Genomic DNA, 48,783 nt, shown 5'->3' with positions numbered 1-48,783 from the left:
CTACTTCGTGGACTGCCGTCCACGACCAGCGGGAGTACGCCGACAGACCAGCACGCCAGTCCTTTGAGCAGCGACTTCAAGTTGGCGGAGGCTCAGTGAGAATCGCAGTTGCAACGAGGCGCGTCCGGCTTCGGCACCCGAAGGTCCCGGAGCCGTTCGACAGGCGCGATGCCCCTGCACGAGCCACCGGTTGTTCATGGCGGGCAGGGGGCGGCGGGCGACTGCCCGCGGTGCCGACGAAAACGGCAGACACCAAGATTCCTACATGTGTAGATTAAGCGTCGTGAAGATGACCCGGACGCTTGAATGTGTGCTGCGGGCCTTCCTGGAGGACCCCGCAGCTGCCCGGTACGGCTACGACCTCATGAAGGCGACAGCCCTGCAGAGCGGGACCCTGTACCCGCTGCTGGCCCGCCTGAAGGAGGGCGGACTGGTCGAGGCGCACTGGGAGACGCCGGCTGAGGAAGGACAAAGACCCCGCCGCTACTACCAGTTGACCGCTGAAGGCGCGCGTTGGGCGCGCCTGGAGCTCGCGGAACTGGCCCAACGCCGCAGCAGGGGTGGCGCCGGTGCGACCCGCCCCGCCCCGGGAGCCATCTGATGAGCCGTACACCCTGGGCGCTGCGTGCCGGAGAGTTCATCCTGCGCCGGATCTGCCGAGGGCTGCCCGCCGAGCAGGCGGAGGACTGCTTCGCGGAGTGGGCGGCTGAACTTCCCGCGATCTGCGATGACGAAGCGCTGCCCCGGTGGCGGGCTTCGACGCGGGCTCTCGCCTACTGCCTCGGACAGCGCCGCACTGCAGGTTTCCTGATGCCGCCGCCCGACGATGACTCAGCCGAGATGCTCCGGGCCGCACCTCTGATCGCAGCCGCGCTGATCTTTGCTTTCGACGACTCGCATGGCCTTGTCGGTGACATCGGCACGTACACGGCCGAACTGCTGTCGGTGATCGCGGTGTTCACGCTCAGGCCTCGCAGAACCAAGCGCAAGAACGGCTCCCGGGGGAGTGGATGAACACCCGTGGCCTGCACCTGGCCTGCCTCGTGCTCAGGTGCCTGTGCCGTGTGCTGCCGGCCGACGTGCGCGAGGAGAGCTATGCGGAATGGTGCGGAGAACTCCAGCCCGTGCGGGATGCCGGCGGCCAGGGCCGGCTCGCAAGTGCTGGGCGGGTCACCGCCTACTGCGCCGGTCATGCCCTGAGCGTCGCGCGGCTGCGCCGGATATACCGCAAGCCGCCAGGCGTCCACGCGGAGCAGGCCCGCCGCCGCGCCAGGGTGCTGGTGTCGGGGGCGACAGCAGTGGGCATCGTCATCGGCCTGGTCGCCACAGGACCACTGGGGCCGCCGACCTCCTTCGCCGTCGCAGCTCTCGCACGCGACGAGCGCTTGCTGATGGCTGTCGTGGCGCTGTGGGCGGCGTGGATCCGCGTCAGTCTCACCCGTCTGGCCTGCATCCTCGAACGTCGGGCGGCCCGACGGCACGCGGGTGGGCAGGGAGGACCCCGATGAACGAGCTCCGTCGGCTGCCAGGCGCTGCCGCATCGCTGGCAGCCCTGTGTGCAGGGCTGCCAGCGTGGGTCTACGTAGTCGGCATCGCCGCATTCGCTGGAATCTACATATGTCGCCTTGTGCTGGTGTACAGCTTTGCTGTCCGCGCTCTGGACAAGGCCCGTGCGGCCCACATCCCCGACCTCATGAACGCCGTCAGCGGCCACACCCCACCCAGCGAGCCGCCACGGCGCCAGCCAGGTAGGACAAGCCAGCGACCCTGAGCCGAAAAGCCCAGGCAGACGCGCACAGGTAACGGGCCGCTGCCTGGCGGCGTCTCCGGAAGCGGGAGACGGAGACCAGAGCGTGCGGCAAGCTCCCGGGACAACGCACACATCACGTGACGGCACCGACCCCGACCAGTTTGGTGACGACGGGCCGGGGGCCACTCGTCCATCCACGCACAGCCTCGACGGCCGCCTCGACAACCGGGAGTCGGCCTTGCTGCGCCGCGAACCCGGTGCGTAGTTCTTGGAGACCCAGCGCACCAGCTGGCCAGCATTCGGCGCGCAGGTGGCGGGAGCTGACGCTCTTGAGCGGTCTGTGCACCGCGGGCTAGCGTCGCTGGCAGCGCCCGCGCAGCTCGGCGATGACTGCCTTCTCATGAGTGTTGAGATCCCCATCGACGGCGGCGACCCGTTCGGCGGCGTAGACCACGTCACTGAGGTCTCCGGGCTCGGTGTCGATGCGGTGCCAGACCTCGTCCGGGTCGATGCTGACGACGTTGGCGAGTTGCTCGTCATCGACCTGATGCCGTTCCCGAGCAAGCCGCGTCAGCTGCTGGAACAGCAGGGTCTCGGAGTCAGTGATCTTGCCGTCAGCGTTGATGACGAGCCACGCAACCCACAGCATCAGCCGCGGGTGCTGCGTACGCCGGATCAAAGCGTCGGCGAGTTCGATCACCTTTGCTTCGTCACGAAACACAGACCTGGCGTGGCGTCCCGCAGCCACGGTGGTGTAGCGGTTCACGAGGATGGTGAGGGGGATCCCGACGCCGGGAATGCCGAACTTGATGATGTTGCGCTGCAGGAGGTGTTTCCCGATGAACGGAAGGCTCTTCGCGGCGGCGAGTACCGGGCCGGAGTAGTACTTCTTGAGGACTTGCCGGACCAGGCCGGGTACGAACTTCATGCTGCCGCGGGCGACTTCTCCGGCCTTGATGCCGAATGCCACCCGGACGAGTTTCATCACGTCTTCGGGATCGTCCACGTCCAGGGGAATCCGGTAGATCACCGCGATGTCGTAGGCCAGGCGCATCTGTAGCTGGCTGATGTACGTCAGGTCAACCATGAACGTTGCCACACCGGCGGGGACGGCGGCGGGACTGGCACCGCCCAACGACCCGATGGTCGCGGCGATCGTCCCGGTGTAGAGGCTGGAGGTGAGCCCGCCTTCAATCATGGCGCTCTTTGCCGCCAGCTTGATCTGCTGCCCGACGATCCCGTCCGCGGGCACACCCTTGTACTTCTGCTGAAAGTACTCCCAGGTCGCCCTCTCGGTGTACGACCGTAGTGCCTGGGCACAGAGTTTCGCGAACCAGCCGCCAGACTTGATGTCGTCCGCGCTCAGCCCCGCAACAAACTCCCGCAGCTTGGCGCGCTCCTGTTCGACTGCTTCGCGGTCGGCGTCATCGTCACCAGCCTCGACGGAGCCGGGCAGCGCTTCAGCCACAACGGGGTCTCCCTCCCGGATAGTTCAGCAACCTGCAAGATTGCCAGATACGGCAGAGGAGCGCCGGTATCTGCGCGATCCCACCGCTCCTCCTTCCGCCTCCGCCGGCGTGGCCACACGCACGACCCTCACCAGCTGTGATCCGCCTTCGAAACAGGCGTCACCCGTAGGAGGATTCATGACTCATGGTCTGACTGCACTGGCCAGCGTCCCCGGCAGAGTTGTCCTCACACGCTGGGAAGGCTGCCGCTCCAGGACGTAGGCGGGCTGTGTCACTTACGACATGGTGCAGGACTGGGGGGAGGGGGGACCGGGGAGATCATCACGGCGGTCTCGTGCCACGCTTAAGGGAGGTGCCGTCACAGGGGGATGTGTGCAACCCAATGAGTTTGTCGTTACGTACAGGGCAGTTGAGTTCTCCACTCCTCCTGGACTGAACGGTACCCACCGCCTCATCTTCACGGCCGACGCACTTGCTCATGCCCTTTTCACTACCGGCCGTGCACCCGGCGACGCTGCCGGTCACGGCTGGACCTCGGTATTCGAGTGGCTGCACCGGGTAGCCCTCATGCCCGCCTACCTTCGCCGACGACGGGACGGTCGGATCACCCGCTCCGATTTGGCCCGCGAGCTGGACCGCTCGGAGAAGGTCGCGCTCTCCTACGCGGTGGGCCAGGCCATGACTGGCATCTTCGCGACCCAGCTTCTCGACGTGCGCTTCCTGATGCATGTCGATCGGTACGGCGGGTCGTATCAGCTCGTCGTCCCTCCGAATACCAAGAGCCGTCCCGACCTCTTCGGGCAGCGCAGGACGGGGGGCTGGGTCGTGGCTGAGGCGAAGGGCCGCTCAACGCCCATCGATGCCGATCTGAAGAGGAAGATGCGCCTCCAGAAGCGGATGATCCGGTCCGTCGCGGGCACGCCACCTGAGATCGCGTACGGGTGCTGCGCGTACTTCGAGAAGACCAACGGTCAGGAGTGGCTTCGCCTGTACTCGGTGGACCCAGAGGAGGACGAACCGGAAGCCATCGACTTTCGCGTCAGTAGCCCGGACCATTTCATCGCCGCCTACTACGCACCCTTCCTCTCTGCCATCAGGGCAGGCGAGCCTGTTCTGGACACCGAGCCCAACTACCTCACAGCCGACCTCGGACCCTTCGGCATTCGAGTATCCATTCTGCGATCCATTGCCGAGCGTGTACGAGCGGCTCAAGACGGCCGGATGCCTGGCCTGCAGAGCGACGTGCTCGCCCTCCTGCCACGCGCCTCCGAGTGGGAGGTCGCTCCAGGCCTATTCGCCGACGGGACGGGCGTAACCACGAAGTGGGCAGACGCATTCGCCCAGCAAGACTGGGATGGACTCGACGAGCGCTGGTGACGCACACAGGGGGACGCACCTACCGGTGTCACGGTCTACCAGGCATGCATGGCTGCACGCCCGATCCGCTGCGCGGAGCGTCCTTCGGGCGCCGCTCGCACGGCAGGTCCAAGCCCGACCGGGGCGGGGCCGGGCTACAGCCGAGACGCTACATCGGGCAGCGGAGTTGAGCGCTCAGCCTCGCCCACCGGGCACGGCTTCGCACGGCCTTCACCCTGAGCCCACATGGCCGGCACAGCGCTGTGCGCCCGGTTCACAGAACAGGCCGAATTCTCTCTTGTTGATCGTGACGTCGATAGCCATATACGGCTCAGGGATGATCGTGATGGAGGACCCCGCCGGGGCGTTTGGGAGCGCGTCGACTACTGTGCCGACGGCTTTGTCAGCAGAGCGGCCCTCGCGAAGGGTCCCGGAGGCCCTGCCCCCCATTTCGGTGCCCTGGTCACACGGCGGGGCGTGCTCCGAGCACTGCACCATGGTCAGACAGCGGTAATCGAATGAGCCGTCGGCCTTGACGGTGATGCTGGCGCAGGACCAGGTCCAGGTCCCGACGAACTGTGCCAGTGGCTTCCTGGTCCTGCGCGGCGGGCTCCAGACAACTGGAGTGTCCTGGCCTGCAGGGTGAGGAGTTCAGGCGAGCTTTTTCAGCTGTGCCTCGATGAGGTCCTGGGGGATGCTCGGGGGCTGGAAGGGGTTCAGGGACATGAAGGTGGCGACGGTGGAATCCTGGCGGATGATCAGGACGGTGACGGGGATGCTGGGTCCCCCGCTGACGGCGACCTGGGTGGCGTCGAAGGCCAGGGTTTCGTCCCCGTAGCCGGAAACGGGCCGGGCCTGGGCATCGGAATAGCCCAGTCCGGGACCAGGGTGGGCAGAGGACGGGCGTATCTCGGCGGTGGTGCACTGCGGAAGAGCTGTGCGCAGTGTGGTCATTATTGTCCGGGCGTCGGTAAGGGGGTAGGACGTCAGGCTGACGCTCGCGTGCTGCCCGAGATCGTCGGAGTCGGACACGATGTCCTGGCTGACCTGGGCTGTGAAATTCCGCAGGCCGCCCAGTTGTGCGGCCGCGTAGACGGCTTGGCAGGGTGCGGGCGTGACGGCGCGGTAGGCCGTGAGCGCGTCGTGGTTGACCGGGCTGCCCTTGCCCGTGACGGTCTTGACGGTGTAGCCGGGGATGTCGTCTGCGGTGAGCGCCAGACGGTCGAGGCTCTTTTGATCGAGTCCCCTCCCAAGCGCGGAGGCAGGAGATGGGGCTGACCGCGGAGGCGCCGAGCTCGCCGACTTTGTGGACGCGGCAACCGCCCCGTTGGGCTTCTCAGCGTGATCTCCGCTTTCTGTACCGCACGCGCCAGCCAGCGCCAGCACTGACACGACACCCAACACCGCGGCGAAGCGTCTTCCTGCTGAAGAAACGTTCATCACTGCCCCCATTCCCGGGCGCCCGTCTGGAGCACCCGCACAAGAAACCCCGGCGTGCGCCGGGGCCGAAACGCTCCAGAGCCTAGCGGGGGAGTAGCGAAGTGCCCTTCGGCTGGCTCGATTTGGGACCAGAGGGCACGGCACTGGCTGGCGTTGCTCTGTGCTCACGCAAGGCAGGCGCCGCAGAAAACGTACCTGCCGCGGTCGTGGTGCGCTGCTGGCGACAACTCCTGGGACTCGACCAGTGATTGCAGGACCACCGCATAAATTTCGCCCCATTGCCCCCATACGCAACATGCATCCACATGTGAGTCTCTAGTAAGAAAGTTGTGGATGTCTTATGTTGCAATCTGACCACCTGGCTGAACGCGTTCGACCAGGGTCCAACTCATCTTCATACGGGGGAGTTCACGTGAACTCGCACGGGGGCGGACGAGGGCGACGCAGAGGCTGCGTCGCCCTCGTCACAGCCATGGCGCTCACTACAGGCATGTTCGGCGGCGCAGCAGCGGCGAGCGCGAGGGGCACGAACAGTTCGGTGACCGGAGCCCCCGGCGCCGACGCAGCCGGCACCGGGGCGGAGACTGGCACGGGGGAGGGCGCGGACGCTCAGGCGCTGGCGGAAGCCGCGCGCACGGGCGAGCGAGTCGAGATCGCCTCATTACGTGGGGAGAGCAGCGAGGTATTCGCCACGCCGGAGGGGAAACTGGAGGCCCGGGAACACCTGCGTCCCGTACGGACCCGGGTGGACGGCAAGTGGCGGGACATCGACACCACCCTGGCCCGCAGGCCGGACGGGATGGTGGCCCCCGCTGCCACAACGGTCGGCCTTGCGTTCTCCGGTGGCGGGTCGGTGCCGCTGGTGCGGATGAAGAAGAGCGGCCGTGAACTCGCGCTGTCCTGGCCCGGGCACCTTCCAACTCCAGAGCTGAAAGGGAGCACGGTTACCTATCAGGACGTGCTGCCTGGGGTTGACCTGCGCATGTCAGCACAGCAGGACGGTTTCACCCAGCTTCTGATCGTCAAGTCGGCCGAGGCTGCGGCGAGCACGGAACTGAGCGAACTGCGTCTGGACCTGGATGCCGACGGCATGAGCGTGGAGGAGACCGCGGACGGCGGTTTGGCAGCGCTCGACCAGGGCGCCGGCAGCGCGGTCTTCGAGGCCCCCCGCCCCATGATGTGGGACTCGAGTACCCAGGCCCCCAGTGGCACCGCCCAGCAATCCGCCCTCACCAAGGCCACCGCTGCGGCCGCCCAAGCCAAGACCGACACCGACATTTCCGGGACCGCAGCTGCCGAGTCCGCGAACATGGCGCCCGTCGGCGTCGACGTTCCCGCAGCCCAGGACAGACTCGTGCTGACGCCTGATCACGACGTGCTGCGGGGCAAGGACACGGTCTACCCCGTCTTCATCGATCCCCAGTGGTACTCCCCGAAGGCCACCGCCTGGACGATGGCCTCCAAGTACTGGGCGTCATCCCCTCAGTGGAAGTTCAACGGTGACTCGGATGCGGGCATGGGCTACTGCAACTGGTCCTACTGCGCCCCGCACGACACCAAGCGGCTCTTCTATCGCATCCCCACCTCGAAGTTCGCCGGCCGCAGCGTGATCTCGGCGGAGTTCGTTGTCCGCAACACCTGGTCGGCGTCCTGCACGGCGAAGGGCGTGGAGTTGTGGCGCACCAAGGACATCTCCTCATCGACGACCTGGGACTCGCAGAACGCGAGCGGCTTCTGGATCGACCACATCAGGACCGCGTCGTTCGCCTACGGGTTCACCGGTTGCGCGGCAAGGGACGCGGAGTTCGATGTGAAGTCTGCGGTCCAGCAGGCGGCGGACAAGAAGTGGTCGACGATGACCTTCGGTCTCCAGGCGGAGAGCGAGAGCGACGGGTACGGCTGGAAGCGGTTCTCGGACGACGCCTACCTGCGCGTGGAGTACAACCGTCCGCCGCCGCAGATCAAGATGTCACAGCTGACGATGGAGTACGGCGGCGCGTGCAAGAAGCCCTCCAGCGCCGCGCGGGTGCGCACCCTCGGCAAGATCTACGCCAACAATGTCACCGACCCGGACGGTGACTCCGTCTCCGTGGAATTTTGGGCGAGCTGGGACACCGGTGACAGCAAGGGTGTGGTCACCCGCTGGAAGTCCGGCCGGACGACGGAGAAACGGTCCGGTTCGGACTTCGTGATCACTCTGCCGTCTTCCATCCCCCCGGACAAGACGGTCAGCTGGTACGTCCGTTCTTACGACGGCGCCCAGTACTCACCGTGGTCGTACTCGGGTGACCCGACCGCCTGTTACTTCAAGTATGACCCACTCGCCCCTAAGGGCCCGTCCATCTCCTCCGCCATCTACCCGGCCAAGAACGCCGCTGACCCGAACGATCCCTTTTACGACGGAGTGGGCCAGTACGGCGACTTCGTGATCACCGGTGCCGAAGCTGACGTGACCAAGTACTGGTACGGCCTCAACGGCGACCCGGTCTCGACCAACAGCGTCACCACCTCGGGCGGGGCAGCTAGAACCGTGCCCGTCCTGCCGCTGCGGCCGGGCCCGAACACCTTCTCGGCTCAGTCGTTCGACGCTGCCGGCAATGCCTCAGAGATCGTGTACTACCAGTTCCGGGTCAAGGCGGGCCAGCGTGAACGGGCCGCCTGGTCCATGGGCGAGGCATCCGGCGCCACCGCGGTAGCTGGCAGCGCCCCCGAACAGACTGTAGGTCTGTACAACGGACCCACCCCCAGGACGGCGGGCAGATTCGGCACGGCGGTGCAATTCGATGGCGTCGATGACTACGCCGCCACCGACCTCGCCACGATCAACACGGATGTCAGCTTCTCGGTGTCCGCGTGGGTGAAACTTTCCGCCCTGCCGTCCGGGGCGGCCGTCGCGGTCTCCCAACGGGGCAACAACGCCCCGGGGTACGAGCTGTACTACTCCAAGGGATACGACCGCTGGGTGTTCAACCAGTACAGCTCCGACAGCGCCAGTGGCACCCCCGTCCGCGCCATGCAGGCCGCTCCCGGCGGAGCCAAAGCCGGTGAGTGGACGCACCTGGTCGGCATCTATTCCGCTGGCGAGAAGTTGCTGAAGCTGTACGTCAACGGCCAACTGGCCGGCACCACGGCCTACAGCACGGCCTGGAACGCGCGGCGCGGCATGATGATCGGTGGCAGTTTCGTTGCCGGAGCGTCTGTGCCCGCCTCCCCCTTCCCCGGCGCCATCGATGAGGTGAAGACCTTCGAGAAGCCGCTGTCGGCGGACGAGGTCACAAGCCTCTACAGTTCGAACTCGATCGCCGGCGGCCGCCCCGCCCGCGCGGTCTTCCACATGGACGATCCTGCCGACGCGACCGTGCTGAGCGGCCGGGCCGACGTGAACCCTGCGATTCTGAAGGGCGGCGCCGTAGCCGGCTCGGCCGGCATCGACGGCAACGCGCTGACCCTGGACGGCATCGACGACTATGCGACCACCGGCGGCCCGCACATCAACACCTCGTCCAGTTTCGCCGTCGCGGCCTGGGTGAAGCTGCCGAAGACCAAACCAACACACGCTGCGACCGTCACCGCGCAGGCCGGCGCCAAGGTGACCGGCCCGGAACTGTACTACTCGAACACCTATGACCGCTGGGTGTTCAACCAGCACAGTGCTGACACCACCGACTCGACCGTGGTGCGGGCCATCCAACCGGCGGGCACCACCGCGTACGGGGGCGAGTGGGCCCACCTGGTCGGCGTGCAAGACACCGAAGCAGACACCCTCTCGCTGTATGTCAACGGGAGCCTGGCCGGCACAGCAGCCTTGCCCTCGACCTGGTACGCCGGGGGAGCCGTACAGATAGGCGCCAGCTCATTCGAGGGCACGCCCACCTCGTTCTTCCCCGGCCAGATCGACGACGTGCGGTACTACGACCGGCTGTTGTCCGCCGGTGAAGTGCAGCAACTGTTCAAGCAGCGCGCGGTGGTCAAGGGGCGCTGGAAATTCGAGACGTCCTCCGGCACCCCTTCAACCTCCCCGGACGCCTCCGCCTCGGGCAACGCCATGACTCTCTACAACGAAGCCGCCGCGGGCTCTGACTTGGCAGACGGCGATATCGATGGTGCCGTCGTTCTCGACGGCATTAACGACTACGCCGCGGCCTCGGTGGTGCCGGTCGACACCAGCGCCAGCTTCACCGTCAGCGCTTTCGTCCAGACGGCGGCTATCCCGACCAGACCCGTCACCGTCATCAGCGCACCCGGGGCCACGAAGAGCGCGTTCGCGGTGCGCTACGAACCCAGTGCCACTCCCGGCACCGATCCGGGCCGCTGGCGGATCTCGACGGCGAGCGCCGACAACGCCTCCGCCGGGGTCTCCGACATCGGCAACGGCATGTTCTTCAGCCCCACCGACTGGAACCACGTGGCCCTCGTCTACGACGGCTTCTCCAAGGAGCTGCGCCTCTACGTCAACGGCGAGATACAGGAAACCGCCGAATGCGCCGACGCAGACGAAAACGGAGTACAGGACGACGCGAGCTGCACCGACAGCCTCTCGTGGGCCGATGACGTCCTGACATACAAAGCCACGAAAACCCTGCAGCTCGGCCGGGACACCATGGGGAGCACGCCCGGCCAGTACTTCCCCGGCGCACTCTCCGACGTCTGGGTCTTCCAGGGCGCGCTGACCGAGACGCAGATCGGCCACCTCTCCGTCGGCATGCCCGGCGTGGAGACCCAGGTCCCCAGCGGCGACTGACCCGCACCGCTCCCGGGGCGGGCCCGCCGCACGTAGCGGGCCCGCCCCAGCCCCCACTCTTCACCGCGCCGTGCGCGGTTGTCCCGCTGCCCGCGGACACTCAACGGGAGGAAACGAACGCGCATGAAGACCGGACCCCGCTCCAGAACGACCCGGCCATGGCGCCGAGTGGCAATCACCACGGCCACCCTCATGACCGCGACCCTGCTTCAGACTGCGGGAGTACCCGCCGTCGCCGAGGGCTGGCACAAACCCGCACTGCCGAAGTCCGAGTCACCCATCGACGTCCGCCCGGCCGGCAAGGCCATCCCCCGCAGCGTGACCAAGGGACCCCGAACACCCGCAAAGACACCCGCCACGACCTGGCCGAAGACAGCCGCCAAGTCGGTGACCCTCAGTCAGGACAGTTCCCCAGTCGCGGGCTTGCCCCTCACCCTGGGCACGAAGAACCGGACAGGCGCGGCTGCTGGCAGCTACACCGTGCGCACGCTGTCCCGCGAAGCCTCACGCAAGACAGGCGTCGACGGCCCAGTCTTCGCCCTGACCCCCCGTTCAGATGGCACGCAGCGGGCCGGCAAGGTGCGCGCCGGACTGGACTACTCCTCGTTCGCCGGTCTGTACGGCGGCAGCTACTCCTCCAGGCTCACCCTGGTCCGGCTGCCGCAGTGCGCACTGACCACACCACAGAAGGCGCAGTGCCGGACGACCACCCCGGTCAGCACCGTCAACGACACCGAGAAGCAGACGCTGACCGCGAACTCGGTCGCTCTGAGCGCGAGCACCGCGACCGTGCTGGCCGCCACCGCTGGCGCGAGCAGCGACAAGGGCGACTTCAAGGCAACCGCCCTGGCCGCCTCGTCGACCTGGAGTACCGATCTGAGCAGTGGCTCCTTCTCGTGGGCTTACGACATGCCAGTGCCGCAGGTGCCCGGCGGGCTCACCCCACAGGTCGGCCTCTCCTACTCCTCCGGCGGAATCGACGGCAGGAGCGGGAACACCAACAATCAGGCATCGTGGGTGGGTGACGGTTTCGACTTGGCACCCGGCTTCATCGAGCGCAAGTACAAGAGCTGCGCGGACGACGGCGTCACCAACGCCGACGGCAACAAGCCGGGCGACCAGTGCTGGGCGTACGACAACGCCACACTGTCGCTGAACGGTTCGGGCGGGGAGTTGGTGCCCAACGGCACCAACTCCTTCAAGCTCCAGAACGACGACGGCACAAAGATCGACCGGATCTACGGCACCCCCTCCGATGTGCGCTCCAATGACGCCCGCAATGACGAGTACTGGCGGGTGACCACCCCCGACGGCACCCAGTACTACTTCGGCTACAACCGGCTGCCCGGCTGGGTCAGCGGCAACGAGACCACCGACTCAGCCTGGACGGTTCCGGTCTTCGGCGACGACGCCGGCGAGCAGTGCCACGCCTCGACGTTCGCGGCATCCTGGTGCCAGCAGGGCTGGCGCTGGAACCTGGACTACGTCGTGGACCCGCACAACAACGCGGTCGCGTACTACTACGACAAGGAGCCCAACTCCTACGGCCGCAACCTCACCGCTGCCGACGACACCCCGTATGTGCGTGGAGGAACGCTCGACCGGATCGAGTACGGGCTGAAATCGAACGCCATGTACTCGGCGAAGGCGCTCGCCAAGGTCGACTTCACCAGCAGTGAGCGGTGCATCCCGGATGCCTCGACCACCTGTTCGTCCATCTCCACGGGCGCCCAGTACTGGTACGACACCCCCTGGGACATGAACTGCAACGCGGGCACCGACTGCGACAACGGCCGCTTCTCCCCGGTGTTCTTCACCCGCAACCGGTTGACCTCCGTCGCCACCCAGGTGCTGGTGTCCGGCTCGTACAGCAACGTCGACGACTGGAAGCTCGCCCACCGCTGGGGCATGGCCGACACCGACTACCAACTGCTGCTGGACTCCGTCCAGCACACCGGCTACGGCGCCGGCAACACCTCCCTCACCCCGCCGAAGGTCACCTTCGCCTACAAAACACTCGCGAACCGGCTCGACAAGACCGGCGACGGCTATGCCCCGTTCCTCAAAGACCGACTGTCCTCTGTCGCGGACGAGGTAGGCGGCCAGATCGACGTCGGATACGAGGCCTCGGAGTGCGCCTTCGACGCGCTGCCCACCCCGGAAACCAACACCACCCGCTGCTTTCCCCAGTACATCGGCGGCAGCACCAGTGACGACCCGGACCTGCAGTGGTTCAACAAATACGTGGTCGCCACGGTCACCCAGACCGACCGCACCGGCGGCGCCCCCGACCAGGTCACCATGTACGACTACCTGGACGGTGCCGCCTGGCACTATGACGACGATGACGGCATGACCAAGGAGAAGTCCAAGACCTGGTCGCAGTGGCGCGGTTATGGCCACGTCCGGGTGCGTTCCGGCGGTCAGGGCGGCGCCTCGGCGATGAAGTCGCAGGAGGACTCGTACTTCCTGCGCGGCATGAACGGTGACCGCAAGAACGCCTCCGGCGGCACCAAGACCGTGTCCATCGCACTCGGCTCCGGCGAGGGCGACGCGATCACCGACCACGAGTCTCAAGCCGGCTTCGCCTACAAGAGCGTCACCTACTCCGCTCCCGGCGGCAAGGTACTGGCCAAGAGCGTCAGCCGCCCCTGGTACCAGCAAACCGCGAAGAAGGTCCGCGACTGGGGCACCGTCACCGCCAACCTGACCGGGACCGCCTCCAGCCAGTCGTGGACCTCGCTGGACGACGGCGCGGGCGTCAAGTGGCAGACCACGTCGACGACCGACACCCACGACACCACCACCGGTCTGGTCACGCAGACCAACGACCTCGGCGACACCGCCACCGCAGCCGACGACCAGTGCACCCGCACCACCTACGTCGCCGGTAGCGTCCCGCTCGGGGCCCCCGCACGGATCGAAACGGTCGCCAAGGCGTGCGACGCCACCACCAGCCGCCCCGACGACGTCATGTCCGATGTCCGCACGGCCTACGACGGCGGAGCGTACGGGGCTGCGTCCACGAAGGGCGACGCCACTCGCACGGCGAAACTCAAGACGTACAGCGGCACCAGTGCCGTCTACCTGGAGTCCACCTCCACGTACGACGGCTACGGCCGAGGACTCGTCACTACCGACCTGACCGCCAACCTCACTGTCACCTCCGCGGGCACGCTCACCCGGGCCGTCCGCACCGACGGGCGAGTCACTACAACCGCATACAACCCGACCTCCGGCTTTCCGACCAGCAGTACGGTGACCACCCCACCCGCCACGCCGACGGACACGACCACGGCGCAGACATCGACCACCGCCTACGAGGCACTGCGCGGTCTGCCGCTCACAGAGACCGACACCAACGGCAAGGTCACCACGTACGCGTACGACGCGCTCGGGCGCACCGCCAAGGTGTGGCGGGCGGACCGCCTCACCGGCCAGACCCCCAGCTATGAGTTCAGCTACACCGTCGCCGAAAACCAGCCGGTCGTGGTAGCCACCAAGATCATCGGCAACTCCGGTGCGCAGGACACCTCGTACACCTTCTACGACGGCTTCCTGCGCACCCGCCAGACCCAGGTGCCCGGCCCGGAGGGCGGAACCCTACTTGCCGACACCTTCTATGACGAACGGGGCCTGGTCGGCAAGGAGTTCGCGTCCTACTACATCACCGACGCACCCTCGACCACGCTCCTCAAGCCGGAAAAGGCTCTGAGCGTAGAGACCCAGACCCGCCACACCTACGACGGTCTAGGCCGGCAGACAGAGCAGCGGCAGATCGCCGGCAACGGCGACGGCGGTACCGCTTTCGGGATCACCAAGACCATCTACAACGGCAACACCACGACCGTCATCCCGCCGACCGGCGGCACCGCACAAACCACCGTCACCGACGCCCGCGGCCGCACCAGCGAACTACGCCTGCTTCATGCCCGAGCCCCCGAAGCCGCCTACGACGCCACCACCTACAAGTACAGCCCGCGAGGCGAACTGGCCAAGGTCACCGACCCCGACGGCAATGTCTGGACCTGGACCTACGACCTGATGGGCCGCCTGACCGACACCACGGACCCGGACAAGGGCGCCGGCCACAACGACTACGACGACCGCTCCCAGCTGACCACCAGCAGGGACGGCCGCGGCAGTGTCCTCGCCTACAGCTACGACGATCTGGGCCGCAAGACCGAACTGCGCGAAAACTCCTCCACCGGAACCCTGCGCGCCAAGTGGGTCTACGACGCCATCAGTGGCGCCGAGGGTCACCTCGCGTCCAGTTCCCGCTTCAGCGGCGGCCAGGAGTACAAGTCGAGTGTCGTCGCCTACGACCGGCTGTACCGGCCGACGCGTACCCAGGTGACGATCCCGTCGAAGGAGGGCACGCTCCAGGGCACCTACCTGTCGACGACGTCCTACAACGCCTCAGGCACGGTGCGAGGCGTCGGTTACCCCCAGGCCGGTGACCTCGCCGCCAACACCGTCACCTACACCTACGAGGACGGCACCCAGCGGCCCATCAAGGTCAGCGGCCCGCTGAACCTGACCGCAAACGCCCGCTACAGCTACACCGGCAAGCCGATGGAGTACTTGCTGTCCGCGAACGGCGGAAAGACCACCTACGAGCAGAACACGTACCAGTGGGGCACTCAGCGGCTGGCAACCACGACCATCGGCCGCCAGGACGTGCTGGGAACGGACCAGGAGAACACCTACACCTACGACGAGGCCGGCAACGTCCTGTCCGTCTCGGACACCTCCCGTTCCGGCACCGACAACCAGTGCTTCAGCTACGACTGGGCTGGCCGGCTCACCGAGGCCTGGGCCCAGCCGACCACCGGCTGCGTTTCCACACCCAGCACCTCAGTATTGGGCGGCCCGGCCCCGTACTGGACGTCCTACTCCTACGACAAGGTCGGCAATCGGCTCACCGAGACCCAGCACGCCACCACCAGTGGTGCCTCGACCACCCAGCGCAACTATCACTTCCCGGACCCCGGCGCGACCCGGCCGCACTCGCTGACCTCGGTGGACACCACCACCGGCACTGTGAAGTCCGCCGACAGCTTCGGCTACGACGACGCGGGCAACACTCACACCCGACAGCTCGGCGACGGCGCCTCCCAAACCCTGGACTGGGACGCCGAAGGACACCTCGGCAAGGTCACCCAACCCGTTGAAGGCGGAAGCGACAAGGTTACTGAGTACCTGTACGACGCCGACGGCACCCGCCTGATCGGCCGCACCCCGACGGAGACCACCCTCTACTTGGGCTCTACTGAAGTCACGCTGCCCACCGGTGCCACAAGCGCCAAGGGCACCCGCTACTTCGACGTCGGCGGCGGCCACCAAGCCGTGCAGACCAACGACGGAACCATCTCCTTCACCCTGGCCGATCACCACGGCACCGCCCAACTGTCCGTCAACGCCAACACCCAGGCGCTGACCCAACGCCGTACCCTGCCCTTCGGCGGACTGCGCGGCACCGCGCCCAGCTCCTGGTCCGGAACCAGAGGCTTCGTCGGCGGCACCACCGACATCGCGACGGGCCTCACCCACCTCGGGGCTCGCGAGTACGACCCGGCAACGGGCCGGTTCCAGTCGGTCGACCCAGTCTTCACAGCCGCCGACCCGCAGCAGATGCACGGCTACAGCTACGCCAACAACAACCCGCTGACCTACTCCGACCCGGCCGGCACGGAGATCGGATCCCGGACAGACTCCTGCCAGTACGACCTGAAGTTCTGCGGCAAGAACACCCATAGGGAAGTCGGCTACGACGCCAAGACCGGCACGATCGACTACCACCGCGGGAACATCTATAAGCGTGCCCAGGCCAAGAAGCAGTGGGTGGCAGCCAACACCCCAGTCACCAACAACCTGAACGAACTCTCAGACCGATTCTGGTCGCCCAGATCAAACGGCGAGTTCACGGACGACTTCTGGTACAACCCGGTCTATGAATCATCCGAAGAGGGTGTCGCCTGCTTCGGCCGTGAGGGTTGCGCCCAAGCCTACCAGTACGTACTGCACGGCGGCACAGACGTCAAAAAGGCCAAGGAAATCGCAGCCACCTATTGCGTCTACAACGCCGAGGAGTGCAGCGATAAGGCCGAGGCTGTCGCTCGCGGCGGCAGAATCCGTGACGCCATCAACTCGGTAGCGCTAGAACTCCTCACCGCTGGCGCCGTCGGAAAGGGTGGCGGGGCCGCCGGAAAGGCAGGGCCCTGCAACAGTTTCGTTCCCGGCACCCAGGTCCTCATGGCCGACGGTACGACCAAGCCCATCGAAGACGTCAGAACCGGCGACAAAATCATCGCCACCGACCCGAAGACCGGCCGCACCACCGTCAAGACAGTCACCGCCCAGATCCTCGGAAAGGGACTGAAGAATCTGGTCAAAATCACCTTGTCCCTCAAGGTGGGCGGCAGGATACATACATCCACGATCACCGCCACGGACGGCCATCCGTTCTGGGTTCCGGAAATACAAGCATGGGTCAACGCCACCGATCTAGCCGCCGGAGAAGAACTCCGCACACTGACCGGACAACGGGTACAGGTCACCAAGGTACACCGCTGGAGCCAGCGGGCGACCGTGCACAACCTCACCATTGCCGACTTCCACACATACTATGTGCTGGCGGGACGGACGCCTGTCCTCGTTCATAATTCCGGGTGCGGGCCGGGGATCACGACCCGCCATGAAAAGGCTGGCGACATCGCTAAATACCGCGATGGTCAGACGACCCGGGATCCAGCGTCACAGTGGTACCACGAGGAGCTGAGCAATGAAGAGCTCCTGGACGGCATTAATAACCCTGGAGAGGGAGACGGGATCCTCGTTTCCCGTGACGGAACAATCCTTGGAGGGCATCATCGTAAGGATGAACTTCAGAGAAGGATCGCGGACGGGCGCATAGACCCGGACACGGAAATACGCATCGATGTCTACGATCCGGAGTAATTTCTGATGGCCCTGATTCATTCGACCGATTCTGACTTTCGCGTATGTCAGATCGACTTCGAAACGCTGTTGGCGATTCAGGTGGAAGCGGAGGAGCGATCCTTGACGACCCGGTGGTCCTCGGTGGACGCCCTCCGCAGCCAGGTCAGGGAGGGCGCTGTCGTCCTCCAGTCGTTGATGCGAGAGGAGCGAGGGGGAACCGTTCGGGCGTACAGGTGCCTCGTGTTGTTCTCATCTGCAGACGGCGAGGAGTCCGGTGGAATTGCGACGGTAGACCTTACCCCGGAAAGGTTCGAATCATTGGAGCGACTTGATCGCGACTCGGATGTCCGGAAGGCGCTTGTTCGGATGTTCTCCCTCGCGGTGGGTGGGATTTCGATGATCTCGAAGAAGTGACAGGTTCTGTAGATTTCCATGCTTGAGAGACTTCGATGCGCTGCTGAGCTAGTCAAATTCAGCGCAGGAAATCGTGACTCCAATCTTAGTCTCATTTCTGAAGAGTCTCTGAATTGAAGCGTTCGAAGCGCGGAGATTCTGTGCCGTCACCCGAATGCCTCTGGGGCCCGCTGATCTTCAGCGGGCCCCAGAGGCGTCTTGACGGCGACCGTGACGGCAACGTCAGCGGACGATGGGAGCGAACAGTTGGGTCCTCGGGGGTGTCGGTCGGGTTGAGGGCATCACCGAGGGCGTCGATGGCTTGGCGCTGGAGGCGGAGTCGTACGGGGACGTAGACACCGGCGGTGACGCCGATGGGCGTGGCCGAGGAGTTCCTTGATGACGACGAGGTCGACGCTCTGTTCCAGGAGCAGGGTGGCGGTCGAGTAGCGGAGGTCGTGAAAGCGGATTGTCCGGAGCCCGGCGTTGCGGAGGAGGCGGTGGAAGCGGCGGGTGAGGTTGGTGAGGTCGAGCGGCTTGCCCTTCGGGGTGGTGAAGACAAGCCCGTTGTCCGTCCATCCCCTTCCGGCCGCCTACCCATCTTCCTGCTGTCGTTCCTGAGCGTGGTGTCCGGGTCGTGCTCGGGCAGGCCGGCATGGGCGTGGGCCTGTGCGGTGCGCCAGGCACGGCGGCCGTCGCGCAGCGCGCCGAGCGTGACGGAGTAGCGGCGGGACTTGGTGGAGAAGTGACCCCGGAAGCCGAGCATGTGCGCCCACTTCCAGAGCTTGAGATCGGCGAACTCCGGCAGGCGGCCCAGCTCCCAGCAGGTGCGGCTCATCTGCCGCACGTGCCGCGCAACGGCGATGCGGGGCACCGGCCGGGCCTGTCCGGTTCCGTCGCAGGCGGTGCACGGGATGGGGTCTCCGTGGGGGCAAGAGGGTGGCGCCGCGGCCCTGACAGGGGCGGCAGAACAGGGCGCGGCCGAGGGTGCCGGAGGCGTCGGCGGACTTGATGGCGTACTTCGCCACGTAGGCGGTGACGGCCTGATCGGTGAGTTCGCTGTCGGTACCGAAGGCCGTGATCTCGCGCACGTCTAACGAGCTCGTGCACAGTAGGCGGTGAGGCGTCGCGTTCTCGATCGTCGATCATGAACGTGTGATGGGGAACGTGTCTCGTGCAGCGATCATCAGCAATCGCAGGATCACGGGCCTGTCGGCCGACGTGCTTGCTGAACTCGTCGCTGAAGTAGGCCCGTTGTGGCACGAGCGGCACCAGGCCAAGCTCGCGTCCCGGCCACGGAAGCGGGCGGTGGGCGCCGGCGCGAAGCATCAGCTGGTGTTCGTCGACCGTCTCCTGGCCACGCTCGTACATCTCCGTCACGCCACCACGCACGACGTGCTGGCCTGCTGGTTCGGCGTCGACCGCTCCACCATCACCCGGGCCATCGGTGAGATGCGGCCTCTGCTCGCCGAGCGAGGCTGCACGATCACCCCCGGAGTGCGGCTCCGGACACTCACCGAGGTCGTCGACCATCTCGGCGCCAGCGGGAAGACCGGCATCATCGACGGCACCGAGATACGAGTCAGGCGCCCGGCCGCCGGACGCAAAGACCGGGAGAAGTTCATCTCCGGCAAGAGCAAGCAGAACGCGGTAAAGACCATGGTCGTCACGGATGGCGACGGCCGGATGCTGTTCTGCAGCCCGACTGAGCACGGCAGCTGCGCGGACATCACTCATGCCCGCCAGTTAGGGCTGGTCAGGCTCTTGGAGGGCGGCCCGGCAGCCGAGATTCTCGCGGATGCCGGCTACCAGGGCCTGGGAGCCCAGACCGGCGGGCGTGTGGTGACACCACCGCACCGCAAGTTCAAGAAGAACGCCCCGGACTGGTACGAGGAGATGCACGAGCGCCAGCGCAAAGCCCACTCCTCGCGGCGCATCCGCGTCGAGCACGGCATCGCGCACCTGAAGAACTGGCGGGCGCTGGCCCGCCACCTTGGCCGCCGAGAGCACATCAGCGACACCGTGCAAGCCGTCGCCGCCCTGTTGTCCCACCAGCAGATCGCGGACCTGATCCCGGCACGAACGATGTGAAACGCCGAGCCACACCCCGGCTCACGACGCCTCACCGCCTACTGCGCACGAGCTCGTAAAGCGCGTTGCAGAATGCCGTGATCAGGGCATTTCCCTTGTATGCGTGGAGTGTTGAGGGCTGATCTGTTGTGGGCGGAGACGTTCACGGGGCTGCGGATGACGCAGTTCGAGCGTTGCTGAAGGCGGTGCGGGAGCGAGGTGGCGATGGGCCGCGGATCGGCCGGCCGTGGTGTCTGCCCCTTGCCGACCGGGTGCTGGTGGTAGCGGTCTACTACCGGACGAACCTCACCATGCGGCGGCTCGCGCCGCTGTTCGGTATCTCGCCGGCGACCGTGTGCCGGGGCATCCAGCGGCTCGGGCCCCTCCTCGCGATCGCGCCGACCTCGCGTCCGGCCGGTGCCGCGGACCGGTTGTGGATCGTCGACGGCACCCTGGTCCCGGCCCGCGACCGCAAGGTCGGCGCCTCGAGCCGCAACTACCGGTTCTCCGCGAACGTGCAGCGTCCCCGCGCCGACGCGGCATGACCGGATCAGTGGAGTCTGTGGCCCGCCGGGACGCGGTTCACCGTGCACCGTCCGGTGTCCAGCGCAGGGTCATGTCGGGCAGGTTCTCCATGTTCCGGTGGCCGTCGCTGGTGTCGAGGACCGTGAAGCCGTGGAGCTCGTAGAACGCGCGGGCATCGGTGTTCTGCTGGAAGACGTGCAGGGACACCCCGTCAGGGCTGTGCCGTCTGACCTGGTCGAGCAGGAGTGTGCCGATGCCCCGGCGGCGGACCTCCGGTCGCAGATAGAGGTGTTCGAGCATGTCCCCCTCAAGGGCGGCATAGCCGACGATCTCTCCATCGCGCACCGCCACCCACGTCCGGCACGACGTGAGCAGGACATCCTCGACCCACCGGGTGACCTGGTCGTGACTGCGCTTCTGCGGCGGCAGATACGGCATGGTCGCCACCCGGGAAATCATGTGGATGCGTGCGATCACCGGCGCGTCTGCCGTGTCCGCGAGTCTGATCTCTGTCATGCCGACATCACTCACGGCAGGAACCTACAGGGCCGGCCGAAACACAGGCCAACGGATAACCCGGCGAACCTTCCCGGTCACAGCACTAGCTGCTGACCCCAGTCGAGTTCACGTTCGCCGACCGCGTCAGAGTCGATGGAGATGCGGGCGCGTGGCGCGGCGGCACGGACCGTGTCGGTGAGCACGGCGACGGTGGCGTACGGCGCTGGGGGTTGGGGGGCTGCCGTCAGGTTCGTCGAGGTGGATCACGGCGTGGAAGTAGACCAGGCCGCGCTTCTGATACTCGGCGACCTTGGCGAAGGAAACCCGCACCACGGCGCGGTCGGGCCTTCTGGGTAAGGCCGAGTCGGATGGCGATCTCCAGGTGCAGGTAGGTGGTGAAGCGGGCCCACGGGGCTCCGGCGTGGGCGTTGAAGAGGACCGCGCCCGCATAGTCGTACGTCGCCGGATTGAGCGGCGTACCGAGCAGCGGGTCCGTGGGTTCGTGGCGGATGCCGCAGTGACAGGGCCGGGTGTCGGGACGGTTGTGGACGGAACCGAAGGAGGGTGCGGTGAGGGTGACGAAGACGCGGAGGTGGGTGCGGACGGTGTCGGGCATGTTCGTGTCCAGTACCACCCCAAGAAGAGGGAATGAACGACGAGCCCTGAGACGGCAATGGGATGCTGTCAACCATCCCGTGACGGCACGCGCGCTGCCAACTCGGCGGCGAAGTGGCGGGCCTGGGCAGCCCAGTCGTCTTCTATCGCGCTGAAGTGGTGCAGCACATCCAGCAGTTCGTGCGCCTCCGACAGCGTGAACAAGGCCAGACGCGGTTCGGTCAGCTCCGGCATGGAGCAGTGGGCATCGAGGAGATCGTCGTTCATGTACAGCCAACGCGGAGCGGAGGCTACGGTTACGGGCCTGCCGCGCTACTGCCCATCCCGCCGCATGCAGTGTTGGCCATGGGCGAGCCGAAACTCCTGAGCATCGGCTCACCTGGGTAAAGCCAGTTATGCCGCTGGCAGTGCCACGCGCGCCCACACGGATTTTCCCTGGGCTTGGGGGGCTGTGGTCCAGCCCCAGGTGTTGCTGAGGGCGTCCACGATGGGCAGTCCGCGGTGGTGTTCGGCCCATGGCTGAGGGGCGGTGAGCCTGGGGCTGAGTTGGCTGGGGTCGCGTACGACACACAGCAGGGTGCGCGGACGCAGAGTAAAAGCCAGCCATACCCCCGCTTGTTCACCGTCGGCTGTGGCTGTGTCGGGCCTGCCGTGGCGGACGGCGTTGGCGACGAGTTCGGAGGCGATCTGGACCGCGTCATCGCAGATGCTGTGCAAATTCCAGCGGCGTACGGTCTGCCGGGTGAACTGCCGCGCAATGTAGCAGCAGTGGTGGGATGCGACGGGAATGCGGCGGGCGGCGAAGGGAGTGCTGCCCAGGCCCGAACGGACGGCGAGGTTGGGGGTGGAGGCCAGTGGCTCGCCGAGGAACAGCAGTTGCCGTCTTCGGCTGTCGTGCGTGGCAGACGTGGACTGTGGCTGGAATGGGCCCTCACCTTGTGGCGTCATCGTCCGTCCCCCGGAACTGGTGCCGTGCTGAAGAGCACGACGTGCCGTCGTGCCCGTCACTATTCCGGTCCGCTCCTCGTTCCTGCAAGCGCGGCTCTGCAATTGCAGAGCCCAGGTATTCGTACAGGCAGTCGGCCGGGACGGACAAGATCCGGCTGGTGTCGGGTGCGACTCGGAGGGGCATGGTGAGATATGCAGCGGGTGGAAAACGGTGTCAGCGCAGGCGCGATCGAAGAGGCGCGTTGGCGCAAGAGCCGCCGCAGCGGGGGAAACGGCAACTGCGTAGAAGTTGCCCGTCTCTCCAGCGGGCAGGTGGCGATGCGCAACTCCCGGTTCCCCGACGGTCCAGTCCTCGTTTATACGCGCGAGGAGATCGAGGCCTTCCTCGGTGGCGTCAAGGATGGTGAGTTCGATTTCACCCTTTCGTGACCGAAAGTAAAGATATGGCCACTCCCTGACGCGGCCGCGTTCCGGCTGCCATACTCGGGATTCTCAAACAGTCCCATAGGAGTGCCCGTATGGCAGCCGATCGTCAGGCGCCGTCGATCCTTGGATTTCCGCACCGCCCGGAGTGGGGGCCGGCCGCACACCGCAAGGCGCTCGCCGGGCACCTGCGTCGCTGCCGAGACCACGCGGGGCTCGCCCCCCGGCAGGCTGCCCGGTGCATCCACGCCTCCGAAGCGACGATCAGCCGCATGGAAACCGGCCGGACAGCGTTCAAGCCCCTTGAGGTGGAACGGCTCCTGGACGCCTACCGGGTGAGTGATCCGCTCGAGCGCGCCAGGATCGCCGACCTGGTCCAGGAAGCGGCCAAACCCGAGGCGTGGCAGCCCTACGCCCATGCCGCACCCCTGGACCTGCGCCCGCTGCTGGCCATGGAACCGGCTGCCCGCCGCATCATCTCCTACGAACCTCAACTGGTGCCCGGCTGGCTGCAGACCGAGGAGTACGCCGAGACTGTGATTCGGGCCGTCCACCCCACAAAGCCGGCCAGGGAAATCGCCGAGCGCGCGGCCCTGCGGCTGCAGCGCATCGAGATGCTGCGCCGTGCCGAGTCACCGCCGGTCCTGCTGGCGGTGATGGACTCCGAGGTGTTCCGCCGCCCGGTTGGCACACCAGGGGTGATGTACCGGCAGATCAAGCATCTGCTCGCACTGTTGGAGGAACTGCCCTACCAGCTCCATCTCCAGATCGCCCCGCTGAGCGTGGGCGCCGCCGGGGCCATCGGGCACCCGGTCGTACATCTGCGGTTCTTCACCCCGGAATACCTGCCCGACCTGGTCTACCTCGAGCAGTACGAAACAGCCGTCTACCGGGAGAAGCCCTCGGAGTCGGAGCGCTACCAGGCCATCCTGAACAACCTGTGCGGCGTGGCCAACCCGGCCGAGCAGACACCGGCGCTGCTGGAACAGGCACTGGCCTCCTGGCGCTGACACGCCGCGCCGACAGGACAGCCCCGCGTTCGGCGCGGCGCTCAGCGCCTCACGAAGCCCACCCCCCCGTACTCCTCCCATTCCCAACTGAGCTGGGCGGGCACGTCGTCCGGGCGGGAGCGCCACGTGGAGACCTCCACCAGACCCGGTTCGATCATCTCCAGAGGTGCGCAGAAGTCGGCCACGTCCTTCTTCTCCCGCACCCGGCCCCAGTGGCCCTGGGTCTGCTCGTCCATGAAACCGCTGACGAAGTCACGGACCTGGGCGGATTCGCTGACGAGCTGGCAGACCACCATCATGCTGCCTGGCGGCAGCCGGTCGGCGACCCGGGCAATGAGCTCCGCCGGCCCGTCGCGGTCCGCGATGCAGTGCAGCACCGACACAAACAGCGCCGCCACCGGCTCGTGGGGATCGATGAGCCGGCGTACCGGTTCGCTGGAGAAGATCTCGTCGGTCTCCCTCATGTCCGCCTGGAGCACGGCGGTGTTCTCATTGCTCGCTAGCAGCACACCGCCGATCGTGCGGACGATGGGATCGCTGTCGATGTAGACCACTCGGCTGGCAGGATCCACCCGCTGCGCGATCTCATGGACGTTGTCCTGCGTGGGCAGCCCCGAACCGTGGTCGATGAACTGCCGGATACCGTACTTAGTCGCGAGGACCTGCACCACGCGGCGCAGGAACTCCCGGTTGTTCAGGGCCAGTTCCCGCATGCTGGGCACGTGTTTGAGTAGCTCTTCGCAGGCCGCGCGGTCTGCGGGGTAGTTGTCCTGGCCGCCCAGGAGGCTGTCGTACATGCGGGCCACACTCGGAATCGTGACGTCCACCCCGTACGGCAAGCTCACGCGGTTTCCCCTCCTGCCCCCACACGCCTGCACGGCGTGCTCCCTTATTGGACGGAGTGTAGGGACAGATCGTGGCGGCACGCTGAGCAACGGTCGGAAAGTCACTCCTGCGGGGCGCGCGGCGGCAGGCTGGGAAGGTTTTCCGGGCGTACCCCGAGTACCTCGGCGATGCGCTCAGGGCTCAGCTGCATCTGCTCGTGCAGAAAGTGCGCATCGTGCTGCAGCGCCTGCACAGCCTGGCTGGCCGGGACGGCGGTCGGGCCACAGCCCAGGGCGCGGTCGATGTGGTCGTGCAGAATGCGCCAGGCTGCGGCGGCGGGGCCGGCACCGCCCAGGATTGCGGTCCAGGACACGGCCAGCTCGGTGAACGCCGCCATGACGGCCGCCTCGGCCGCGGCGCTGCGGCCGAGGCGCAGCGCCGCGTACTGCAGGTACGGCTCATAGTGGCGTTCACGGAAGGCCGTATAGGCCGCCAGCGCGGTGCGCTGCGCCCGATCCTGCGGTGGGCGAACGAGGGCATGGCGCCCTGCGGCGACGGCGGCCGGCGCCGCCTGCGGGCAGCGGTCAACAGGGCGGTCTGTGCTCACGGCTCCTCTTCCGGCACGGCGATGTGCGCTCTGCCTTCCGGCAGGCGGGGGTCGTCGCACATCAGGAAGGAGTAATGCACGGCCTCCCACAACGGCTTGAAATCGAGCGGACGGCCCCCGAGCGCGCACACAAGGGCGGCCAGCACCTCCCATTCCGGCACGTCGATGCCTGCCAGGACACGGCGCGCCTGCAGCGCACTCACCGTTTTCGCACTGAGGCGCTCAATGCGTTCCGCAGGAGGAGACTTGGCCGCCCGGTGCAGCCCGCGTACCGCAGCGTGCAACTGCGCGATGGCGGCAGCAATGGGCTGACGCCCCTGTGCCGTCATTCCGTGCGCCGCTTCGAACATCACGCGCAGTTCGGCCGGGTCGGCGCCGAAGAGGGTCGCCAGTGAGCACGTCAGGTCCCAGGTGGGCAGCCGGTCCCCGGACAGGACGCGAGAGATGAACGACGGCGAGAGCATCGTGGAGTCGGCCACCTCCCGGATGGCCAGGCCGCTGGCTGTCTGCAGTTGCGTCAGCGCCGACGCCAGCTGGCTGGCGGGGGAGACCGTTTCGGAGCCAGGGTCGCCGACTGGATCCTCCGGCCCGTCGGCGGACCGGGCAGACTGCAGACCACGCCACCGAGCGGGAGCGGCCCGTTTCTCGTTGGCATGGAGGTCCATCATCCGGGCCACCCGCTCGGGCCCCCACCGCGCCCGTGCCGTCTCCGGAGCTACGTGCGCGGCTTTGGCTACCGATTCCCATTTCTCACCCCGGTGGCGGGCGTCCTGCACCGCAGCCGCGGTATAGATATCCAGCTCCCGGCGGATTGCTTCGGTTCTCTCCAGAAGCGTGGCGAGCTCCTCCTGGCGCATCTCGCTGTCCAGCAGCTGCTGTGCCAGCCTGCGGACCTCGGCAGCCACCGTTGCACCCACAGGCCCCTGCACGGCAGTGACCGGGGCCTTGCGCGTCTGCCGGTTGCGCTGAGCTCGCCGACGGCAGGCAGTGCAGCAATAGCGGCGTCGCCGCCCGGCCCCCGTGTTCTGCACCATCGGGCCCTCACAAACCGGACACCGCTCCGGCTGCGACCGATCAGTAGGCACCTCGAAATCCCATCTCCTGTTCCCCCGCCGACGGGCACACCCGCCGGCGCCAGCGGACACCGGGCTCCGGGTGGCCGGCGGTTCTCGCACCCCGGCCACCCGCAGCGGCGGTTCAGTCCCGTCGTGCCCAGAGGAATTCGATTCGCGAGGTGCGCGCTGCCCCCGCCGCGACGGCGGCGAACGCCACGCATGCGGCAGCGGGCCACCGCCCCGCGGACGGCAGGACAAAGGACAAAACCAGCACCACGACAGGGCCGAAGCCGACCGTGACAGCCAGGGCACGCAAGCGTGCGTAATACCGACCGGCATTGCTACCGTCCAGAGGCGTCCGGGACACCACGGTGCCCTGGACGACATTGGGGTCAGTCATCTTTCTCCTTTGCGGAATTGACGGCTGGTCAAAATGCGCAGGGGTCCTGGTCTGTTGGTGCCATCCTGTGGACCAGGGCCCCTATCTCGCCGTGACCTTAGCGTGCTCATGGATCGCGCGGCCAATAGAGTGAGGCCTTAACGGAATATCCAGACGCATCGATGTGCGAAACACCCTTGGAAAGCAAGAATCTGCCCGAATAAGCCTGGTCGGAACCGAAGAACGGCTATGCGTGATCGAAATTGATCACTTCTGCCTGCAAGGTTTCTGATACACCGTTTACCGGCGCGTGAAAAATCAGATGGGGCGCACCCCGGCGCGCCTCGCAGGACGCGCACGCTCCCCGTTGTCTCCAGCGCCCGGTGGCATCCCCCGGGCCGGGAAGCTCTGACGGAGACGCTTGGCCGTGCCATGCGGGCCGCTGCGACGCGGTCAGCAAAATCAGAGCCACCGCCCGGCATGCATCGGCAGGCGAGCGGCTGGGCAAGGCAGGCCCCCTTCCTGCCTGCCGGTTCTCACCGCTGCAGCCTTGACTCTTGTCGCAGGACAGAGTGTCGACGGGCTGCTCTGGAGCGAGGAGGTTGCGTCGTCGAACCAGGCGCCGCCCCCGTACCGGCTGACGCCGACAGAACCGCCCGGGTGTCGAGCCGCAGTGTCCGCAAGCCTGTGCCGACTACTGCGGAGCGGCCAGGTCAAGCCGTCGGCCCGGCGGGCGTGCTGTAGCGCTCGCGGTGGCGGTTTGACGGCCCCTCACTTGCCGAGTAGCTTACATGCCTAATCAGATATCAGATCAGGGATGGAGGTTGAGGAGGTGCTGCTGACCACCGGGCAGGCCGCGGAAGAGCTCGGATGTGCAACCACTACCTTCCGGCGGCTTATCTCAGCCGGACTGCTGCCGGGCCTGTCCCGCCGCGGCGTGCGCGTCATGGTCCCGCTCGATGTCGTCCAGGCGCTGCAGGTACGCAGGCAGGCGCCGCTCAGCCAGCTGCAGGCCAGGGAAATCGCCGTGCTGCGAGTCGACGCGGCCCGGCCGACTGATGAACCGGAGCGCTCCTGGCTCGGTTTCGCCGCCAGCCTTCCACCCGATGACCTGCTGAAGGCGCTGCGGGGCTGGTGGCGATGCGACGCGGCAAGCGCCGCGGCCGGGGGAGTCCTGCCGGTCACCTTGTCCGGCTACGTTGTAGCAGTCCTGACCGGGCTCGAGCGGTGGGAGAAAAACCCCGAAGGTCGACATGCCTTCCCCGACGCCCGCCTTGCCGGCTACGTCACCGACCTGGCCACTCCGCACACACCGATTACCTCCAGTCTCGACAGCGACCGCCGCCTCGCCGAGCTGCTGTTGGGCACCCGGCTTCCCTCCCACTCGGGCGGTGCCATCGCCTACGTCACCACCCACACCACCGTTGGCTGAACACCCCGACAAGGAACGCCCGATGGACGCACAGAGCTACAGCACCGCGCTTGCCGATCTGCGCACCCTGCGGGACCAGATCAAAAAGACCCGGGCCGCGCTGGCGAAGCAGGAAGCGGACCGGGACAAACTGATCATCCAGCTGGCCGCCTACGAGAAGGCCAAGGCAGAGCGGATCGCCCCCGCGGCCGGACTGGGCGTCACCGACGTCGTCGCCCTCGTCCCCGCCCTGGCCCCCGACAGCCTTGCGGTGGACAACGCCCCGCAGCCGCAGCGGTTTGAGCAGTCCGCGGCCCAGGCCACTGCTGAATCCGCACCGCCCCCGCCGCAGCACGCAACAGCCCCCGCGATGGCCACTGCTTCTGCCCGTTCTGCTCCGCCACCGGCCCCGGCCGAAGCCGCAGTATCCGAACCGCCTGCAGCCCCCCAGGCACCGCGAAGTCTGCCTTCTATCCCTGCGGGCACGAGCGGTGATGCATGGTTCTTCCATGCCTCCGGTCTGGCCTCCACCCGGCCCAACTTCATCCAGCAGGCACGCTCGACCGTCTTCCTGGACACCAACACCGGCGTCCTGGTGCACCGCGACCAGACCCACCACCTCGACCTCGCCAGCCGGTCTGCCGCAAACATCCTCACGGCCGTCTTCCACGCCATCCCTGAAGGCGTGGAACGGATCTACATCACCGCCGGCGACCCCTGGCACCGAGAATCGGCACGCTACCCCTACCTGCGCGACGCCGTCGCCGCCTGGCTCAGCGCCCCGATCCCGGGCTGGCGCACCGACACCGGCCGTGGCCGCGACCGCATGGCCGGGCACTTCGTCCACGCCCGCCATCCCGTCGGCCGCTACCAGCGGGAACACGGCGACAGCCATGTGGAAATCCGCTCCGTGGGGGAGTGGTTCGACCTTGATGGCGACACCCCGCACACCGTCCGCGATGCTTTCGTCCTGCTGTGGCAGGCGCTGCGCCGACACTGGAGCGACGCGGTCCTTATGGGCTCCCCCTCGCAGACCGGCCGCGACCTGTGGACCCGCACCATTCCCACCCGCGGCCAGCACGCCGACGGGTTCCCCGTGCTGTCGGAGGAACTGCGCGGTCTGCTGCACGCCACCGCAGGACAGGGCCGCAATGAACTGATCATCCCGCCCCGGGTGCCCGAGCAACTGCCTGGGCTCGTGGAGTACGACCGCACCTTCGCCTATGCCAAGCACACCTGGAAGTCCCCGGTCGGCACGCCCCGCCGCATCACCGCCGCCACGTTCGCTTCCTGGTCGCAGAAGGAGCAGATGCGGGCCCTGTACGGGTGCGGGCACTGGCAGGTCCGCGTGACGGTTCCCGCCAACTGGAACCACGTCGGCCTGCTGCCCGCTCCCGCCCCCGACGACCGCGCCTGGCACTACCCGGCTGAAGGCGGCACCACCTTCACCACCTGGGCCGGCGGCCCCGAACTGCACACCGCACTGACCAACCCGATCCAGCCATGGAAGATCGAAATCCTCGACGGCATCCTGTGGGAGGACGGCAAACCACTGGACGACTGGGCGAAGAAGCTCAAGGAGACCTGGACCAACCTCTCCGCCCAGGCCCACTTCCAGGGCAACCCCGAGCAGGCCCGCGCCGCGCACCTCGCCTCCCGCGCGGTGCGCTCCATCCTGCTGTACGGCATCGGCTCGTTCGCCCAGCGGCCCCGCATGGTCACCGGCACCACCCCTCGCACCCTGGAGCGCGATGTGCCGTCGGACGCGGAGATCATCGGCTTCAACGACGAGCTGATCACCTGGCAGAAGCCCACCGGCTTCGCCCGTGACCCCAACGCCCACCCCGAATGGGCCGCCGCGATCTGGTCCGCAGCACGCGCCGCCCTGCTCACCCAGCGCCACCGCGACGACGACACCTACGTCGGCGCCCTGCACACCCCGCCCGGCACCGTGATCGCTTTCCGCACCGATGCCCTCTACCTCACCCAGCCCCACAACTGGCCCCACCATCACCAACCCGGCGACTACCTCCTGCGCGGCCACCTCGACGGCCCGCTGACAGCGCCCACCACGGAGGAAGAACTCCTCACTCTGCGGGATGCCGGACGTGCCGCCCTCATCACCGGCCAGGAGGCCTGATGCCGCCCCGCCCTCGCCGACGCCGTGCGCCCCAAGGGCAGCTGAACGAGGCCGCCCAGCTCGCCGACCGCCTCCAGCAGGCCGGCTACACCAAACGCGACATCGCCCGCATCATCGACCGCGACCCCTCCCTGGTCTCGCAGTTCTACACAAAGAACAAAGGCGCGGCCTTCGTCACCGCCCTCCGCGAAGTCCTCACCGCCATCGAGGCCGGCGGCATCACCGACCTGCCCGACCTCGCCGCCATCGCCGCCCGCCACACCCACCGGCGCACCACCGCCTCCGGCACCCGCGCCCGAGTGCGTGCCAAGGCCCTCCTGATCACCCGCACTGGCACCGGCACCGGCCGCGCCGGAGTCCAGGCCATCGCCTCCGGCTCCACCCGCCTGCGCCCCCTGATCGCCGAAGCCGCCCGCCACGGGCTGCGCCTGGCCTTCACCGTCCGCCTCGCCAAAGCCGGCTACCTGCACCCCTCCGGCAGCCGCACCGACTCACCCGGCATCCGCCGCGACGTCATCCAACGCGCCGACCACACCGAGGAACGCTCCTACGGCTCCGCCCAGACCGGCGGCTTCGACGCCGCCGACTTCGCCCGCCGCGTGGACGCCGCTGGCGGCGACGTCACCGCAGCCGTCCACCAATGGCTCGTGGAGACCGGCCGTATCCGCCCGGACGCCCAGATCCTCCACCTCGAAATCCGCACCTGGCGCCCACGCTGACAAGGACGCCCGCCAGCTGCCCCGCACGGCCCGAGTACACGTTTTCGGCGTCGGATTCCTCTCCTTGGTGACAGCGCACCCAAGTCTTGGAATGCCAACGCCGTGACAGCACAGCGGAGTTGGATGATAGTGGGCTCCTGGTCGGCGGCCGCCTTTGCGCTACCGCACGGACCTGCGGATACCTGCTCAGAGAGCGTATGAGAGCAGTACCGCGCCGCAACGTTTGCTCCTGAAGCCGCCATACGGCTTGTTCGCGAGGACAGACCGCGAACGGGCTTCACACCGAGCGGAGCCTGCCCGGGCCCCGCCCTCCAGCCCAGGAGGGCAGGGCCCGGGGGCGGGGCGCGGAACGGGTGAGGAGCTTCAGCTGAACCCACAGTATGTGGCGGCCCGACGAGGCGGCGGATCCGTGACGCTGTCAGACGGACTGCTCGCCGGAGTCGGCCGATGCGGCTGTGTCGGGGGTGGTGTAGTAGACGGACTTGCCCTGCTTGGTGCGCTGGGCCTGGTTCTTGGCCACGAGCCCTTCGAGGGTGGTGCGCACGACGGTGGTCTTGACGGTGCGCTCGGGATGCAGTTGTTCTAGCGCGGTGGTGATCTCGGCAGCGGAGCGCGGTTCGCTCTGGCCTGTCAGGTGTTCGCGCACGAGGTCGACGAGTTTGGGAGATGCGGACGAGGCGGCCGATGCCTTGGCAGCGGTCTTCGTACCGGTTCGCTTCCTGGGCGCGGCGGACTGCCTGGCCGTGCTCGGTGTGCCCGTTGTCTTCTTGCGTGCGGCAGGAACCGACACGGTGGATTCAGCTGCGGGCGCGGTAGTCGGCGCAGGGACACCGAGGGCCTGCTGGAGGTTCACCAGGACGGTGTGGTCGCGCTGTACAGAGGCCAATCGCGCCTGGAGTACTTCGATTTCACCGCTGAGGTGTTCTTGCTCCTTCAGGTTGCGTTCGAGGTCACTGGCCACTTGCGCGCTGTACTGCGAAGTCAACTCGGTGGTTTCGGACATGGTGCTCACACCTTTCCGGGGCGCTACGGGCCAGCGAGCACCCTGCTCGTGGCGTATGCGAAAGCCAACACGCATGTGCTCTTCGCCTGGTGCCCTGCAACCCGGAGCAGCCATCACCGCACAGTTGTGTTTGCAGAGATAGTACGGAAGACCTCTGCATCCTTCCCCGCCGTATGTCTGAGAGGCAGCAAGACGAGCATGACGGCGCTCAATGCGCACTGGTGTCTGCCCGGCCGAAGAGGGCCCGGTGAGGGTGAGCCGGCTGCCAGTACACCTCGTCGGTGTCCCGCTGATGGTGCCAGGCTGACAGGACGCCATCGGCCACCAGCCGGTCGAGCAGCACTTCGGTCTGCTGGGGGGAGTGCCCGCACAGGCGGGCCACGACGGCCATGTCTGCTGTGGCGCCGGCTGTAGTCGTGTGGGCAGCCAGGACCAGGGCGGTCAGACGGTCCGCGGGGTGTGCCGATGCCGCCACGGTGAACGGGGCGGGCTTGAGGGCCCAGTGGGCGGCGCGTCGGCGGGCGCTGCGCCCCGGCGCCTGGTCCAGCACGGCGTCATCGAGCAGCCGTGCCTGCAGAAAGGCGGCCCGGGGGTCGGACAGCTCGAGCCAGCCGTCCTGAGCCAGCTCCTGCCACACCTCGATGCGCCGGTGCAGCCGCATGCTGCGCAGCAGTCCGGCCGGCAGCCGCACGCAGCCGTGCGCGTTGGCCCGCAGTGCGCACTGCAGGGCCAGCAGCCGGGCGGCGGGAGACGCGACGCAGCCGAGTGCGGAGGCGAGGTAGGTGAGCATCTCCCGTACCCGTTGCGGCTCATCTGTGTGCCCCTGCGACCGGGTGGGAGCTGATGCGGCTGGCCGCCGCTGGCTGAGCAGCGTCTCCGGCACCACGGCCGTATGACTGGTCGCTGCCGCGCAGGCCGCGCAGGTGTCGGCCAGCCGCCAGGTGCGACCGCTGCGATCACGGGTCAGGGCCAGCAGCACCGGCCCGGCGCAGCCGCGATGACGCGGATGCCACACACAGCCCTGCAACCGGCACTGACAGCTGCGCAGATACACCGGCAGCGCGTCCGCACGGGCGTGGCAGGCCAGATGCGCCAGGGCGGCCGACCGTGCGGAGGCCGCGTGAAGGGGAGAGGCGGGAGCGGTACACCAAGGGCAGACCAGTGCGGGGCCGCCCGCCTGCGGACGCAGCTCCACAGTCCAGATGCGCCGCACCGCGGCATGCGCGCCGGCAAGCCTCATCGGCTGGTTGCCCTCCCGTCTGTCCGTGCCTTGGCGGGAGCCACACCATGACAAGCCCCCGAGACGGACGCACCGTAGTGCAGATTCCCGCACTACGGGCTCCTGTCAACCCACCCCCGACGAAAGTGCAGAAACCCGCACTGACGGGGCAGGGGTCTGCACCGTCGGATGGTCAGGTGACGATCTTGCCGCCCGACCCCGACCTCACCGCACTGCGCGTCGTACTCGCGCGCCTGCGGGCCGAACGCGGCTGGACCTTCGACGAACTCGCCGACCACAGCGGCCTGGCCCGGCGCACCCTCATCGACCTCGAACACGGCCGCACCACCGGCAGCGTCACCACCTGGCACACCCTCGCCCACACCTTCAACGTGCCCATCGAGCACTTCCTGGGCGCCCTGTGCGACGACCACACCCCGCCCGGCACGACCACTGCCTGAGCCATTGCTCCGTCCCGGTGCGCACCACATCACGAATCACCCGATCAGGGAATCAGGCCTAGAACAGTCATCCGCGGTAACGCTCAAGCGTACGAGCTCGCTGGGCTGACGGTGGGACATCCCTCCGACACGCTGCCTCCACCCGCGTCCCGCCTGGCACGGTCCGCGCTATGCGCCCCGCACCCACCCCCGACTGCCGTCACCAGGACGGCAGCCCTCGCGTCCCCCGCTCCCCGGCCGCCCGATGGCCAGAGCGGCGGACCCAACCATCCCGCCACCCAACTGCTGTGCTGCTATCTCGCCCAGCGGCAGTTCGCCGAGCTGCGCCGCGCTGCCCAGGCCCATCACGGCTCCTCGCCGTGCAGTACGGCCAACACCCTGTACCCGACGCCCTGACGGACGTCTGCGACCCGGACCGCCCTTCTTGCAGCGAACGGCCGCGCTGGCGCACCCCACTCTCCCGGGCACACGTCGGCGCCGCCTTGCCCGCCCGGCAATTCCTCGACCCGCCCCCGCGCGTGGCACCTGTCCCCGCCCGCCGCCCACCCGCCCGCACTGAGGGGGATGACCAGTGCCGCACCACGCCCTGGAGATCACCCTGACCCGCCCCCTCTCGGCAAACGCTCTGCACCACGCCGGGCGCCACCTGCCGCTCGCCACCAACCACGACACCACCCGCCTCATGACCCTCGTCGAAGCCAAGACCCCGCACCAGGCCGCCCACCGACTGCGCCACCGGGTCGGCGCTCTACTGCCCATCGACGTGATCACCACGCACTACCCGGATGCCGACCACACAGTGCTGCTCAACGTCGCCTTCTCGCCCGCCGCACATGACGCTCTCACCGCCGACGCCCGGCGCACCCGTCAGACACCCGAGCGCTTCCTCGAACGGGCTCTGTGCCGCGCCCTGGCCGAACACGCCGACCAGGAAATCGACCGTCTCGACCAGGCCGTACGCGAGCTACTGACCCACACCACCCCCGCCTACCTACTCTCCGCCGTGGGACACGCACTCACCCGGCTCTCCGAGAGGCCCACCTCATGAACCCGACCGACGAACAGACGGCAGCCGCCGACACCTTCCGCGCCGGCGACCACCTCGCCCTGCAGGCCGGCGCGGGCACTGGGAAGACCACCACCCTCACCTTCCTGGCCCGCACAACCACCCGCCGCGGCCGTTACGTCGCCTACAACCGGGCCATCGCCCAGGACGCCCGCACCCGCTTCCCAGGCACCGTGCAATGCAAGACCGCCCACGCCCTCGCCTACGCCGCTGTCGGCCATCGCTACACCCGCCGACTGAACGCCCCCCGCCGCCCGGCCTGGCAGACCGGACAAGCCCTCGGCATCACCAAGGCCCTCCGCATCGGCGACCGCGAGGTGACCCCAAAAGCCCTCTCCAACGCCACGCTGCGCACCGTCACCCGCTTCTGCCACACCGCCGACGAAGCCATCACCCGCCACCACGTGCCCCATCTGCGCGGCCTGGAAGACCCCGACCTCCACGCCCAACTCGCTGCCCACATCGTGCCGTTCGCCCACAAAGCCTGGACCGACCTACAACACCCCGACGACGGCGCCGTCCGCTTCGACCACGATCACTACCTCAAGATCTGGGCACTCACCCAGCCCCGCATCAACGCCGATTTCGTACTGCTGGACGAGGCCCAGGACACCAACCCCGTCGTTGAACAGATCTTCCTCGCCCAGCGCGAGCACGCCCAGCTGGTCATGGTCGGCGACTCCGCCCAAGCCATCTATCACTGGCGCGGAGCCAAAGACATCATGACCGGCTTCGACGGCACCCAGCTGACCCTGTCCCAGTCCTTCCGCTTCGGACCCGACCTCGCCGCAGAGGCCAACCGCTGGCTGCGCCTGGCCGACGCCCCGATCCGCCTCACCGGCACCCCCGCCGTTCCCACCGAACTCGGACCCATCACCCAGCCGGACGCCGTACTGTGCCGTACCAACGTCGGCGCCATGGCCCAGGTCATGACCCTCATGGCCGCCGGCCACCGAGTCGCCCTCGCCGGGGGAGGAGACAGCCTGCAAGCCCTGGCCCTCGCAGCACGCGACCTGAAGGAGGGACGCCGCACCCACCACCCCGAACTCATCCTCTTCCCCCACTGGGGCGACCTGCAGGACTACGCCGCCCACGACCCAGCCGGAAGAGACCTGCAACCCCTGGTCAACCTCGTCGACACCCACGGCACCGACGCCATCCTCACCGCCGTCGCCCACCTCGCCCCCGAACTGCACGCCCAGGTCACCGTCTCCACCGCCCACAAAGCCAAAGGACGCGAATGGCCCCGCGTCCTCATCGCCGACGACTTCGCCCGCCCTGAGAACAACACCGCCCGCGAGCGCACCGACACCACGACGCCACCTGAACCCATCGACGACGCCGAAGCACGCCTGGCCTACGTAGCCGTCACCCGCACCCGTCAACGCCTCGATCTTGGCGGCCTGTCCTGGATCCACGACCACCCCGATGGCACCCCGCCCGGCTAAGAGGGCATCTGATCTAGGTAGTTGGTGTTCTGGGATGGTTTTGTGACTGGTGTCGTTGGCGGTCGTTGGATGAGGCGTGAGTGTTCGTCGTCCGTACCGCAGTGACGTGTCCGATGCCCGCTGGGCCTTGATCGAACCGGTCTTCACCGCTTGGCGGGCGAGACGGACCGGGCCCGGCACGGCAGCCCGGGTTCACGACTTGCGAGAGATCGTCAACGCGATCCTCTATGTCAACCGCACCGGGATTCCGTGGGAGTACCTGCCGCACGACTTCCCTCCGTACAAGACCGTTTACGACTACTACGCGAAGTGGGAAGCCGACGGCACCACCCAGCTGGTCCACGACCTGTTACGCGACAAGACCCGCCGATTACATGGCCGGCGTACTGAGCCCACTGCGGCCGTGGTGGACGCTCAAAGCGTGAAGACCTCGGCAAACGTCGCCGAGTCGAGCCAGGGAATCGATGCCGGTAAGAAGATCAAAGGGCGCAAGCGGCACCTGATCACGGACACCCTCGGTCTGGTGCTGGCGGTCCTTGTCACTGCTGCGAACGTGCACGACACGACCGGCGGCAAACTCCTGCTCGACGACCTGGCCGCGGCACATCCCGTCGTGACCAAGGTCTGGGCCGACGGCGGCTATCAGAACAGCATCTCCAACCACGGCGCCCGGTTGGGCATCGACGTCGAAGTGGTGCAGCGGCCGCGAACAAAGGGGTTCGAGCCTCTACGAAGCGGTGGGTGATTGAGAGGACCTTCGGCTGGCTGATGCAGCACCGCCGCCTGACGCGGGACTACGAAGCCCTCCCACAGAGATCGAGAGCGATGATCCACTGGGCGATGGCTAACAAGATGTCCCGCAAATTGACCGGAGAATCCGCACCAACCTGGCGAATCGAAACGGACATACCGCTCGCATCCACGTGAACGTTAATCAGATGCTTAGCCTGCTGCAGAAGAACGTCCTCGACCGTCGATCGTGGACCACCCGCAAGAAACTGCGGATCGCGATCGTGACCTGGATCCAGTGGACCTACCACCGGCGCTGCAGACGAGCCTCTCTCGGTCGGCTGACCCCAATCGGATTTGAGACCTGCATGACCACACTGGCCCGTCCAGGCTGCGCGACCGAACCTGTCACCCGAACCTGCACCAGACCCGCTCATCGGCGCCTCGCTCCGGCCTGACTGTTGCTGTAGTGCCAGTGCTCAATGGCCTGGCCACGGAAGGGCGGCTCGGCTAGGGCAGCGTTTTCGACGACGACCTAAAACGAATAACCTCACACCTGAGGCGCGCCTTGTCCTCGAACGCTGGTGCAAGGCTGTACTCGATTGGCAGGCTGATGCGGGCCAGCCCCCGTGTACTGGCAGACGGGCGGCGCTCCGCCCAAGATCAGCCAGGTCGTCCGGCGGATCAGGCGGACGCTGACACTTCCGAACTCAGGTGTGGTTCCAAGAACGAAACCCGATATAGAAGCAGATGTGGAACCGGCTCCCCTGCACAGGTAGGACCAACCAGATGGATTATTCTGGGGGCTTGAAATGTGCGCCCGAAAAGTTCTAAATCTACCGTAATGTAAGGCTGTTATGGCTCGCTTACATCTCAAATCGCGTCGAGGGGGAGCTAAGTCAAGCAGATATCGGGACTAAGAGTTCAAGTAGTCAAGGGACCCTTAAAGAAGAACCCAAACCTCTGGTCACCCTTGGTTCGCTCCGCCTGCACAGGGTAAGATCGCTCGATGACACGTGCGATCGGTCTGGCACGCGAGGGGGACTTCACTTGCTCGTCACATGTATCACTCGATGTTCGTCCGTATGGATTTCTGTATACGGCGTGAACCAAAGGTTGCCGATCTCGAAATAGGGTGCAACGCGAGTGGAATTCGGTGAACGGCGAGCGGCGATCTCCATGGCAAGGGAAGCCCGCTACTTCAAGCGGCTGCGGCGAACGTGTGAAGCGAAGCTTGCTGCTGTGCACGGGGATGGCGAAAGGGACACCTTATCCCTTCGGGCTAGCCTTAGCAGGCTGCGTGGCAAGCCCATACACCCCGTCCCTATGGCGATACCGGGCTATTCAGTGAATGGTATGTGGATATCTACCCCTATGGCCGACTTCATCATTTATGAAGCCCGGACCACGCGTGCTCACCAGGAACACATTATTGCCCACGAGCTTGCCCACATACTTTGCGGGCACCAGGCGGTGGACAACGCGGACAATGGCGTGCTCCGGCAACTATTTCCTGATATTGCGCCGGATGTGGTGCGGCGAGTGCTGCAACGTACCAGGTACTCAGACGGCAATGAGCAGGAGGCCGAGATGGTAGCTTCCCTACTCCTTGCGCGTGGTCGGCACCATGTTAGTACTGCGCTTTCCTTGCAGTCTCCGGACGATGAGGTCATCTCGCGGCTCAGGGTTGCCATAGCGATGGACCAGCCGCCTCAGGCCGGCGCGGTGCAGTGAATGCTCTACACGTTCTTTTCCTGGGCCTGCGCGGTCGTGACGCTTGTGGCGCTGCTGTACCGGTTACCGGCGCTTATTTCTAATCCCAGAAACTTGGCGTTATCGGCTCTTTGTGTCTATTTCTTATTCAACTCGATCGCCTATTTTGTTGATCTGGATTCTTTCAGGGGTTATTTTACCAAGCTGCTTGGATTTCCTAATGCTACCACTATTGCTGTCCAGGTGTCGGTGGTAATTCTTACTGCCGCGCAACAGGTCACGGTAGTCAACCTGACCCTCCCGCCTCAACGGGCGAGACGTGCAACTCGGTGGCTCGCGGGCGGATTCGGGTTGGCGATAGCCGCACTAGTGCTGCTCTTCATCATCATTCATCCACACAAAGAAGCGAACGCTCAAGAAACGGTTTACCTCAACCTGCAGGACGCCGGGTACGCCTTCTACTTCGCCGCCTATTTGACGGTATGCGCCGCAGGGCGATTCCAGACAGTCCTCTTCGCCTTTAAATATTCGCGGACCATACCCGATCTCTGGTTGCGTCTGGGTATGCGGCTCGTTGCTGGCGGTTCAGCACTCATTTTGGTCTACTGTGGGGTCCGATACTGGCAGATTGCCGCCCTGCATGTCGCAGGGATCATAGCTCCTTGGAAATTCCTCTTCTGGCTCATAGCGGATATCGGGACACTCATGCAGATCGTTGGCTGGACGATCCCAGTGTGGGGGCCGAAGCTAGAGACGATCAGCCGCTGGATCGGTAGCTATCGCAGCTACGTGCGACTTGCCCCACTATGGCAGGCGGTATATAGGGCAGTCCCTGGCATCGCCTTGGAGAACCCGCCTTCAGGCTGGCTCGCGTGGATCCCGCCTCGGCCTCTTGACTACCACCTGTACCGTCGGGTCATCGAGATCAGGGATGCTGAGCTGATGCTCCGCCAGTCTGCCGACCCGATTGCCCTGCATTGCTTGGATCAGGCGCAAGGCCTGGCACATGAAGCCCTGTGCGAGGCGGCGGTGCTGCGGTCGGCACTGCAGGCCAATATCACCAGTACGCCGCAGTCGACCAATGGTCAGCAGGAACGGTCAGTCCGTCAGGGAGCGCCTGATCGCAGTCTTCGCCAGGAGATCGCCAACCTGATTCAGGTGTCCAGAGCCTTCCAGGCGCTGGACGGCCGCGTCGGGACCATGACAGGCCCCCGGTCTGGATGACTTCTCTGTGGTCTCTTCCTCACAAGCTTGTGTCGGGCTCGTCTTGCAGGCCCTCCAGCTTTCGCAGCTGGTCGATCATGCTGTGCAGCGCTTGTCGGCTGGACTCGGACAGGCCCGTCGACCGTAGCGCTATGTCACGCGTGTCTGTCTGCTTGAGAGCTTCCAGCAGGCTCAACTGGTCATCGATCTTCCGCGATTCGTCCTCGTCGAGGAAGTAGGCCGCGCTGACACCGCAGTACTGTGCGAGCGCTTCCAAGTGGCGCATCGTGGGATTCGTCTTCCGGCCGGTGCGTAGCTGCCAGACGTAGGTGGCGCTGATCGTCTTCTCGCCCGCGGCGATGTTGATCGCTGTCGCGACTTCCTCGTTGGAGGGGGAGCGTTGTCCGGAAGGTGCCGTCACTGCCAGCAGGTGCTCAAGCTTCTCCGCGAGGCTTCTCGGCTGCGGACTTGCTTCGTCCCTGTGATCGCTTGCCTCAGTCATGATCCCCCCCCTCTTCGCTCGTCCCTCTAACAGTTGTCAACTGTAGCTGGCTGTTGCTCGACGTGGCCACGCTTGGTTCCTGACTTGCCTGCGCCTACCAGGCGCCGGAAGAGCAGTGCCGTCATGATGTACTGGGCCGCCGTGCCGATGATCATGGACAGCCACACGCCGTGGACGTCAAGAGCCGGCATGGAGCTCAGCACATACGCAAGCGGCAGTTGCACACATGCGCCGAGCACAGTGACCCAGAGCAGGGAACGGGCATGGCTGCCGCCCATGAACACACCGCCCAGCCCTACCACGCCAGCAAGCAGGACAAGGTACGGAAAGAGATACCACAAGAGGACTTCACCAGAGTCAACAACTGACGTGGCATCGCTGAAGAAGCTCATGATCAATCGTCCACCCAACGCAAGGATCAGTCCGGCACCTGCGCCTACCGCTGTGGCGAGCAACAGGCTCTGTTGGCCGATGACCCGGTCCGCGTTCTGCCCGGAGCCACGAGTGCGGGCAGTGAGGATGCTGCCTGCTTGCCGGAAGGCGTAGAAGGCCATGGTGACGAAGAGAATCATCTTGATGCCGATGCCGTAGGCGGCGAGAGGATCCTCGCCGAACCTGGCGACGATGCCGACCAGGGCAGCGCTGATGCCCATGCGCAGCACGAAGTCCCCCGACACTGGGAGCCCGACGCTCAAAATACGGCGCAGCGCAGCGCGCCAGCGGAGGGTTGTGGTCTCTCCGCGGGTGTCACCGAGGCGCTTGCGCCGCAGCAGAACGAGGCCCACGCTGAGGGCGACAGCCCTGCCCAGCATCATCCCGAGCGCGGCGCCCTGGACGCCCATCTTCGGGAGCACGCCGATTCCGTAGATCAGCAATGGATCAAGGACGATGATGCAGGCGTTGGCAAGGATCGCCATCCTCATCGGTGTCCGAGTGTCCCCCGTACCCTTGAAGATCCCGTCGACGACATTCTGGGCGAAGAAGACTGCCATGCCGGGGAATGAGATGGCGAAGAATTCCGAAGCCAGTTGGTGGACTTCACTGTCACCGCTCCCCACTAAGAGCTGGGCCACTTGGTCGCGGAAGAAGAACCCGCCCAAGGCGACGACTGGCGTGATAGCCAGCCAGAGGGTCCCCGCAGCCCGGATCGCGACAGGCAACTCCGCCCGTCGGCGCCCCCCGAGGGCATCCGCGATCAGTACTGTCGTCCCAACATTTGCCATGAGGATGACACCAAGCAGCACGTTCTCCAGGGTGCTCGCGACTGCCACAGCGCCGACCGCTGCTTCTCCGAGACGGGCTACCCAGACGGTGTCGACGATGCCGGCGACCACCCCGGAGAGCAACTCGAAGTAGACCGGAACACCCAGCCCCAACAGCGCTCGGCGTGTGGCGGCAGGGGTGAGCAGTTTGCCCTCCCTGGATATCTGCCGACTGTCAGGGGTGCTGGACAACGGCCACAACCTTTCCAAGGGCTCGATTGGCTTCCATGTGGTGATGCGCAGCGGGGATCTCGTCGAGCGAGAAGACGCGGTCGATCACGACCTGGCGGCTGCCCTTGCTGATCTCGTCGAGATGCTGTTGAAGGGCGTGCCGCGCCCAGTCACCGCTGTTGATGGAACTACTGGAGAAAGTGGTCAACGTTACTCCAGAGGGAATGTCCTCAAGTGGCTCGAACTCGGGGATGATCCAGCTGTCGGAGAGGATGCCCGAGTTGCACACCCGACCGCCAACCGCCAGTAGGCGCAACGAGTCGAGGACTGCCGTGCCTCCGACAAGGTCCAATACTCGGTCGGCACCATCGGGCCAAATGGCGAGGACTTCGTTACGGAGGCTGCCGCCCTGGTCGATTACGACGTGGTCAGCCCCATGCTGAAGCAGCTTCGGCGCCTTGCCAGGATCCCGTGTAGTGGCCGCCACTTCCACGCCCCGCCCCGTGGCGAGGGCGAGTGCCGCCATGCCCACGGATGATGTGGCAGCACGGATCAGGAGCCGGTGCCCCGGCAGCGGTTCCAGAGCCTCCAAGGAGCCATAGGCCGTGAGGAAGGACTCTGGGACGGCTGCAAGGACATGCCACGGTAGGTGTGAGCTCACGGGCATGAGCTGGGCCGTGGGCAGCAGGGTGTACTGCGCATAACTGCCGTCGAACTGCCGTCCCATGCCGCCCATCGCTGCAGCGACCGTAGTGCCCGCTGATAAGCCAGGGTCGGACGAGGATTCCACGATCCCAACACACTCAATGCCCAAGACACGAGGAAATCCAACAGTGGGAGAGAGCCCGCGGCGAGTGAAAAGCTCTGAACGGTTCAGCCCGAGCGCCATCACGCGGACCAGTGCCCAACCGTCTCGCAGCTCTGGATGGGGAAGCTCACGCGGTTGCAGCGCCTCGGGCCCACCGGGGTGCTCCACCACCATCGCTTGCATCGTCGGACGGTCGGACACGCATTCCCTCTCTCTTCCCCCACTCTTCTCCCAGTCTGGCCGCGAAGACAGAGTAGCTCGATTCGTGTCACTCTAATAGAGGTAGAAGAGACTTGCACTCGGCGCTCACGCCGAACGACGCGGCACCCGTCGTCCAGACAACGAAGGAAGACTGTGCTGACCCTCTCAATCCTCGGCTTCCTGGCAGAACGCCCCATGCACGCCTACGAGCTGCGCCGCCGTATCTCCGACCTGATCGGCCACAACCGGCCGGTGAGCGACGGGGCGCTCTACCCAGCCATCAAACGGTTGCGCCAAGCTGGACACTTGGAACGCCAGGCCGAGCCCGGTGACAGCGCACCGCCACGGCAGGTCCTGCGGCTCACGCCCGCCGGCCGCACCGAGCTGCTACGACGGCTGGGTAACCCGAAGGAGAGCGAGATCACCGACGGCGCTTCGTTCTTCACGCTGCTGGCTTTCCTCAGCCAGATGCCGGATCCCGAGCAGCAGGCAGTCGTGCTACGCCGGCGGCTGGAATTCCTGACCGCGCCGGGCAGCTTCTTCAGCCGGTCCGGCACACCCGTGCGGATCAAGGACGAAGAGGACCGCTACCGCAGGGGCATGCTTCTCATGGCCCGGGTGTCACAGCGAGCCGAGCGCGCTTGGCTGGAGGAGACTCTCGGGGAACTGCTCGGAGCAGACGCACCCATCGAGCACCGCCCGTGAAGCGGCAGGGTGCGGACACGACTGGGCATGTCCGCACCCCCATGTCCGCTCGAGGCTAGCCCTCTCGGGAGTTCGCGCGGCGCCGCTGCTGTAGCACCCCGACCGTGAGGACTGCGGCACTCAGGATTCCAGTGCCCACCACCTGCGGACGTGTGCCCTTATCGGCCGCCAACAGGACGAGAACCGTGCCCATCGCAAGCAGCGCCAGTACCGTCAGACCGGGGTAGCCCCAGACTCGGACCGCAAGTCGCTCTGGCGCTACGCGCTCCAGCTCGGTACGCAAGCGCAACTGCGTCGCGGCCACCGCGATCCAAACCACCAACGCGATGGCGCCCACCGAGTTGAGCATCCACAGGAACACGCTGTCGGGCCACTTGAAGTTCAACAGTACCGAGACGAACCCGAAGGCCACCGAGGCCAGTACGGCAAGGCGAGGTACGCCGTTGCGCGAGAGGCGGCGAAGCATATTCGGCGCCTGCCGCCGCTCGGCCAGGGAACAGAGCATGCGCGACGCTGCGTAGAGGTTGGCGTTGAGGGCCGACAGCAATGCAGCCAGTAGCACGACGTTCATCAGCTGGGGGGCTCCGGGCAAGCCGATACGGTCCAACACCGCGACGAACGGACTCTGCCCCACCTTGCTGTCGTTCCACGGGAGCACAGTGACGATGACCGCTACCGAGCCGATGTAGAACAACAGCAGCCGCCATACGACACTGCGCATGGCCCTGCTCAGCCCGCGGACGGGATCCGCAGACTCCGCGGCTGCGAAGGTGACGACCTCCATGCCGCCGAACGAGAAGACCACGACCAACAGCCCGGACAGCACCCCATGCCAGCCATGCGGGAAAAGCCCCCCATGATCTGTCAGATGGGCCAGTCCGATCGCCTTTTCGCCCGGCAGCCATCCCACGATCGCCAGCACGCCGAGGACGAGAAATCCGATGATCGCGGCGACTTTGAGGGATGCAAACCAGAACTCGAACTCGCCGAAGGTACCGACAGCCGCCACATTGGCAACCGTGAGCACGGCCATGAAGAGAAGGACCCAGACCCATGTGTCCACGGCCGGTACCCACCCATGCACGATCACTGCCGCACCCGTGGCCTCGATGGCCAATACCACGACGATCAGACACCAGTAGAGCCAACCCACGGTGAACCCCGCCCAGCTGCCCCAAGCTCGTTCGGCGTGGACCGAGAACGAGCCAGCCGACGGCAGCGCCACCGACAGCTCGCCCATCATTCGCATGACGAGCACGGAAAGCAGCCCAGCCAGCACGAAGCTGATGAGGATGCCGGGCCCCGCCACTGCGACGCCGGCTCCAGAGCCCACGAAGAGGCCGGAGCCGATCGCTCCGCCGAGACCGATCATGGTCAGGTGCCGCTGCCGCAGTGGGGCTGGTGGCACTGAATCCGGCATATGGGGGCCCCGAACCGCATCGCTCGCCGGGTCCTCGCCGACGGTGTGACGCGTACGCCGTCCATCTGTCTGGCTCGTCATCGCTACAAGTCCCCCGGTCAGTCGGTATAAACGGGTTCCAGGACTTTCTCGGCGCCCTCCAGCGCCGAGAGGACCTGTTCACGGGTCTCACCTCGGGCGAGGATCAGGGCGTAGCAGGAGACGGGATTCTCCGGGTATTTGATGACCACCTGGTCACCCGGCTTGGCCATCCAGCGCACCCCGATCACGCCCGGCACGTCCATCACCTCATCGACGCCCGCGAAACGGGCGATCTCACCGCTGCGGTTGGCCAGCAGCGGTGCAAACCCGGCAGGGGTGGGCTGTGCCTTGGTAGCGAACTCCAAGGGCTCCCCGAGCACCGCCCGCAGATACTCCCTAGGGCCCCACACGCCGGTCGATTCCCGGATCGACTCTTGGACGAAGGCAGTTGTGCCACCGAGGCGCCCGTTCACCTCGATGATCTTCGGTCCTTCGTCGGTGAGCCTCAGTTCCACATGGGCTCCGCCGACTGTGGCCCCCAGTGCCTTCAGCGCGGCGACGGCGGTGTCGACCAACAGCGTCTGTTCGCTCTCCGACAGGACCGAAGGAGTGGCGTACGCACCCTCTATGAAGTGCGGTTCTGCAAAAGGGTACGGCTTGTCGTGGATGGCCAACAGGCGGTACTCGCCGTCGCCGTACACCATGTCCACGGCGAACTCCTCGCCGGACACGTACTCCTGGATCAGTACGCCCTGCGCTTGCGGATAGGCGTAGATGTGGGCCACGTTGGGAACTGAATACCCGCCGTCATGGAAGGCTTCGGGTTCATAGAGGCCGGTGATGTTGTCGAACGCAGCCTTGAGTTCCGTCTCGTTCGCTACCTTGGTCACACCCTGGCTGGCCGCACTGGCCTGGGGCTTGAGGACCAGCGGGAAGCCAAGTTCGGCAGCAGCCGCCTGAGCTTCGGAGAAGACGTTGGCGACCCTGGTCCCGGGCGTGGCCACTCCGGCCTCAGTGAGCCGCTGCCCGGTCAGGAACTTGTCGCGCATGGCACGCACCGCTTCCGGTGAATTGCCCGGCAGGCCCAATTCGGCGGCGACCCGTGCCGCCACGTGCAGAGCACCCTCGTGGAAGGTGGCCACGGCGTCGATACGTCCACCGTGCCCGAGGTAGTCGCGGACTGCGGCAAGCACCGCTTCCTCGTCCAGCTCGTCCACGGCCAGGTGGACGTCGTACAGACTGTCGTCCGCTGGGGCCACTGCAGCGGTGAGCACTACTTCCAGACCCATCTCATGCGGCGTACGCAGCAGGTCCGGGTTAAGCGAGGCCGCGATCATCAGCAGTACGCGGGATTCAGGCATGGATTCTCCGTTGGTTCCGTTCGTCGGTGTACGTCGGCCGGGGACGGTGCCGCAGCCGCGATGCGCCGGGCAGGAGATCGAGAGCCCGTCGGCATGCTGCCGCGTTCTCGCCGACCGCGACGGCTAGGAGGGCTTGGGCGATGGAGCCCGGTTCGCCAGCGGCGTTCCCGGTCGCCACGAGATGGACCTCCCAGATGCCACCCGGCAGGTCATCGATGTTCAAGTCTGCTGTAGGGGAGACGAGTTCGGGCTCCAGGTAAATGAAACGCACGGCGGCCGCGCTGTTGCGGCGAGGAATGAGATCGGGTTCAGCGCCAGCCGCGAGGTCGGCCCAGATGAGTGCGCAGTCGATTCCGGTCGCCAGCGACCCGGCCCGTAGTAAGGGGTCCGTGCCGAGCAAGCCGTTGACGCGTGGGTTCACAGTCCTTAGGCCGTTGCCCCACCCGGCGACGTGGATCTCTGTGGCAGTCAGGCCACAGTGGATGCCGGAATCCTGGTGTGCCGCACAGACGGCCTCGGTGACACTTGTGTGGCGCAGCAGCGGGTCGGCGCCCTCGACCACGTAGCCGCTGTGCCTGGCTTCCCGTTCCGGACGGGCCAGGAAGAGCGGTGACACCCGGCCGTCCAGGACGGCGCTGACAACAATTGCTGTCAGCGCCGTTGCCGAGGTGGACCCGTCGGACGGGAAAGGCCGCTGCCTTTCCACGTCCCGGCGGTGGACAGCCGTCCGCAGGGGCGCCGTGGGCAGGCCGGCGCTCTCGGCGAGGGAGAGCGCCCGATCCACTGTGTCCTCGCGGAAAGTGACGACCCCTCGAGCGCTGGGCGGGACAACATACTGCCCGCCGCTCTCTGCGGGTGGGGACAGCAGGCGGTAACGGCGCTCGATGGCAAGCCGGGCCCAGCTGTGATCGCAGGTCTCGTCACCTACCAGTAGGAGAACTGGACGGTCCTCCATCGCGGGACCGGGCGGCTGAGCCGGAGCGTGGTGGAACGCGTGAGGTGCGAGAGCTTGTGAGGCCATGGGGAAGGCCACTCCTTCTCGTCATGACAATGAGACTGTCAGCCGGTTCGCTGCCCGTACTGTCACGCCTGGCGGCCGGCGGGCTCAGCGAGGACTTGCTCTCGCCGCCGGTCCGCCAAGGTCCGTACCGACACCGTGGTTGCGATCACGGAGGCCCGCATTGCGCCCAGGGCCTCCTTCGCCAGCTCCACCGCCTCGCCCTCGCCGTCCTTGCGGCCAGCTTCCTCGGCCGCGTGCGCGATCAGCGTGGCTCCTTCGACCGCCGCGATGATGGCGGAGTCAAGGGGGTCGCGCTGGTCGGCCGAGGCGAGCAGTTCGGCGAGCACCTCATCGAGCAGCTGTTTGGCTGTGGCGGATCTGATCTGTCGTACTGTCATGCCAGGGGCTGCCGACTCGGGTGTCGGTCGGTGAGTTCACGGCCCGGCTTGGTCAGCAGCAGATCGCCGATGTACAGATGGTCGAGCTCGGTGTTCAAGAAGGTCCTGACGGCGTCTGCGGGCGTCTCCACGATGGGCTCACCGGCGTCGTTGTACGAGGTGTTCAGCACTAGGGGCACCCCGGTCAGCTCAGCGAAGTGTGAAATCAGCTCGTGATAGCGGGGGTTGACGTCCGGCTCGACAGTCTGCACCCGTGCCGTGCCATCCACGTGAGTGATGGCCGGAACCTGGTCGCGGCGGCTCTCCAGGACCTCGGGCACGAGCAGCATGAACGGGCTGTCGCCGTGCATGTCAAACCAGTTGTCCGCTTCCTCGCTCAGGACCGAGGGTGCGAACGGCCGGAAGACCTCGCGGTGCTTGACGACCTCGTTGAGGTAGTCGCGGATCTCCGGGTGGCGCGGGTCGGCGAGCATGCTGCGGTGTCCGAGCGCCCGCGGTCCGATCTCCGAACCACCCTGGAACCAGCCGATGAGTCGATGCTGGGCCAGGAGTTGTGCGACCTCAGCCACCTCGGCCCGGCGCGACTCGACCTGCGCGCCGACCTCCCGCACAGCCTCCTCGATCTCCTGCTCGGAGTAGCTGCGGCCGGTGGAGCCTGAGCGCATCGGGTGCCGCTCCGTGCCACCCGCGATCGCGTAGTAGCCGTAGTAGGCGGCGCCGATTGCGGTGCCCGCGTCCCCGGCCGGCGGCAGGATGTAGACCTCGTCGAACGGGCC

38 protein-coding genes and 6 pseudogenes (1 of these 44 cut by a window edge) are annotated in these 48,783 nt (G+C 66.5%); 22 read left to right on the top strand and 22 right to left on the bottom strand.

Annotated elements, in window-relative coordinates:
* Positions 1-289 precede the first annotated feature (289 nt).
* From ACGFWE_RS41425 to ACGFWE_RS41415, 3 genes are read left to right on the top strand one after another with little or no spacing between them, the layout of a single operon-like run.
* Positions 290-601, top strand: coding sequence for a PadR family transcriptional regulator (locus ACGFWE_RS41425; protein WP_393605675.1), 312 nt, complete (start codon positions 290-292; stop codon positions 599-601).
* Positions 601-1,014 (top strand): hypothetical protein, encoded by a 414-nt coding sequence (locus tag ACGFWE_RS41420; RefSeq protein WP_393605674.1) that lies wholly within the window; start codon positions 601-603, stop codon positions 1,012-1,014. Before ACGFWE_RS41425 ends, ACGFWE_RS41420 begins: the two co-directional genes overlap by 1 nt.
* Entirely contained in the window at positions 1,011-1,508 is a 498-nt protein-coding gene (locus ACGFWE_RS41415; protein ID WP_393605672.1) for a hypothetical protein, read from the top strand. The genes ACGFWE_RS41420 and ACGFWE_RS41415 overlap by 4 nt, the downstream gene beginning before the upstream one ends.
* 594 nt (positions 1,509-2,102) lie before the next feature.
* Here ACGFWE_RS41415 and ACGFWE_RS41410 read toward each other — a convergent pair.
* The gene (locus ACGFWE_RS41410) at positions 2,103-3,218 is read right to left on the bottom strand and encodes a hypothetical protein (RefSeq protein WP_352390995.1); all 1,116 of its coding nucleotides are present in this window, start codon (positions 3,216-3,218) and stop codon (positions 2,103-2,105) included.
* Positions 3,219-3,591: 373 nt separating this feature from the next.
* On the opposite strand from ACGFWE_RS41410, the gene ACGFWE_RS41405 reads away from it, so the two are divergent.
* The gene (locus tag ACGFWE_RS41405) at positions 3,592-4,596 is read left to right on the top strand and encodes a hypothetical protein (RefSeq protein ID WP_352390996.1); all 1,005 of its coding nucleotides are present in this window, start codon (positions 3,592-3,594) and stop codon (positions 4,594-4,596) included.
* A gap of 630 nt (positions 4,597-5,226) precedes the next feature.
* Here ACGFWE_RS41405 and ACGFWE_RS41400 read toward each other — a convergent pair.
* Entirely contained in the window at positions 5,227-6,015 is a 789-nt protein-coding gene (locus tag ACGFWE_RS41400; RefSeq protein ID WP_393605669.1) for a hypothetical protein, read from the bottom strand.
* Between the two features lie 538 nt (positions 6,016-6,553).
* Here ACGFWE_RS41400 and ACGFWE_RS41395 point away from each other — a divergent pair.
* From ACGFWE_RS41395 to ACGFWE_RS41385, 3 genes are all read left to right on the top strand, one after another.
* Positions 6,554-10,756 (top strand): LamG-like jellyroll fold domain-containing protein, encoded by a 4,203-nt coding sequence (locus ACGFWE_RS41395; RefSeq protein ID WP_393605667.1) that lies wholly within the window; start codon positions 6,554-6,556, stop codon positions 10,754-10,756.
* 192 nt (positions 10,757-10,948) lie between these two features.
* Positions 10,949-17,716, top strand: coding sequence for a polymorphic toxin-type HINT domain-containing protein (locus tag ACGFWE_RS41390; RefSeq protein WP_393605665.1), 6,768 nt, complete (start codon positions 10,949-10,951; stop codon positions 17,714-17,716).
* A gap of 6 nt (positions 17,717-17,722) precedes the next feature.
* Positions 17,723-18,112: a hypothetical protein gene (locus ACGFWE_RS41385; RefSeq protein ID WP_393605663.1), complete on the top strand. Its 390-nt coding sequence runs from the start codon at positions 17,723-17,725 to the stop codon at positions 18,110-18,112.
* Positions 18,113-18,359: 247 nt separating this feature from the next.
* On the opposite strand, the pseudogene ACGFWE_RS41380 reads toward ACGFWE_RS41385, so the two are convergent.
* A pseudogene (locus tag ACGFWE_RS41380) lies at positions 18,360-18,711 on the bottom strand (tyrosine-type recombinase/integrase); the annotation flags it as partial.
* A pseudogene (locus ACGFWE_RS41375) lies at positions 18,711-19,188 on the bottom strand (replication initiator); the annotation flags it as partial. The pseudogenes ACGFWE_RS41375 and ACGFWE_RS41380, both read right to left, overlap by 1 nt.
* Positions 19,189-19,249: 61 nt before the next feature.
* Here ACGFWE_RS41375 and ACGFWE_RS41370 point away from each other — a divergent pair.
* Positions 19,250-20,182 (top strand): transposase family protein, encoded by a 933-nt coding sequence (locus tag ACGFWE_RS41370; protein WP_393605661.1) that lies wholly within the window; start codon positions 19,250-19,252, stop codon positions 20,180-20,182.
* Positions 20,183-20,281: 99 nt separating this feature from the next.
* Positions 20,282-20,682 (top strand): annotated as a pseudogene (locus ACGFWE_RS41365) (transposase family protein); the annotation flags it as partial.
* 61 nt (positions 20,683-20,743) lie between these two features.
* Here ACGFWE_RS41365 and ACGFWE_RS41360 read toward each other — a convergent pair.
* The 4 genes and pseudogenes from ACGFWE_RS41360 to ACGFWE_RS41345 form a co-directional block, all read right to left on the bottom strand.
* Entirely contained in the window at positions 20,744-21,202 is a 459-nt protein-coding gene (locus ACGFWE_RS41360) for a GNAT family N-acetyltransferase (protein ID WP_393605659.1), read from the bottom strand.
* A gap of 86 nt (positions 21,203-21,288) precedes the next feature.
* Positions 21,289-21,899 (bottom strand): annotated as a pseudogene (locus tag ACGFWE_RS41355) (replication initiator); the annotation flags it as partial.
* Positions 21,869-22,066, bottom strand: coding sequence for a hypothetical protein (locus tag ACGFWE_RS41350; RefSeq protein ID WP_393605657.1), 198 nt, complete (start codon positions 22,064-22,066; stop codon positions 21,869-21,871). The pseudogene ACGFWE_RS41355 and the gene ACGFWE_RS41350, both read right to left, overlap by 31 nt.
* Before the next feature lie 126 nt (positions 22,067-22,192).
* Positions 22,193-22,747: an ATP-binding protein gene (locus ACGFWE_RS41345; protein WP_393605655.1), complete on the bottom strand. Its 555-nt coding sequence runs from the start codon at positions 22,745-22,747 to the stop codon at positions 22,193-22,195.
* Between the two features lie 192 nt (positions 22,748-22,939).
* Between ACGFWE_RS41345 and ACGFWE_RS41340 the strand changes: the two genes are divergently transcribed.
* Both ACGFWE_RS41340 and ACGFWE_RS41335 read left to right on the top strand, forming a co-directional pair.
* Positions 22,940-23,176, top strand: coding sequence for a DUF397 domain-containing protein (locus tag ACGFWE_RS41340; protein ID WP_393605653.1), 237 nt, complete (start codon positions 22,940-22,942; stop codon positions 23,174-23,176).
* Positions 23,177-23,265: 89 nt separating this feature from the next.
* Positions 23,266-24,180, top strand: coding sequence for a helix-turn-helix domain-containing protein (locus tag ACGFWE_RS41335; RefSeq protein ID WP_393605651.1), 915 nt, complete (start codon positions 23,266-23,268; stop codon positions 24,178-24,180).
* Between the two features lie 41 nt (positions 24,181-24,221).
* Here the strand turns inward: ACGFWE_RS41335 and ACGFWE_RS41330 are convergent, their stop codons facing one another.
* From ACGFWE_RS41330 to ACGFWE_RS41315, 4 genes are all read right to left on the bottom strand, one after another.
* The gene (locus tag ACGFWE_RS41330) at positions 24,222-25,025 is read right to left on the bottom strand and encodes an SAM-dependent methyltransferase (RefSeq protein WP_393605649.1); all 804 of its coding nucleotides are present in this window, start codon (positions 25,023-25,025) and stop codon (positions 24,222-24,224) included.
* A 101-nt stretch (positions 25,026-25,126) separates the two neighbouring features.
* Entirely contained in the window at positions 25,127-25,612 is a 486-nt protein-coding gene (locus ACGFWE_RS41325; protein WP_393605647.1) for a hypothetical protein, read from the bottom strand.
* Complete coding sequence (locus tag ACGFWE_RS41320; protein ID WP_393605645.1) at positions 25,609-26,517, bottom strand: helix-turn-helix domain-containing protein; 909 nt, start codon at positions 26,515-26,517, stop codon at positions 25,609-25,611. Before ACGFWE_RS41320 ends, ACGFWE_RS41325 begins: the two co-directional genes overlap by 4 nt.
* A gap of 292 nt (positions 26,518-26,809) precedes the next feature.
* Complete coding sequence (locus ACGFWE_RS41315; RefSeq protein WP_393605643.1) at positions 26,810-27,067, bottom strand: hypothetical protein; 258 nt, start codon at positions 27,065-27,067, stop codon at positions 26,810-26,812.
* Positions 27,068-27,878: 811 nt separating this feature from the next.
* On the opposite strand from ACGFWE_RS41315, the gene ACGFWE_RS41310 reads away from it, so the two are divergent.
* The 3 genes from ACGFWE_RS41310 to ACGFWE_RS41300 are packed head-to-tail and all read left to right on the top strand — an operon-like array spanning position 27,879 to position 31,316.
* Entirely contained in the window at positions 27,879-28,478 is a 600-nt protein-coding gene (locus ACGFWE_RS41310; protein WP_393605641.1) for a helix-turn-helix domain-containing protein, read from the top strand.
* A 22-nt stretch (positions 28,479-28,500) separates the two neighbouring features.
* On the top strand, positions 28,501-30,597 hold the full coding sequence (locus ACGFWE_RS41305) for a hypothetical protein (protein WP_393605639.1): 2,097 nt from the start codon (positions 28,501-28,503) through the stop codon (positions 30,595-30,597).
* Positions 30,597-31,316: a helix-turn-helix domain containing protein gene (locus ACGFWE_RS41300; protein WP_393605637.1), complete on the top strand. Its 720-nt coding sequence runs from the start codon at positions 30,597-30,599 to the stop codon at positions 31,314-31,316. Before ACGFWE_RS41305 ends, ACGFWE_RS41300 begins: the two co-directional genes overlap by 1 nt.
* Before the next feature lie 418 nt (positions 31,317-31,734).
* Here the strand turns inward: ACGFWE_RS41300 and ACGFWE_RS41295 are convergent, their stop codons facing one another.
* Positions 31,735-32,319 (bottom strand): hypothetical protein, encoded by a 585-nt coding sequence (locus tag ACGFWE_RS41295; RefSeq protein ID WP_393605635.1) that lies wholly within the window; start codon positions 32,317-32,319, stop codon positions 31,735-31,737.
* A 208-nt stretch (positions 32,320-32,527) separates the two neighbouring features.
* A complete protein-coding gene (locus ACGFWE_RS41290; protein ID WP_393605633.1) occupies positions 32,528-33,559 on the bottom strand; it encodes a hypothetical protein in 1,032 nt (343 codons plus the stop codon).
* Positions 33,560-33,735: 176 nt separating this feature from the next.
* Here ACGFWE_RS41290 and ACGFWE_RS41285 point away from each other — a divergent pair, with 176 nt between their 5' ends.
* The 7 genes and pseudogenes from ACGFWE_RS41285 to ACGFWE_RS41255 all read left to right on the top strand — a co-directional run bounded on the left by ACGFWE_RS41285 (position 33,736) and on the right by ACGFWE_RS41255 (position 40,179).
* Complete coding sequence (locus ACGFWE_RS41285) at positions 33,736-33,999, top strand: helix-turn-helix transcriptional regulator (protein ID WP_366633979.1); 264 nt, start codon at positions 33,736-33,738, stop codon at positions 33,997-33,999.
* Between the two features lie 571 nt (positions 34,000-34,570).
* Entirely contained in the window at positions 34,571-35,047 is a 477-nt protein-coding gene (locus ACGFWE_RS41280) for a hypothetical protein (protein WP_393605631.1), read from the top strand.
* On the top strand, positions 35,044-36,513 hold the full coding sequence (locus ACGFWE_RS41275) for a UvrD-helicase domain-containing protein (RefSeq protein WP_393605629.1): 1,470 nt from the start codon (positions 35,044-35,046) through the stop codon (positions 36,511-36,513). Before ACGFWE_RS41280 ends, ACGFWE_RS41275 begins: the two co-directional genes overlap by 4 nt.
* Before the next feature lie 76 nt (positions 36,514-36,589).
* A pseudogene (locus ACGFWE_RS41270) lies at positions 36,590-37,440 on the top strand (IS5 family transposase).
* Positions 37,441-37,442: 2 nt separating this feature from the next.
* Positions 37,443-37,625: pseudogene (locus tag ACGFWE_RS41265) on the top strand (IS3 family transposase); the annotation flags it as partial.
* Between the two features lie 991 nt (positions 37,626-38,616).
* A complete protein-coding gene (locus ACGFWE_RS41260; protein WP_393605627.1) occupies positions 38,617-38,976 on the top strand; it encodes a CUE domain-containing protein in 360 nt (119 codons plus the stop codon).
* Positions 38,977-40,179 (top strand): MAB_1171c family putative transporter, encoded by a 1,203-nt coding sequence (locus ACGFWE_RS41255; RefSeq protein ID WP_393605625.1) that lies wholly within the window; start codon positions 38,977-38,979, stop codon positions 40,177-40,179.
* Positions 40,180-40,198: 19 nt separating this feature from the next.
* Here the strand turns inward: ACGFWE_RS41255 and ACGFWE_RS41250 are convergent, their stop codons facing one another.
* Genes ACGFWE_RS41250 through ACGFWE_RS41240 form a run of 3 tightly spaced genes read right to left on the bottom strand, consistent with a single transcriptional unit; the run spans position 40,199 to position 43,102 of the window.
* The gene (locus ACGFWE_RS41250; RefSeq protein ID WP_393605623.1) at positions 40,199-40,660 is read right to left on the bottom strand and encodes a helix-turn-helix domain-containing protein; all 462 of its coding nucleotides are present in this window, start codon (positions 40,658-40,660) and stop codon (positions 40,199-40,201) included.
* A 26-nt stretch (positions 40,661-40,686) separates the two neighbouring features.
* On the bottom strand, positions 40,687-42,114 hold the full coding sequence (locus ACGFWE_RS41245) for an MATE family efflux transporter (RefSeq protein WP_393605621.1): 1,428 nt from the start codon (positions 42,112-42,114) through the stop codon (positions 40,687-40,689).
* On the bottom strand, positions 42,098-43,102 hold the full coding sequence (locus ACGFWE_RS41240) for a zinc-binding dehydrogenase (RefSeq protein WP_393605620.1): 1,005 nt from the start codon (positions 43,100-43,102) through the stop codon (positions 42,098-42,100). Before ACGFWE_RS41240 ends, ACGFWE_RS41245 begins: the two co-directional genes overlap by 17 nt.
* Before the next feature lie 153 nt (positions 43,103-43,255).
* Here ACGFWE_RS41240 and ACGFWE_RS41235 point away from each other — a divergent pair, with 153 nt between their 5' ends.
* Positions 43,256-43,807 (top strand): PadR family transcriptional regulator, encoded by a 552-nt coding sequence (locus ACGFWE_RS41235; RefSeq protein ID WP_393605618.1) that lies wholly within the window; start codon positions 43,256-43,258, stop codon positions 43,805-43,807.
* Positions 43,808-43,862: 55 nt separating this feature from the next.
* Here ACGFWE_RS41235 and ACGFWE_RS41230 read toward each other — a convergent pair whose 3' ends face one another.
* The 5 genes from ACGFWE_RS41230 to ACGFWE_RS41210 form a co-directional block, all read right to left on the bottom strand.
* Positions 43,863-45,227 carry an amino acid permease gene (locus ACGFWE_RS41230; RefSeq protein WP_393605679.1) on the bottom strand — a complete coding sequence of 455 codons (1,365 nt, stop codon included), beginning with the start codon at positions 45,225-45,227 and terminating at the stop codon, positions 43,863-43,865.
* A gap of 98 nt (positions 45,228-45,325) precedes the next feature.
* Positions 45,326-46,609, bottom strand: coding sequence for an ATP-grasp domain-containing protein (locus ACGFWE_RS41225; RefSeq protein WP_393605616.1), 1,284 nt, complete (start codon positions 46,607-46,609; stop codon positions 45,326-45,328).
* Positions 46,602-47,564, bottom strand: a complete 963-nt coding sequence (locus ACGFWE_RS41220) for a hypothetical protein (protein WP_393605614.1) — start codon at positions 47,562-47,564, stop codon at positions 46,602-46,604. The genes ACGFWE_RS41225 and ACGFWE_RS41220 overlap by 8 nt, the downstream gene beginning before the upstream one ends.
* A gap of 128 nt (positions 47,565-47,692) precedes the next feature.
* A complete protein-coding gene (locus ACGFWE_RS41215; RefSeq protein ID WP_393605612.1) occupies positions 47,693-48,007 on the bottom strand; it encodes a hypothetical protein in 315 nt (104 codons plus the stop codon).
* Positions 48,004-48,783, bottom strand: the 3' portion of a protein-coding gene (locus tag ACGFWE_RS41210; protein ID WP_393605610.1) for a carbamoyltransferase. It continues 957 nt past the right edge of the window; only the last 780 of its 1,737 coding nucleotides appear in the window; its start codon lies off the right edge, out of view; its stop codon occupies positions 48,004-48,006. The genes ACGFWE_RS41215 and ACGFWE_RS41210 overlap by 4 nt, the downstream gene beginning before the upstream one ends.

It is taken from the genome of Streptomyces sp. NPDC048523, assembly GCF_043199815.1.
Taxonomy (GTDB): Bacteria; Actinomycetota; Actinomycetes; order Streptomycetales; family Streptomycetaceae; genus Streptomyces.
Note: the sequence above shows the minus strand (reverse complement) of the source record. Positions and strands in the feature narration are given on the sequence as shown.

What these genes read in the sequence shown, in the direction of transcription:
- ACGFWE_RS41255 (WP_393605625.1), top strand. Translation starts at nt 38,977, where the DNA reads ATGCTCTACACGTTCTTTTCCTGGGCCTGCGCGGTCGTGACGCTTGTG.
- ACGFWE_RS41230 (WP_393605679.1), bottom strand. Translation starts at nt 45,227, where the DNA reads ATGCCGGATTCAGTGCCACCAGCCCCACTGCGGCAGCGGCACCTGACC.
- ACGFWE_RS41295 (WP_393605635.1), bottom strand. Translation starts at nt 32,319, where the DNA reads ATGTCCGAAACCACCGAGTTGACTTCGCAGTACAGCGCGCAAGTGGCC.
- ACGFWE_RS41390 (WP_393605665.1), top strand. Translation starts at nt 10,949, where the DNA reads ATGACCGCGACCCTGCTTCAGACTGCGGGAGTACCCGCCGTCGCCGAG.
- ACGFWE_RS41275 (WP_393605629.1), top strand. Translation starts at nt 35,044, where the DNA reads ATGAACCCGACCGACGAACAGACGGCAGCCGCCGACACCTTCCGCGCC.
- ACGFWE_RS41250 (WP_393605623.1), bottom strand. Translation starts at nt 40,660, where the DNA reads ATGACTGAGGCAAGCGATCACAGGGACGAAGCAAGTCCGCAGCCGAGA.
- ACGFWE_RS41420 (WP_393605674.1), top strand. Translation starts at nt 601, where the DNA reads ATGAGCCGTACACCCTGGGCGCTGCGTGCCGGAGAGTTCATCCTGCGC.
- ACGFWE_RS41335 (WP_393605651.1), top strand. Translation starts at nt 23,266, where the DNA reads ATGGCAGCCGATCGTCAGGCGCCGTCGATCCTTGGATTTCCGCACCGC.
- ACGFWE_RS41400 (WP_393605669.1), bottom strand. Translation starts at nt 6,015, where the DNA reads ATGAACGTTTCTTCAGCAGGAAGACGCTTCGCCGCGGTGTTGGGTGTC.
- ACGFWE_RS41340 (WP_393605653.1), top strand. Translation starts at nt 22,940, where the DNA reads ATGCAGCGGGTGGAAAACGGTGTCAGCGCAGGCGCGATCGAAGAGGCG.
- ACGFWE_RS41415 (WP_393605672.1), top strand. Translation starts at nt 1,011, where the DNA reads ATGAACACCCGTGGCCTGCACCTGGCCTGCCTCGTGCTCAGGTGCCTG.
- ACGFWE_RS41370 (WP_393605661.1), top strand. Translation starts at nt 19,250, where the DNA reads ATGGGGAACGTGTCTCGTGCAGCGATCATCAGCAATCGCAGGATCACG.
- ACGFWE_RS41315 (WP_393605643.1), bottom strand. Translation starts at nt 27,067, where the DNA reads ATGACTGACCCCAATGTCGTCCAGGGCACCGTGGTGTCCCGGACGCCT.
- ACGFWE_RS41305 (WP_393605639.1), top strand. Translation starts at nt 28,501, where the DNA reads ATGGACGCACAGAGCTACAGCACCGCGCTTGCCGATCTGCGCACCCTG.
- ACGFWE_RS41225 (WP_393605616.1), bottom strand. Translation starts at nt 46,609, where the DNA reads ATGCCTGAATCCCGCGTACTGCTGATGATCGCGGCCTCGCTTAACCCG.
- ACGFWE_RS41300 (WP_393605637.1), top strand. Translation starts at nt 30,597, where the DNA reads ATGCCGCCCCGCCCTCGCCGACGCCGTGCGCCCCAAGGGCAGCTGAAC.
- ACGFWE_RS41260 (WP_393605627.1), top strand. Translation starts at nt 38,617, where the DNA reads ATGGCCGACTTCATCATTTATGAAGCCCGGACCACGCGTGCTCACCAG.
- ACGFWE_RS41360 (WP_393605659.1), bottom strand. Translation starts at nt 21,202, where the DNA reads ATGACAGAGATCAGACTCGCGGACACGGCAGACGCGCCGGTGATCGCA.
- ACGFWE_RS41345 (WP_393605655.1), bottom strand. Translation starts at nt 22,747, where the DNA reads ATGACGCCACAAGGTGAGGGCCCATTCCAGCCACAGTCCACGTCTGCC.
- ACGFWE_RS41385 (WP_393605663.1), top strand. Translation starts at nt 17,723, where the DNA reads ATGGCCCTGATTCATTCGACCGATTCTGACTTTCGCGTATGTCAGATC.
- ACGFWE_RS41215 (WP_393605612.1), bottom strand. Translation starts at nt 48,007, where the DNA reads ATGACAGTACGACAGATCAGATCCGCCACAGCCAAACAGCTGCTCGAT.
- ACGFWE_RS41425 (WP_393605675.1), top strand. Translation starts at nt 290, where the DNA reads ATGACCCGGACGCTTGAATGTGTGCTGCGGGCCTTCCTGGAGGACCCC.
- ACGFWE_RS41350 (WP_393605657.1), bottom strand. Translation starts at nt 22,066, where the DNA reads ATGAACGACGATCTCCTCGATGCCCACTGCTCCATGCCGGAGCTGACC.
- ACGFWE_RS41220 (WP_393605614.1), bottom strand. Translation starts at nt 47,564, where the DNA reads ATGGAGGACCGTCCAGTTCTCCTACTGGTAGGTGACGAGACCTGCGAT.
- ACGFWE_RS41290 (WP_393605633.1), bottom strand. Translation starts at nt 33,559, where the DNA reads ATGAGGCTTGCCGGCGCGCATGCCGCGGTGCGGCGCATCTGGACTGTG.